This is a genomic window from Wenzhouxiangella sp. XN201 (assembly GCF_011008905.1).
Classification (GTDB): domain Bacteria; phylum Pseudomonadota; class Gammaproteobacteria; order Xanthomonadales; family Wenzhouxiangellaceae; genus Wenzhouxiangella.
In genome coordinates this window covers 401066-458736 of sequence record NZ_JAAIVI010000020.1, presented here as the reverse complement: position 1 = coordinate 458736, position 57671 = coordinate 401066, and the positions used below count along the sequence as shown (strand labels likewise).

The 57671-nt window shown below is 63.9% G+C and carries 43 protein-coding genes and 1 tRNA gene (1 of these 44 cut by a window edge); 13 read left to right on the top strand and 31 right to left on the bottom strand.

Annotation, left to right across the window (positions count from 1 at the left end; genetic code table 11):
• Window positions 1–1943 carry the beginning of a hybrid sensor histidine kinase/response regulator transcription factor gene (locus tag G4Y73_RS11490; protein WP_164231773.1) on the bottom strand. It extends 2344 nt beyond the left edge of the window, so only the first 1943 of its 4287 coding nucleotides appear in the window; the start codon lies at window positions 1941–1943; the stop codon falls past the left edge of the window.
• A 248-nt stretch (window positions 1944–2191) separates the two neighbouring features.
• On the opposite strand from G4Y73_RS11490, the gene G4Y73_RS11485 reads away from it, so the two are divergent.
• Window positions 2192–3196 carry a class 1 fructose-bisphosphatase gene (locus tag G4Y73_RS11485; protein WP_164231772.1) on the top strand — a complete coding sequence of 335 codons (1005 nt, stop codon included), beginning with the start codon at window positions 2192–2194 and terminating at the stop codon, window positions 3194–3196.
• 79 nt (window positions 3197–3275) lie between these two features.
• Here the strand turns inward: G4Y73_RS11485 and G4Y73_RS11480 are convergent, their stop codons facing one another.
• The 4 genes from G4Y73_RS11480 to G4Y73_RS11465 form a co-directional block, all read right to left on the bottom strand.
• Window positions 3276–4730 (bottom strand): bifunctional 2-methylcitrate dehydratase/aconitate hydratase, encoded by a 1455-nt coding sequence (locus G4Y73_RS11480; RefSeq protein WP_164231771.1) that lies wholly within the window; start codon window positions 4728–4730, stop codon window positions 3276–3278.
• Between the two features lie 287 nt (window positions 4731–5017).
• Entirely contained in the window at window positions 5018–6670 is a 1653-nt protein-coding gene (locus tag G4Y73_RS11475; protein WP_164231770.1) for a fatty acid CoA ligase family protein, read from the bottom strand.
• A gap of 182 nt (window positions 6671–6852) precedes the next feature.
• Window positions 6853–7740 carry an alpha/beta fold hydrolase gene (locus G4Y73_RS11470; RefSeq protein WP_205596613.1) on the bottom strand — a complete coding sequence of 296 codons (888 nt, stop codon included), beginning with the start codon at window positions 7738–7740 and terminating at the stop codon, window positions 6853–6855.
• Window positions 7741–7833: 93 nt separating this feature from the next.
• Window positions 7834–8850: a 3-oxoacyl-ACP synthase III gene (locus tag G4Y73_RS11465; RefSeq protein WP_164231769.1), complete on the bottom strand. Its 1017-nt coding sequence runs from the start codon at window positions 8848–8850 to the stop codon at window positions 7834–7836.
• A gap of 198 nt (window positions 8851–9048) precedes the next feature.
• On the opposite strand from G4Y73_RS11465, the gene G4Y73_RS11460 reads away from it, so the two are divergent.
• Window positions 9049–10260: a flavohemoglobin expression-modulating QEGLA motif protein gene (locus G4Y73_RS11460; protein WP_205596612.1), complete on the top strand. Its 1212-nt coding sequence runs from the start codon at window positions 9049–9051 to the stop codon at window positions 10258–10260.
• 7 nt (window positions 10261–10267) lie between these two features.
• Here G4Y73_RS11460 and G4Y73_RS14300 read toward each other — a convergent pair whose 3' ends face one another.
• Entirely contained in the window at window positions 10268–13597 is a 3330-nt protein-coding gene (locus G4Y73_RS14300; protein WP_205596611.1) for a PAS domain-containing hybrid sensor histidine kinase/response regulator, read from the bottom strand.
• Between the two features lie 104 nt (window positions 13598–13701).
• Window positions 13702–16086, bottom strand: coding sequence for a TonB-dependent receptor (locus tag G4Y73_RS11450; RefSeq protein ID WP_164231768.1), 2385 nt, complete (start codon window positions 16084–16086; stop codon window positions 13702–13704).
• Between the two features lie 182 nt (window positions 16087–16268).
• Between G4Y73_RS11450 and G4Y73_RS11445 the strand changes: the two genes are divergently transcribed.
• From G4Y73_RS11445 to ubiB, 6 genes are all read left to right on the top strand, one after another.
• Entirely contained in the window at window positions 16269–17582 is a 1314-nt protein-coding gene (locus G4Y73_RS11445; protein ID WP_164231767.1) for an SLC13 family permease, read from the top strand.
• Between the two features lie 219 nt (window positions 17583–17801).
• Window positions 17802–19472 carry an AbgT family transporter gene (locus G4Y73_RS11440; protein ID WP_164231766.1) on the top strand — a complete coding sequence of 557 codons (1671 nt, stop codon included), beginning with the start codon at window positions 17802–17804 and terminating at the stop codon, window positions 19470–19472.
• The gene (locus G4Y73_RS11435) at window positions 19469–19816 is read left to right on the top strand and encodes a gamma-butyrobetaine hydroxylase-like domain-containing protein (protein ID WP_164231765.1); all 348 of its coding nucleotides are present in this window, start codon (window positions 19469–19471) and stop codon (window positions 19814–19816) included. Before G4Y73_RS11440 ends, G4Y73_RS11435 begins: the two co-directional genes overlap by 4 nt.
• A gap of 179 nt (window positions 19817–19995) precedes the next feature.
• The gene (gene ubiE, locus G4Y73_RS11430) at window positions 19996–20721 is read left to right on the top strand and encodes a bifunctional demethylmenaquinone methyltransferase/2-methoxy-6-polyprenyl-1,4-benzoquinol methylase UbiE (RefSeq protein WP_164231764.1); all 726 of its coding nucleotides are present in this window, start codon (window positions 19996–19998) and stop codon (window positions 20719–20721) included.
• Entirely contained in the window at window positions 20718–21329 is a 612-nt protein-coding gene (locus tag G4Y73_RS11425) for an SCP2 sterol-binding domain-containing protein (RefSeq protein WP_164231763.1), read from the top strand. The genes ubiE and G4Y73_RS11425 overlap by 4 nt, the downstream gene beginning before the upstream one ends.
• The gene (gene ubiB, locus G4Y73_RS11420) at window positions 21326–22969 is read left to right on the top strand and encodes a ubiquinone biosynthesis regulatory protein kinase UbiB (protein WP_164231762.1); all 1644 of its coding nucleotides are present in this window, start codon (window positions 21326–21328) and stop codon (window positions 22967–22969) included. Before G4Y73_RS11425 ends, ubiB begins: the two co-directional genes overlap by 4 nt.
• A gap of 167 nt (window positions 22970–23136) precedes the next feature.
• Here ubiB and G4Y73_RS11415 read toward each other — a convergent pair whose 3' ends face one another.
• Genes G4Y73_RS11415 through secA form a run of 4 tightly spaced genes read right to left on the bottom strand, consistent with a single transcriptional unit; the run spans window position 23137 to window position 28305 of the window.
• Entirely contained in the window at window positions 23137–23871 is a 735-nt protein-coding gene (locus G4Y73_RS11415) for a creatininase family protein (protein ID WP_164231761.1), read from the bottom strand.
• 15 nt (window positions 23872–23886) lie between these two features.
• Window positions 23887–24561: a 4'-phosphopantetheinyl transferase superfamily protein gene (locus G4Y73_RS11410; RefSeq protein ID WP_164231760.1), complete on the bottom strand. Its 675-nt coding sequence runs from the start codon at window positions 24559–24561 to the stop codon at window positions 23887–23889.
• Window positions 24562–24599: 38 nt separating this feature from the next.
• Complete coding sequence (locus G4Y73_RS11405; protein WP_164231759.1) at window positions 24600–25574, bottom strand: Nudix family hydrolase; 975 nt, start codon at window positions 25572–25574, stop codon at window positions 24600–24602.
• A 10-nt stretch (window positions 25575–25584) separates the two neighbouring features.
• On the bottom strand, window positions 25585–28305 hold the full coding sequence (gene secA / locus G4Y73_RS11400; RefSeq protein ID WP_164231758.1) for a preprotein translocase subunit SecA: 2721 nt from the start codon (window positions 28303–28305) through the stop codon (window positions 25585–25587).
• Between the two features lie 142 nt (window positions 28306–28447).
• On the opposite strand from secA, the gene G4Y73_RS11395 reads away from it, so the two are divergent.
• Complete coding sequence (locus G4Y73_RS11395) at window positions 28448–28759, top strand: DciA family protein (RefSeq protein ID WP_164231757.1); 312 nt, start codon at window positions 28448–28450, stop codon at window positions 28757–28759.
• A gap of 29 nt (window positions 28760–28788) precedes the next feature.
• Here the strand turns inward: G4Y73_RS11395 and lpxC are convergent, their stop codons facing one another.
• The 17 genes from lpxC to G4Y73_RS11310 form a co-directional block, all read right to left on the bottom strand.
• Window positions 28789–29703 carry a UDP-3-O-acyl-N-acetylglucosamine deacetylase gene (gene lpxC, locus G4Y73_RS11390; RefSeq protein ID WP_164231756.1) on the bottom strand — a complete coding sequence of 305 codons (915 nt, stop codon included), beginning with the start codon at window positions 29701–29703 and terminating at the stop codon, window positions 28789–28791.
• A 219-nt stretch (window positions 29704–29922) separates the two neighbouring features.
• Window positions 29923–31095: a cell division protein FtsZ gene (gene ftsZ / locus G4Y73_RS11385; protein WP_164231755.1), complete on the bottom strand. Its 1173-nt coding sequence runs from the start codon at window positions 31093–31095 to the stop codon at window positions 29923–29925.
• 164 nt (window positions 31096–31259) lie between these two features.
• Entirely contained in the window at window positions 31260–32489 is a 1230-nt protein-coding gene (gene ftsA, locus G4Y73_RS11380) for a cell division protein FtsA (protein ID WP_164231754.1), read from the bottom strand.
• A complete protein-coding gene (locus tag G4Y73_RS11375; protein ID WP_164231753.1) occupies window positions 32482–33255 on the bottom strand; it encodes a cell division protein FtsQ/DivIB in 774 nt (257 codons plus the stop codon). The genes ftsA and G4Y73_RS11375 overlap by 8 nt, the downstream gene beginning before the upstream one ends.
• Window positions 33222–34148, bottom strand: coding sequence for a D-alanine--D-alanine ligase (locus tag G4Y73_RS11370; RefSeq protein WP_164231752.1), 927 nt, complete (start codon window positions 34146–34148; stop codon window positions 33222–33224). The genes G4Y73_RS11375 and G4Y73_RS11370 overlap by 34 nt, the downstream gene beginning before the upstream one ends.
• Complete coding sequence (gene murC / locus G4Y73_RS11365; protein WP_205596610.1) at window positions 34145–35572, bottom strand: UDP-N-acetylmuramate--L-alanine ligase; 1428 nt, start codon at window positions 35570–35572, stop codon at window positions 34145–34147. The genes G4Y73_RS11370 and murC overlap by 4 nt, the downstream gene beginning before the upstream one ends.
• Window positions 35569–36630: an undecaprenyldiphospho-muramoylpentapeptide beta-N-acetylglucosaminyltransferase gene (gene murG, locus G4Y73_RS11360; RefSeq protein ID WP_164231751.1), complete on the bottom strand. Its 1062-nt coding sequence runs from the start codon at window positions 36628–36630 to the stop codon at window positions 35569–35571. The genes murC and murG overlap by 4 nt, the downstream gene beginning before the upstream one ends.
• On the bottom strand, window positions 36627–37808 hold the full coding sequence (gene ftsW / locus G4Y73_RS11355; protein ID WP_164231750.1) for a putative lipid II flippase FtsW: 1182 nt from the start codon (window positions 37806–37808) through the stop codon (window positions 36627–36629). Before ftsW ends, murG begins: the two co-directional genes overlap by 4 nt.
• Before the next feature lie 5 nt (window positions 37809–37813).
• On the bottom strand, window positions 37814–38890 hold the full coding sequence (gene mraY / locus G4Y73_RS11350) for a phospho-N-acetylmuramoyl-pentapeptide-transferase (protein WP_164231749.1): 1077 nt from the start codon (window positions 38888–38890) through the stop codon (window positions 37814–37816).
• Window positions 38884–40224: a UDP-N-acetylmuramoyl-tripeptide--D-alanyl-D-alanine ligase gene (gene murF / locus G4Y73_RS11345; protein WP_164231748.1), complete on the bottom strand. Its 1341-nt coding sequence runs from the start codon at window positions 40222–40224 to the stop codon at window positions 38884–38886. Before murF ends, mraY begins: the two co-directional genes overlap by 7 nt.
• Window positions 40221–41684, bottom strand: a complete 1464-nt coding sequence (locus G4Y73_RS11340; RefSeq protein ID WP_164231747.1) for a UDP-N-acetylmuramoyl-L-alanyl-D-glutamate--2,6-diaminopimelate ligase — start codon at window positions 41682–41684, stop codon at window positions 40221–40223. The genes murF and G4Y73_RS11340 overlap by 4 nt, the downstream gene beginning before the upstream one ends.
• Window positions 41677–43380, bottom strand: a complete 1704-nt coding sequence (locus tag G4Y73_RS11335; RefSeq protein ID WP_205596609.1) for a penicillin-binding transpeptidase domain-containing protein — start codon at window positions 43378–43380, stop codon at window positions 41677–41679. The genes G4Y73_RS11340 and G4Y73_RS11335 overlap by 8 nt, the downstream gene beginning before the upstream one ends.
• The gene (gene ftsL, locus G4Y73_RS11330; RefSeq protein WP_205596608.1) at window positions 43377–43643 is read right to left on the bottom strand and encodes a cell division protein FtsL; all 267 of its coding nucleotides are present in this window, start codon (window positions 43641–43643) and stop codon (window positions 43377–43379) included. The genes G4Y73_RS11335 and ftsL overlap by 4 nt, the downstream gene beginning before the upstream one ends.
• Window positions 43640–44587, bottom strand: a complete 948-nt coding sequence (rsmH, locus tag G4Y73_RS11325) for a 16S rRNA (cytosine(1402)-N(4))-methyltransferase RsmH (protein ID WP_164231746.1) — start codon at window positions 44585–44587, stop codon at window positions 43640–43642. Before rsmH ends, ftsL begins: the two co-directional genes overlap by 4 nt.
• Before the next feature lie 4 nt (window positions 44588–44591).
• Window positions 44592–45044: a division/cell wall cluster transcriptional repressor MraZ gene (gene mraZ, locus G4Y73_RS11320; RefSeq protein WP_164231745.1), complete on the bottom strand. Its 453-nt coding sequence runs from the start codon at window positions 45042–45044 to the stop codon at window positions 44592–44594.
• 349 nt (window positions 45045–45393) lie between these two features.
• Window positions 45394–46794 (bottom strand): nucleotide 5'-monophosphate nucleosidase PpnN, encoded by a 1401-nt coding sequence (gene ppnN, locus G4Y73_RS11315; protein ID WP_164231744.1) that lies wholly within the window; start codon window positions 46792–46794, stop codon window positions 45394–45396.
• Window positions 46795–46932: 138 nt separating this feature from the next.
• Window positions 46933–50214, bottom strand: a complete 3282-nt coding sequence (locus G4Y73_RS11310; protein WP_164231743.1) for a TonB-dependent receptor — start codon at window positions 50212–50214, stop codon at window positions 46933–46935.
• A 231-nt stretch (window positions 50215–50445) separates the two neighbouring features.
• On the opposite strand from G4Y73_RS11310, the gene G4Y73_RS11305 reads away from it, so the two are divergent.
• Both G4Y73_RS11305 and G4Y73_RS11300 read left to right on the top strand, forming a co-directional pair.
• Window positions 50446–50522 (top strand) — tRNA-Pro (locus tag G4Y73_RS11305).
• 80 nt (window positions 50523–50602) lie between these two features.
• Window positions 50603–51175 (top strand): NnrU family protein, encoded by a 573-nt coding sequence (locus G4Y73_RS11300; protein ID WP_164231742.1) that lies wholly within the window; start codon window positions 50603–50605, stop codon window positions 51173–51175.
• 12 nt (window positions 51176–51187) lie between these two features.
• On the opposite strand, the gene G4Y73_RS11295 is transcribed toward G4Y73_RS11300, so the two are convergent.
• Window positions 51188–53005 carry a TonB-dependent receptor gene (locus tag G4Y73_RS11295; RefSeq protein WP_164231741.1) on the bottom strand — a complete coding sequence of 606 codons (1818 nt, stop codon included), beginning with the start codon at window positions 53003–53005 and terminating at the stop codon, window positions 51188–51190.
• Between the two features lie 92 nt (window positions 53006–53097).
• Window positions 53098–55356, bottom strand: coding sequence for a TonB-dependent receptor (locus G4Y73_RS11290; RefSeq protein ID WP_164231740.1), 2259 nt, complete (start codon window positions 55354–55356; stop codon window positions 53098–53100).
• Between the two features lie 148 nt (window positions 55357–55504).
• Here G4Y73_RS11290 and pyrC point away from each other — a divergent pair, with 148 nt between their 5' ends.
• Window positions 55505–56545, top strand: coding sequence for a dihydroorotase (gene pyrC / locus G4Y73_RS11285; RefSeq protein WP_164231739.1), 1041 nt, complete (start codon window positions 55505–55507; stop codon window positions 56543–56545).
• Window positions 56546–56554: 9 nt separating this feature from the next.
• Here pyrC and G4Y73_RS11280 read toward each other — a convergent pair whose 3' ends face one another.
• The gene (locus tag G4Y73_RS11280) at window positions 56555–57025 is read right to left on the bottom strand and encodes a winged helix-turn-helix domain-containing protein (protein ID WP_164231738.1); all 471 of its coding nucleotides are present in this window, start codon (window positions 57023–57025) and stop codon (window positions 56555–56557) included.
• A 175-nt stretch (window positions 57026–57200) separates the two neighbouring features.
• Here G4Y73_RS11280 and G4Y73_RS11275 point away from each other — a divergent pair, with 175 nt between their 5' ends.
• Window positions 57201–57647 (top strand): hypothetical protein, encoded by a 447-nt coding sequence (locus G4Y73_RS11275; protein ID WP_164231737.1) that lies wholly within the window; start codon window positions 57201–57203, stop codon window positions 57645–57647.
• The last annotated feature ends 24 nt before the right edge of the window (window positions 57648–57671 follow it).

Sequence of the window (57671 nt, the reverse complement as noted above, 5' to 3'; positions counted from 1 at the left end):
ACGGTCCGGTCGGGCAGGCCATCGGATTCGTCCAGCCAGGACCACTCCGAGATCTGGCCGTTCTCCAGCCGGGCCCGACCCAGGCCGGCCTGCTCAGTACCGACCCAGAGCACGCCCTCCGGGAACTCGGCCAGGTGAAAGACATGGTTGCGTGGTTGTCTCCCGGGAACACCGGCCGGATCGTGCCAGTCCAGGTCGCCGCTGTCCGGATTCAAGGACACGATGCCACGCCTGGTCGCCACCAGCATGCTGCCGTCATCCCTCTCCAGGAACGACTGGATTCTGCTCCATCCACGCTCGCGCCCGCCGTCAGTGGCCGACAGGTCAATTTCTTCGAGGAGCCGGAGACCGACACGATCGGGTTCAAGCCGGAATTTGGGTAGCCAGGTCCCGGCACCAACCCAGAGTTCCTCGCCATCGTCGGAAAATCGAAGCGCATTGACCGGCCGATCGCGGCCGTCCTCCCCAACCGGGTGGACCGCAAGCACTTCTCGCGCGCGACCGGAAACCACGGCAATACCCCGATCGGTCCCGGCCCAGACGTGACCGGAAACCGGATCCTCGGCCAGCGACCAGACCCTGTTGTCGGGCAGGCGTTTGTCGGGTTCGGCCAACGAGTGCAGGCGATCTGCAACCACCGAAAACTGGTTCTCCCGGCGTTCCCAGACCCGGATGCCACCGTGACTCAGTCCCGTCCAGAGCCACTCCCGATTGCCGGCGCGCTGCTCGAGCACCGAGCGCACGACATTGTCGCTGCCGAAATAGCCGTCCACTTCGCGATCGCGGATCAACTCGAAGCGCGCGGACTGCGGTGCGAAGCGCGACAAGCCACCCAGCCCCCCGCCGACCCAGACCACGCCAAAATCATCCTGGTAGACCTTGTTCAAAGCATTGGCGGGCGACGGCGTCAGCGAACCGGGATCAGCCGGATCGTGGCGGAAAACCCGAAATCCGTCGCCGTCAGGCGCAGACAGACCAACCCCCTCGGGAAAGCCGACCCAGACATAGCCCCGGTTGTCCTGGATCACGTCCAGCCCATAGACCAGATGATCGCGCGCGCTCTCCGAGCCCCAGCGAACGAAGCGTACGTCCCAGCGCGACTTCTCCGGGTCGAACTGAACCAGAGCCTCGCGGGTCATGGCCCACAGCATGCCGCGCGGATCGGCTGCGACTGCGCCCACCCAGTCGTCGGCGTGACCGTGATCGGTCGGCCGGATGTGTCCGGCCACCGTATCGCGCTTGGGGTCGAACAGCGTAATGCCGGACCGGCTGGCGAGCGCCAGCATGCCGTCGGGAAGGACCGCAATCGACGATCGACGGGCAATTTCGGAACTGATATCGAACTCCGCCACCCGGCGAAGGGCCAGATCGTCGGTCTGAATCCGCCACAGCCCCTCAGCGTTGTAGAACCACGGCTGGCCGGAGTGATCCACGGCGAGACGTCCCGTCTCGTGAGATTGCCCGATCGCATCTCGTTCCACGTGCATGAGGCTGGCGGAACCTGACTCAAGCACCAGCAGGCCGCCAGTGACCTGGACGATCAAATTGCCAGCACCATCTTCAACCATGTCCGTGACGTTGTATTCACGCCCACTCGCCGAGTCGGCCCCGACTTCCCTGACTGGAATTCTTTCGATGTGCAGGGAAGCGGGATCGATTCGATCGAGCCCGTTCCGGGTTCCGACCCAGAGCTGACCATCACGCCCCTTGAGCAGGACCTTGATACGGCTGTCACTCAGGGAGGCATGGTTGTCGGGTTGGTGGCGGAAGTTGCGGAAGCCGTAACCGTCGTAGCGACTCAGCCCGTACTGGGTGGCGACCCACAGATAGCCCAGGTCGTCTCCCGCCATGTCCTGCACCGCCGACTGCGCCAGGCCGTGCTCGAGCGAGAGGTGATCGAAATGCACTTCCGGGTAGGCGTTGACCCGGCCGGTATGAAGCATTGCGATGGACAGGAGCAGGCATGCCAACCCTGCCTTGGCGGCAACCCCCGATTTCCGCCGAATTCGAGACAGCAAAAGAACGTTCGCCTCCCATAAGCCCTTTCACAGTGTACAAGACTGCGGCCGTCTGGAAGGATAAACCGTCTCCGCCCAACAGTCCGGCTGTGGGCTCGCACCTTGGCCCGCAGGGCACTGACGGCTAAAATGCGCAACTTTGCGACCTCACGAGATACCGACGAGCCTTCCCCATGCGTATTGGCACCACCCTGACCCACTACATCATCCGCAACCAGCGCGAAATCGAAGGCGCCAGCGGCACTTTCACCGGCCTGCTCAACGACATCTGCGTGGCCTGCAAGAAGATCGCCGCGCTCGTCGACAAGGGCGCGCTGGTCAACGTCCTCGGCAGTGCCGAGAGCGAGAATGTCCAGGGCGAAGAGCAGAAGAAACTCGACGTGATTTCCAACGAGATCATGATCGAGGCGCTCGAGCACAACGGGCATATCGCGGCGCTGGCGTCGGAGGAAATGGAAGGCATCCACCCGATGAGCGCCGAACGCCGCGGCCGCTACCTGCTGCTCTGCGACCCGCTCGACGGCTCGTCCAACATCGACGTCAACGTCTCGGTGGGCACGATCTTCTCGATCCTGCGCGCGCCCGACGATACGAAAGCGCCGACCGAGGCCGACTTTCTGCGACCGGGCGTCGAACAGGTCGCCGCCGGCTACTGCCTGTACGGCCCCTCCACCATGATGGTGCTGACCACTGGAAACGGCGTGAGCATGTTCACCCTCGACCGCGACTTCGGCGAGTTCCTGCTTACGCGTGAAAACGTATCGATCCCGGACGAGACCCGGGAATTCGCCATCAACGCCTCCAACCGGCGCTTCTGGGACGAACCGATCCAACGCTACATTGAAGAATGCCTGGCCGGAGAGGAGGGGCCCAGGGGCAAGAATTTCAACATGCGCTGGGTCGCCTCGATGGTGGCCGAGGTCCACCGCATCCTCACCCGCGGCGGCGTCTTCATGTACCCCTGCGACAAACGCATCCGCGCCCAGGGCAAGACCGGCAAGCTCCGGCTGATGTACGAGGCCAACCCCATGGCCATGATCGTCGAACAGGCCGGCGGTGCGGCCACCACCGGAATGCAGCGAATCCTCGAAGTCGATCCGGATGAACTACACCAGCGCGTGCCGGTAATCCTCGGATCGCGCAAAGAGGTCGAGCGCGTGACCGCTTACCACGACTGATTCCGGCACCCCTTCGCCGGCAAAGAAAAAGGCCGCCCGAAAGCGGCCTTCTCCAGGATTGTCTGACTCAATCGAGCATTCAGTCCAGCGACCACAGCGCAGTGAACTCGGGTACAGGCATGCCCCTGAGTAAATCGAATTGCTCGGTGGCCTGCAGAATGGCACCGGCCTGGCGGGCCGAGAGCTGGCCGGCGACGGCACGCTCGAACTTGTCCTCGAGCAGCGGGATGCCTTCCTCGCGACGGCGGCGGTGGCCAACCGGGTAGTCGATGGAGATCTTGCCGGTACTCGAACCATCCTTGAAAAAGACCTGCACCGAGTTGCCGATGGCGCGTTTGTCGGCGTCGAAATACTCTTCGGTGAAGCGCGGGTTTTCCTTGACCGTCATCTTCTCGCGCAGTGCGTCGATGCGCGGATCGGCGGCCACTTCGTCGCGGTAGGAATCGGCCGTGAGTTCACCGAAGATCAGCGGCACGGCGACCATGTATTGCAGGCAGTGATCGCGGTCGGCGTAATTGTTGAGCGGACCGGTCTTGTCGATGATCCGGCAGCCCGCCTCTTGCGTTTCAAGCTCGATCTTGTCGATCTCGTCGAGCCGCCCCTTGACCTCGTCGTGCAGCTTGTAGGCGCACTCCACGGCCGTCTGGGCGTGGAATTCGGCCGGGAAGGAGATCTTGAACAGCACCTGCTCCATGACATAGCTACCCAGCTCTCGCTCGAGTACCAGATCATTGCCCTTGAACAGCACATCCTGGAAGCCCCAGCCCTTGGCAGTCAGCGCCGAGGGGTAGCCGATCTCGCCCTTGAGCGTGATCAGCGCCAGCTGCACGGCGCGGCGGCAGGCGTCACCCGCGGCCCAACTCTTGCGCGGACCGGTGTTGGGGGCATGGCGATAGGTGCGCAGCGCGCCGCCGTCGATCCAGGCCTGGCTGACGGCGTTGACGACATCGTCGCGATCGCCGCCGAGCATCCTGGTGACGACAGCGGTGGAGGCCACGCGTACCAGCAGCACATGGTCGAGACCGACGCGGTTGAAGGAATTCTTGAGTGCCAGAATGCCCTGGATCTCGTGGGCCTTGATCATGGCCTCGAGGACCGCCTCGATCTGGAGCGGCTTGCCGCCCTCGGCAACGTTCCTGCGCGAAACATAGTCGGCCACGGCCAGGATGGCCCCGAGGTTATCGGAGGGATGCCCCCACTCGGCGGCCAGCCAGGTGTCATTGAAGTCGAGGTAGCGCACCAGCACGCCGATATTGAAGGCGGCCTGGACGGGATCGAGCTTGTAGGGCGTACCGGGAACCCGCGCACCGTTTGCCAGTTCCATGCCCGGCACGACGGGTCCGAGCAGCTTGACGCACTCAGGAAATTTGAGCGCCAGCATCGAGCAGGCCAGGGAATCCTTGAGGCAGTAGTGGGCCGTCTCCCAGGCCTCGGTCGACGTGATCTCGTAGTCGCAGACGTAGTCGGCGATATTCTGGATCAGCTGGTCGGGGTCCGGGCGGGTTGCCGAACGAATATCGATCTCGCCACTCATGGTGCGGGCTCCTGATGGTTGTGCGGAAAGCCGGCCATTTTACCTCATGACCGATGCTCCGACTCTTGGGCCTCACGCCAAGGCGCAAAGGCGCCAAGATCGCCAAGGAAAGACTAAAAATAACAACATCGCTTTGATGCAGACATAGCCGCATGCATACTCGGCTTCGAGGCTGCTACAAACTGGGGACCCCCTCGAGAGACAGCCTCTCGCCCCCAAGAGATTCATATCCCAAACCCCTTAGCGTCCTTGGCGCCTTCGCGCCTTGGCGTGAGGCCAAACAGCACTCAGCCGACCGAAGCTACCCATTCGGCCAGTTCGCGGCGTCGGATCTTGGCGTTGTGGCGAATATCGACGGGAAACTCTTTCTTGAAAAGCACCCGCCGAATTTCGCGTGCGAGCCAATCACGCGATAACACTTCACGCACGCTGGCTTCGATGGCGGCCTGGTCCGCCCCCGGCTCGGGCTCTATCACGATCACCGGCTCCTGGCGACCTTTTTCACCGATGCCAACCAGGGCCGAACGGAACACGCCCTCGACCGCATTGACCGGGCCCTCGACGCATTCAGTGAACAGTGTCCCCTCGGGCGTGACCACGCGCTCGGACTTGCGGCCACAGAACCACAGTCGGCCGTCGGCGTCCTGCCAGCCCAGGTCGCCCATTCGGTGCCAGACCCGGCCCTGACTGTCGGTCATCTTCGCTTCCCGGGTCTGCTGCTCACGCTTCCAGTAGGTATCGGTCACCGTCGGACCGGCCACGCAGATCTCGCCGATTTCGCCATCGGGGACCTCTCCCGCATACTCGGTCAGGTCGATCGGCTGATCGGAAATCGGGATGATGCGCACCTCGTTGGCCTCGAGTGCACGGCCGATGCAGATGCCCTTGCCCGAGCGATTGCCGTCGGACAGTTCGCCGACCAGTTCGCGGCCGGCCACGGTGGCCACCGGCAGGGCTTCGGTCGCGCCATACGGCGTGTGGATATCGGACCAGGGATCGAGGGCCGTGTGCATGCGCTCGATCACGCTCGGCGGCACGGGGGCACCCGCCGACAGCGCACGCCGCACACCCGGAATCCGGATGTGGTGCTTTTCCAAGTGACGGCTGAGCGTGTTCATGAGTGCCGGCGAACCGAACAAGTGGGTCACGCCATAGGTCTCGATCAGGCTGACCAGCATGTCCGGGTCGGCCTGGGCCGGCCGGGTGAAATCCATGATCGGAATGACCGAGGTCATGCCCAGCGCCGGGTCGAACAGGGCAAAGGGCGGAAAAGTGGGCAGATCGACCTCACCGGGTTCGATACCGAAGGTTTCGCGCAGCAGTTCGACCTGGGCGGCGAACATGCGGTGGCGATAGACCACGCCCTTGGGTATGCCGGTCGAGCCGGAAGTAAACAGGATGGCGGCTTCGTCGTCGGCACCGACTTCGGGCGGATCGAAATTCTCGATGCGGGTCGAGAGCAGGTCGGCATACTTCAGGCCCCGCCAGAACGGGCGCGATCCAACGGAAATCGTCTGACGGACGCTGCCGCGCGCCCAGCCCAGCACCATGCGCGCAAGCTGCGCGCGTGTGACGCCGATAAACACTTCCGGCGCCGCCTCGGCCAGGCAGGTCTTGAGCGGCTTGAGCCCGATACCCGGGTCGATCAGCACCGGCACGGCACCGGCCTTGAACAGGGCGAAGAACAGGGCAAAGAACTCCAGCGAGGGCGGCACCATGAAGGCCACGCGGGTGCCCTTGCCGATACCCCTTGCCTGCAGGCCGGCGGCCAGGCGATCGGTCAATTCGTCAAGCTCGCGATAGCTCCAGCGCCGGTCACTCCAGCCATCGGCCGTACGCTTCTGCGGCAGGATCAGCGCAACCGTCTCCGGCTGGGCCTCGGCCTGCCGGGTCAGGGCGTGGGCGATGTTGATTGGCGCGTTTCGCTGTTGGATGGGCATCGGGCGACTCAAGAAAAATCTATTTGTCCACAGATGAACACAGATAAACACAGATTGTTAAAAAGAAAACCCTTCGGAAGGACGAGAATTCCTCAGTCGAGCGTGTTTGCATCTGGCATTTTAGGTATGAATGTTTTTCTTTATCTGTGTCCATCTGTGTTCATCTGTGGACAAAATATTTTTTACGGCCCCAGAAATCTCTGAATACCGGCCACGACCCGCTCCGGCGCATCTTCGAGGACATAGTGGCCGGCATCGTCGAGATAGTCGATTTCGGCTTCCGGCCAGATCTTGCGCCACAGGTCGAGCACGCGATCGTCGAACACGAAATCCTTGCCGCCCCAGAAGAAGTGAATGGGCTTGTCAGCCAGGCGGCTCAGATGTTTTTCGGTCTCGGCCAGTACCGGCCAGGCCGGGTCGGAGGGTTTCAGCGGAATGTCCTGGACGAAACGCAGGGTAGCCAGGCGGCGACAGGGCTTGCCGCGATAGGGGGCGATCAATCCACGGGCAACCTCGGGAGCGAGCTTTCGGGCGGTGGCCAGACGCGTGGCCAGGCCTGAAAATGCGTTGAAGCGATTGATCAGGAATCCACCAAGGCCGGTGCGCGCAAACTTCAACGCGAAGGGTAGCGGCTCGTCTTCCGGAATGGTGAATGCCCAGGTGTTGAGCAGCACGATCCGCCGCACGCGCTCGGGGTGCTGCACCGCCCAGGCCATGGCGATCGCCCCGCCCCAGTCATGCACGACCAGGTCGATCTCACGTTCGGGCTCGACCTCGTCGAGCCAATGCCCGAGATCGGCCACGCGGCTGGCCATGGTGTATTCGTATGCCGATTCGTGGGGCCGATCCGACAAGCCCATGCCAACGTGATCAACTGCCAGACAGCGATAGTCGTCCTTGAGCGCGGTAATCACATTGCGGTAGTAGAACGACCAGGTCGGATTGCCATGCACCATCACCACCGGCTGCCCGTCGACCGGCCCCTCGTCGACATAGTGCATTCGATGGCCGGCCGACTGGGTGTGGTAGCGGCTTCGGAAGGGAAAGAGTTTTTCGGGGACCAAGGGCATTCGATTGCCTATGTTGGCTGGTTCGCTAGTTGGCTGGTTAGCTCGTTATTGCCGGAACCAGCAAACTGGCGAACCAGATAACCAGCCAACGGTTTACCAAATAACTTCGACCATGCAGCAGTTCAGGCCCGAGCCGATCCCCATCAGGGCGATCTTGTCGCCGCGTTGAACGCGGTTCTCGTCGACGATCTTGCTCAACACCGTCGGAATCGAGGCCGGGCCGATATTGCCGAACTTCGGGAAGATCCGGTAGACACGCTCCGGCTCGACGCCAAAGGCCCGGATGAAGGCCTCGGTATGAACGCGTGAGACCTGGTGGATGACGACGTGATCGAGTTCGTTGGCGACCCAGCCGAGTACCTGGCGGGCCGTCAAATAGGTCGCGCCGGCGAGCTTCATGCCCTCGCGCAGCAGACTCTTTGTGTCGGTCCACATCTGGTGATTCCAGCCGCGGCAGAGATTGTTGAATTCGGTCGCAGCACGTGACACGCCACCCTTGTACTGATGGCCGTCGGGCTCGAGATCGCCGCGCGACATCACCATGGCAGCGGCCCCGCAGCCCAGGGTCAGGCTGGCGAATTCGCTCTTGAACTGCTTGCGGGTCACCTTGGGCTGGAGCAGGCGATTGATCGTGGTGTCATTGATTTCGCGACTGTTCTCCGCATTGACGATCAGGGCGTAGTCGATTTCACCCCTATCGAGCATGCGTGCGGCAATGTTCATGCCGTTGATAAAGGCCAGGCAGGCGTTGCCCACGTCGAAGCTTTCGCAGGTGTTGGGCAATTTGAGGTTGCCGTGTACCATGCAGGCGGTCGAGGGCTCGAGGAAGTCACGCGAGACCGAGGTGTTGATCAGAATGCCAACGCGATCGGGGTCGATATCGGCCCGGGCCAGGGCCTTGTTGGCTGCCAGGGTTGCTGCTTCGGAAGGCAGCACGCCTTCGTCCCAGAAGCGACGCTCCTCGATGCCGGCCAGATCGATCAGGGGATTGCCCCTCAGATGCAGCTTCCTGAAGGTCGGCTCGAGCCGATCACCGATTTCGGCACTGGTAACCGTGTGCGGGGCATCGACCGAAGCCACCGACTTGATGACAACATTGTCAAACAGCATTGATTTTTTTCCTGGCCCCGAATCGCGGGCGTTGAGCGAAGTTAACAGGCTATTATAGCGCGAATTGCCCAGCGGAGCCCAAAGCTGACTGAACACCGCCAAGTACCGGTCGCCGACCGCATCACCCGCGCCGCCACGGCCCTGCGCCAGGCCGAACAACCGCTGCACATTCTAGGTGTTCTGGCCTGGCCGCTGTCGGTGCGCGATGCTTTTCTGGCCGGCGGTGGCCGCAATCTGCCGAAGGTCGAGTATCCGGCCGTCGACACGGCGGCCGTCGACCGCGCCCTGCTCGAAGCTCGCCCGCTGATCGCGCAAAGCGGCCCTGCGCGGGATTGGCTCGAACGCATTGCCGATCGACTCGCCACCGCCAGCACCATGTTGAAGGCGCTCGGTCAGCCGGCTTTCTTCGACGCCTCGCGCGAGCTCTACGGCAGCCCGTCCGAGGCCCTGCCCGATTCCAGCGCCAGCCCGCTGCAGCTTGCACGCCGCCTGCGACGCATCATCAACGGTCTCAACCACCTCGACCTGGGAGCACCCGAAGACGCCAGCGCCACGGACCAGGACGTGGCCCGGCGCATGTCGGCGGCCGTACTACGCTTCTTCGGCGACGATGCACCGACGGTCGAGATCGTTGATCAGCTGTCGGCCAATGCCACCGCCGGCGCCGAACGCATCCGCATCCGCGCCGGGGCGAATTTCACCGATCGCGACGTCGATCAGCTGGTCCACCATGAGGCCGGTATTCACGTCGCCACCGCCCTCAATGGGCGCACCCAGACCGCGCTACCGATACTCGCCTCGAGCCATCCCGGCACCACACGAACCCAGGAAGGCCTCGCCGTCTTCGCAGAGTTCATCACCGGCTGCATGGACGTCGACCGGCTCAGTCGCCTGGCCGATCGCGTGCTGGCCATTCAGATGGCCGTCGATGGGGCGGATTTCATTGAGGTCTACCGGCATTTTCTCGAACAGGCCGAGCGGTCTGCCGGCCAATCCAGGTCACAGCCGACGACCGAACAAATTCAGCGTGAAGCCTTCGAACAGGCCCGACGGGTATTCCGCGGCGGCGTGTTGGAAGGCGGCGCCCCGTTCACCAAGGACGTGGTCTACCTCGACGGACTATTGAGAGTGCACGACTTCCTGCGTTCCCTGGTCGCCGCCGGTCGGGCCGATATCCTGCAGCTGTTGTTCTGCGGCAAGCTGTCGCTGGCCGACATTCCGGTGCTGTGCGAGCTGACCGAAATGGGCCTGCTGAAGGCCCCGAAATTCCTGCCGCCCTGGGCGGCCGATCGCCGCTTCCTGGTCAGCTACCTGGCCTATTCCGGATTTCTCGAACGTGTGCGCATGGGCCAGGTGCACGAACGCTACGCAGAAGTGCTGGCCAGTGCACCGGTGGCCCGCTTTTCCTGAACGCGTCTCAGCCGCGGCGACGGGGCAGCATACGCGTCATCAGCGAACGCAGAGCCAATGGCCGAATGGGCTTGTGCAGAAATTCGCAGCCGGCCTGGCGGGCCGCCTGGCGGACATCGGCCGCGTGATCGGCGCTGATCAGGATCGCTGCTGCCGCACAGCCGCGTTGGCGTAACGCATCGAGCAGTTCGAGCCCGGTGCGGCCGTCGTCGAGGTGATAGTCAACGACCAGCAAATGCGGGTCGAAATCAGCCAGCCCGGCCAGGGCCTGCTCGGTGTTACTTGCCACCCGCGCTTCAAAGCCCCAGCCCGAAAGCAGGGTGTCGAGCGATCCGAGCATGGCGGCCTCGTTATCGACAATCAGAACTCGGCCCGAAGCTGGCGATGAGGACTCGCGCGAATGCGGCCTGACCGCGTGCTTCGGCTCGGCTCTCGGCACCCGTACGCCAAAAAGGGTGCCGCTGCCCGGTCGGCTATCGAGTTCGATATCGTGACCGAGCAGCCGCGCCATGCGCTCGGCGATGGCCAGGCCCAGGCCCAGGCCTGGTGCGTGCTGACGCTCGCCCAGTCGACGAAACTCCTCGAAGATGACCGCCTGATCGTCTTTGCTGATACCGGGCCCGGTATCCCAGATGCCGATCAGCACCTCCTCGCCACGCCGGCGGCAGCCGATCAGCACCCGACCGCGACGCGTATAGCGCACGGCGTTGGACAGGAAATTCTGAAGGATGCGCCGCAGCAACTGCGGATCGGTCTCGACCCACAAACGGGTCTGGACACAGGCCAGGTCGAGCCCCCGCTCGCGCGCCAGCACGGAGAACTCGCCGCGCAGTTGTTCGAACAACTCTGCCAGCGGAAAACGGCTGCGCCTGGGCTCCATGCCGCCGGCATCGAGTCGGGAGATGTCCAGCAGTCCTTCGAGCAGATCTTCGGTGGCGGCCAGGGCGCCCGAGATCTGGGCCAGCGAGCGTTGCGTGCTGGTCTCGCGCACCCGCCCTGACAGCGCATGCGTCAGCAGTTGCGCGGCGTTGAGCGGCTGGACCAGGTCGTGGCTGACCGCGGCCAGGAAACGCGTCTTGGCTTCGCTCGCACGTTCGGCCTCGACTTTGGCCTGCTCGAGTTCGCGCGTGCGCTCGGCCACCCGCTGCTCCAGGGTTTCGTTGATGCGCCGGAGTTCATCCTCGGCATGACGGAAGTCGGTCACATCGGTAAAGGTGGCCACGAAACCACCGCCGGGCATCGGATTGCCGCGAATCTCGATGATGCGCCCGTCCCGCCAGGGCCGTTCGATACGATGGCGAGTACCCGCGCGCTTGTGGGCGATGCGGCGCTGGATCTTTCGCTCGATATCGCCGCTGCCCATCAGGCCCGATTCGGCATTGTGGCGCAGCAATTCGGAGACCGGCCGGCCTACACGGATCAGTTTCTCGGGATAGTCGAACAGGGCCAGGTAAGCACTGTTCCAGGCCACCAGGCGCATATCCTGGTCGACCACGCACACGCCCTGGCTCATGTTCTCGAGCGCGCCGGAGAGCACTTCGCGGCTGAAGCGGGCCTGTTCGGCCGCTTCGCCGACCAGGTCGGCCACGGTATCGAGCGGCGCCGGCGTGCGTCGGCGTGCGGCATCCAGCAGCAGCCGGGCCGAAGCCGAGCCCACCACGGCCGCCAGTTCGTGTTCCAGTCGGGCGGCCAGAATGCGCGCGTCGGCACGGTCGGCGAACAAAGCTTCGATTCGCTCCTCGGGCAGAAAACGCTCGGCCAGGCGATAGAGCATATCGGGACGCAGGGGATCGTCGGTGGCTTCCTCGGCGTGCGCACGACCATCCAGTTGCACGCCGATGCCGGTGACGAGCAAGTTGACCGCCAGGCTGGCGGCCACTGCCCGGGTCAGTGGTGACACCGCGTCGAGCCCGAACAGGTTTTCCGGTGCCAACCAGGTCAGGCCCAGCGGCCCGGTGCTCATCCAGTCGGCCTGCACGCCGAAGCCGGTCAGCAAGAGCGGCAGAAACAGCACGTAGGCCCAGACGAACACCCCCGAAACAATGCCGGCCAGGATTCCGCGGGCCGACAGGCCGGGTCGGTAGACCGCCAGCACCACCGCCGGCCCCAACTGCGCCAGGCCCGAGAACGACAGCGCACCGATATCAGCCAGTGCATCGGCCGCACCAATCGAGCGACTGTAGACATAGGCCAGCAGCAACACCACGACGATGCCAAGGCGACGCTGCTGGCGAACCGGAATGCCGAGTTCGCTCACCCGGCCCCAGTGGCGGTTGAGCAGGGCGGGTGTCAGCCAGTGGTTGCCGATCATGATCGACAGGGTCAGGCTGGCCAGGATAACCATCGAGGTGGCCGCACTCAGCCCGCCCAGAAACGCGAACAGGGCCAGGCCCCGATTGCCCTCGCCCAGCGGCAGCATCAGCACGTAGAGATCGGGCGGCACCGTCCCTTCGAGCAGGGCATTGCCGGCACGGGCCAGCGGCAGCACCGGCAGGCTGATCAGGATCAGGAAAATCGGAAACAGCCAGCGGGCAACGCGCAAGTGGCGTTCCTGCCGGCATTCCACCACGCCGATGTGAAACTGATGCGGAAGCGTGAACATGGCCAGCGCGCCCAGCAGCACCAGGGTGAGGAATGAATCCAGCCCTGAAAATGGTGGCGACGGCGCCTCACGGGCAAACTCGGCGGGAGAGGAAAACAGGCCGAACAGTACGAAGGCGCCAAGCGCCAGCATGGCGGTGAGCTTGAGCAGCGACTCGAAGCCGACCGCGAGCACCAGGCCGCGATTGTGTTCGGTTGCGGCCGCCCGCCGGGTCCCGAAGAGCATGGCGAACACGGCCATCAGCATGGCCACGTAGAAAGCCAGGTCCTGCCAGGCGGCCGAATCGCTTGCAATCGGCCGGCCGTGAATGGCCTCGAAGCTCATGGCCACGGCCTGCAGCTGCAGGGAAATGTAGGGCACGATGCCGAGCACCGCCACACCGGTGATGGCCGCGGCCAGCACCGACGACTTGCCGAAGCGATTGGCGATGAAGTCAGCGATGCTGGTGGCATTGGTCGCCTTGCTCAGCGCGACCAGGCGACGCAGAAAGGGAAAAAACACCACGAACAGCAGGATCGTGCCGACGAAAGTCGGCGGAATCGGCCAGCCCGATCGGGCGGCCTGGGTGGTCGTGCCGTAAAAGGTCCAGGCCGTGCAGTAGACCGCAAGGGACAGCGAATAGACCACCGGCCAGGCGGCGCGCCATCGCCCACTCGTTCGCTCCCCCAGCAAGGCGACGGCGAAAAGGACGCCAAGCCAGGCCAGACCAGCGGCAATGAGCACAAGGGTGGACACGATCAGAGGCGTTCTGTGCCGCTGTACATGGCGGTCAGTTTACGCAAAAAAAGGGGCCGAAACCGCCGCGCGGCTCCGACCCCGACAGGAGAGTCATGACCGACTCAGAAGTTGATGGTGCCGGTCAGCGTAATGGTGCGCGGCGGTGCGTAGAACGCATTCATCACGCCCTCCAGGCCCAGGGTGGAAGCGCTGCCGTCCGGCGTGGCGAACACATAGCCCGAAGTCTTGTACTGCTCGTCGCTCAGGTTGCGTCCGTGCAATCCGATCTGGTAACGGCCGTCCGCACGCTGCCACACCAGGTTCAGGTCGTAGAGTGAGTAGGCTTCCTGGTCGAGGAACTGCGACGGAATCTCGAACTGATGGGTCTTGCCGCGATAGGACCAGGCTCCGATTACCGAGAACAGGCCATCGTGACTGAACAGGGCCATGGGCACGTCGTAGCGTAGGTTCAGATGACCCGTCCAGTCCGGCGTGTTCTGGAACACCCGCTGATCCGAAACATCCTCGAGCGCGGTCGAGCCGGTCGCCGGATCGGTCACTGCGGCAATGAACTGGTCATAGTCAGCATCGATGTAACCCAGCGCGAGCATGGTGCTCAACTCATCGCCGGTAGTGGCCAGGTTACTGCCCAGCATTGCACTCAATTCGAGCTCGGCACCCTGAACGGTTGCAGCACCGGCATTCGTGGTGACGCCTGCAAAGGTATCGGAGATCCCGTCACCGGTGGTATCGACGCCGATCGAACCGGGCACCTGGATGTTGGTGTAGTCGCTGTGGAACAGCGCCACATTGGTACTAACCCGCCCGTCTGCGAAACTGGACTTGGCGCCAATTTCCCAGGTCTCGACTTCTTCAGGCTCGAACTTCATGAACTCGAAGACTTCATCCTCGGAGATCGTGCCGTCGCCATTGAAATCGGGTGTGGCCGTGGTCAGGCCACGCGGGTCGAAGCTGCCGCCCTTGAAACCCTGGCTCCACGACACGTAGAGGTTGTGGTCGCGGTTCGGCTTCCAGGCCAGGCTGGCGCGCGGCGTGAAATCGGTAAAGGTTTCCGAGCCATCGAAGTCCGAGGTGGTGGCGAGCACCACCGGGTCGCCGCCGAACCATGTGGATGCACCCAGCATGGTCTGGCGAAGCACGCGCGATGAGCGCTTGTCGCTGGTATAACGACCGCCCAGGGAAAGCTCCAGATCGGTCGCGAGGTCGAACCAGCCGCCCAGGTCAAAACTGGCGTCGGCGAAGACTGACCAGGTTTCGGTATCGACATCGCCCAGTGTGAAGGCGTTGAGGCCGGGTGCGCCGATCAGGTCACCGGTTTCGAACAAGCGCACGTCAAATGGCCCGAAGGCATTGGCATCCAGATAGTAGAAACCGGTCACACCGCTGACGATCTCACCCGTGAAGTTGAGCTGGAATTCCTGGCTGAACTGCTCGTTGTCATAGATCGTGGCCACGTCCAGATCGACTGGCGGCAAGGCGTCAAAATCGATCTGCTGAATGGTGTCGTCCTCGCGCCAGGCAGTGATCGACTTGAACAGCCAGTTGGGGTTGATGTCGTACTCCAACAGCAAGCTCAGACCCTGCTGTTCGGTTTCGTTCTCACCCTGCATGCCGCCACGAGAGTCGTAGACGTCATCGAGAACCGGGGCGCCCGAAAACAGCCCGGGGATCAGGCGATGTCCGCCGACCGGGTTGGAGTCATCCTTGTAGTAGTCCCCCGACAACCGCATGAACAGGCTGTCGGTCGGCGTCCATTCCATGCTGGCGCGAGCAGCCAACACATCCTTGTTGTAGTTGTCGGCACCGGTTGTCAGGTTCTTGCCGAAACCGTCGCGATTGAAGGTCGCCACGGCACCGCCGATGGCCAGGCTGTCGCCGATCGGCGTCTCGGCCTTGACCACCAGGTCGGCCTGGGAATAGCTGCCGACGCTGGCGCGAATGCTGGCCGATGGCTCATGGCCAAGACGCTTGGTCACGTACTTCACCGCCCCGCCGATCGTGTTGCGCCCGTAGAGCGTGCCCTGCGGTCCGCGCAGCACTTCGATGCGTTCAACGTCGTAGATGTCGAGCACGGCGGCCTGCGGCCGGTTCAGGTAGACATCGTCGATGTAAATACCGACACCGGCCTCGAACCCGGCCACGGGATCCTGTTGGCCGATACCGCGAATGAAGGCGGTCAGCGTATTGCTGGTGCCGCGCGAGATTTCCATGGTGGTGTTGGGCACGACCTGGTTGAGATAGGTGATGTCCTGTGCCCCGGCTTGTTCCAGGTTCTCGCCCGACAGGGCGGTCACGGAAAGCGGCACATCCTGCAGGCTCTCGGACCGTCGCCGAGCGGTGACCTCGATGCGCTCAAGTTCGGAAGCACCTTCCGTACGCTCTTCTTCGGCGGCATCGGACTCCTCGTCCTGTGCGTACACGCCGCTGGTCATCGCCAGGCCCATGACGATGGCGAGGCTCAATTTTGACAGCTTCAGCGAATTCATTTCTACTCCCTCTAATCGAAGACTTGGCTGGCGGATTGACGTCGCTCCGGCGATCCGGAAAGCGACCGGCACGCCATGCAGACTAGTCAAGCCCGTCCATGCTGTAACTTGTACCTTGGTACAGTTCCGCCGGATCGCCCCCCTTGCCACCATGGCCGCCGTATTCAAGCGGAACCGACTCCATGCTCAGCCTGATCGGCCTGCTCGGGGGACTCGCCCTGTTGATCGTACTCGTCATGCGCGGCATGAGCCTGTTCGTGGCCACGCCGCTGTGCGCGCTCATCGTCGCCCTGACCAGCAACATTGCCCTGCTGCCGCCGCTGGCCGTCGAGGGCCAGGCCAACCTGGTGACCCAGTACATGGACGGGTTTACCGGCTTTATCGCCTCATGGTTCTTCGTCTTTCTGCTGGGCTCATTGTTCGGCAAACTGATGGAGTCCTCCGGTGGTGCCGAGTCGGTCGCCCACTGGATCATCCGCCGCCTGGGCACGAAACAGGCCGCCCTGGCCGTGGTGCTGGCCTGTGCCGTGCTGACCTACGGCGGCGTGAGCCTGTTCGTGGTCGCCTTCTCGGTCTACCCGATGGCCCTGGCCCTGTTCCGCGATGCCGACCTGCCGCGGCGTTTCATCCCGGCAACCCTGGCCTTCGGCTCCGTGACCTTCACGATGACCTCGGCCGGCTCGCCGGAAATCCAGAACTGGATCCCGATCGAACACCTCGGCACCGGCCCCCTGGCGGCCTGGCAGGCCAGCCTGGTGGTCGCCATCTTCATGGCCACAACCGGCTATTTCTGGCTGCAGTGGATGCTCAAGCGGGCTGTCGAGCGCGGCGAGCGCTTTGAGCAACGCGAGGTCGATCCCGAAAGCGGCCGCGACGACTTGCCCAACCCGATCCTGGCCCTCGTTCCCCTGCTGCTCGTGCTGGGCTTTTCCTTCGCGCTGCACGACCAGCTCGGCATTTCCGCCCTGATCGTGGCCCTGCTGGCCGGATGCGTGGGTGCCGCCGCCATCAACCTGCGCCATCTGCATCAGCCGGGCCAGGCACTGACCGAAGGCGGCGTCGGCGCGCTGGTGGCCATCGGTAACACCGCCGCCGTGGTCGGTTTCGGCACGGTCGCCAAGGTATCGCCGGCCTTCGATGCCGCAGTGGTCTGGGTCACGGGCCTGCCCGGCAACGGCCTGATTAGCGCCGCCATCGCGGTTTCGGCGATCGCCGCCATGACCGGCTCGGCTTCCGGCGGCCAGGCCATTGCCCTGCCCATCCTCGGCCCGCATTACGTCGATGCCGGCGTCGATCCCGACCAGCTCCACCGCGTCGTTTCGATCTCCTCGGGTGCCCTCGACTCGCTGCCGCACAACGGTTACGTGGTCACCACCATCCGCGCCATCTGCAACGAAACCCACTCGGCCGCGTATCCGGCCATGGGCGCGCTGACGGTCCTGATCCCGGTCGCCGGCCTGATCCTCTGCCTGGGGCTGTTCGCGCTCGGACTGTGACGGGTCGTCAAAGCTTGTCGGGTTCACGCCAAGGCGCAAAGGCGCCAAGAACGCCAAGGACTGTAAGATCTTTGTGATTTAGCCTTCTTGGCGACCTTCGCGCCTTGGCGCCTTGGCGTGAGGCCCGAACCGCGGCCTACTGCACCGGCAAGGCCCTTGCGCTATCATGCCGGGTCGCTGCCGCGGCGGCACTCCGGATCAAACGCAGGGACTGACATCGTGAGCAATTCCGACAACTCGGCGGCCGAGGTCGCTTCGCGCAACTGGTTCACCCGCTTCCTGGACACGGTCGAGTGGCTCGGCAACCTGCTGCCCCACCCGGTCACGCTGTTCGCCCTGCTGGCCACGCTGATGGTTTTCCTGTCGGGGTTGTTCGGCGGGCTCGACGTCAGCGTCGAGGATCCGCGACCGGCGGTGGTGGAAACAGTCGAGGTCGCCGAACTCGATGCCACAGTCGAACGCACCCACTGCCCGGAAGGAGCGACCGGCGCGCCGCCTGACTGCGAAATCCGCGCCGTGAGCCTGCTCAACGCCGAAGGCCTGCGCAAGATCCTCGGCGGCCTGGTTTCGAACTTTGTCAATTTCGCCCCGCTCGGCGTGGTGCTGGTCGCCATGCTCGGCGTTGGCGTGGCCGAAAAATCGGGCCTGCTCTCGGCGCTGGTGCGCGGCATCGTGCTGTCGGCGCCGAAACACGTGGTCACCGTGGCCCTGGTGTTCGCCGGCGTGCTGTCGAATACCGCCTCGGAGATGGGCTATGTGGTACTGGTACCACTGGGCGGTGCGATATTCCTGGCGCTCGGGCGCCATCCCCTGGCCGGCATGGCCGCCGCCTTTGCCGGGGTCTCGGGCGGCTACAGTGCCAACCTGCTGCTCGGCACCATCGATCCGCTGCTGGCCGGCATCACCGAGGAGGCGGCGCAACTGATCGATCCGGCCTACGAGGTCTACGCCACCGCCAACTGGTTCTTCATGATCATCTCGACGTTCATGATTACCGCCATCGGTTCGCTGGTGACGATCTTCGTGGTCGAGCCTAAGCTGGGCACCTACGACGATTCGAACGCCGACCCATCGGTGCTCGACGACAGCCAGATGAAGCCGCTGACCGGCCGGGAGAACAAGGGCCTGATGGTCGCCGGCCTGGCCATGCTGGCAGTGGTGGGTCTGATTGCCCTGATGGTGGTACCCGAGGGCGGCGTACTACGCGATCCGGCGGCAGATGCCGGCAACTTCCTCGAGAGTTCGAAACCGTTCTTCCGCTCGGTGGTGGCCTGGATCTTCGTATTCTTCCTGGTCACCGGCTTCGCCTACGGTCGCGTCGTCGGCACAATGAAAAACGATCGCGACGTCATCGACGGCATGTCGTCGGCCATCTCCACGCTCGGGCTGTACGTGGTGCTGGTGTTCTTCGCCGCGCAGTTCGTGGCCTTTTTCGGCTGGTCCAATCTCGGGTTGATCCTGGCGGTGACCGGGGCCGATTTCCTGCAGGCCATCAATCTGACCGGCCCGATGGTTTTCGTGCTCTTCATCATTATGTGCGGCATCGTCAATCTGTCGCTGGGTTCGGCCTCGGCGCAGTGGGCGGTGACCGCGCCGATTTTCGTGCCGATGCTGATGTTCATCGGCTACTCGCCTGAAGTCATTCAGGCCGCTTATCGCATTGGTGACTCGACCACCAACATCATCACGCCGATGATGAGTTACTTCGGCCTGATCCTGGCCTGGGCGACTCGCTACGACAAGAAGTTCGGCATCGGCACCCTGATCGCGACCATGTTGCCCTACTCGATCTGCTTCTTCATTGGCTGGAGTCTGCTGTTCCTGCTGTGGGTGTTCGGACTGGGACTTCCCGTGGGCCCGGGCTCGCCGACCTACTACCCCGCCCCGTGAACACGCCCGAGCCGACCGAGCTTCGCTACGAACGTGGTCGGCGGGTGCTGGTGGTCGAGTTCGAGGACGGCGTTCATTTCGAGTTGCCGGCGTACTACCTGCGCACGCATTCGCCCTCGGCCGAGGTGCGCGGCCACGGCCTGTCGGAGCCGAAACTGCTGACCGGCAAGGAGGAAGTCGGCATCAAGGCCATTGCTCCGGTCGGCAGCTACGCCGTCCAGCTCATCTTCGACGACGGCCACGATTCCGGCATCTATTCATGGTCTTTCCTTTATGATCTGGGCAGGAACATGGACGCCAACCTGGCCCGCTACGCTGAACGCCTGGGCCGGGAAGAGCTTTGAATCGAACCGCAGATGAACGCAGATAAACGCAGATTTTTTGGAAAGATCCATGCACGGTTGGGTGGTGACCCCTGTCGGCTCCTCTTCACTCCTTCATTTATCACGTTGCTGACAAATTCTAGTCTGCGTTCATCCGCGTTCATCTGCGGTTCCCAATCCAATCGAGACCATTGCCCGTCATGACCGATTTCGGCTACCGCGAAGTATCGCCCGAGGAAAAGACGCAACTGGTCGGCCGCGTCTTCTCCTCGGTGGCAAAACGCTACGACCTGATGAACGACCTGATGAGCCTGGGTGTTCACCGGCTCTGGAAGCGGCACTTTGTGGCGACCTGTGGCATCCGCACGGGTCAGAACTTGCTTGACCTGGCCGGCGGAACCGGCGATATCGCCCGCCTGGCGCGCGAGCGCGGTGCCGAGGTCGTAGTGGCCGACATCAACCGCGAGATGCTCGCCACCGGCCGCTCGCGCATGGACGCCGTCGGGCTCGTCCAGGGGCTGGAATGGCTGCAGGTCAATGCCGAAGCCCTGCCCTTCGCCTCCAACCACTTTGATCATCTCACCATTGCCTTCGGCCTGCGCAACGTAACCTGGCGTGACAAGGCCCTGGCCGAGATGTACCGTGTTCTCAAGCCCGGCGGCCGGGTGCACATCCTGGAGTTTTCGAAGGTCGGGCTGCCGGCGCTGGCAAAGGTCTACGACACCTGGTCCTTCCAGGTACTGCCGAGGCTGGGCCAAGGCATTGCCGGTGACGGCGAAAGCTACCAGTACCTGGCCGAGTCGATCCGACGCTTCCCCGACCAGCCCGCGCTGGCCGAGCAGATGCGCGAGGCCGGTTTCGAGCGGGTGAGCTGGTCCAATCTTTCCGGCGGCATCTGTGCCATCCACCGGGGGGCCAAGGTTTGACGCGTTACCTGACACCGCTGCCGGGTATGCTCGCCGTCGGCGTCGAGCAGGCCATCGCGCGGGCCGTTGCGCTCGACGACCGGGCGAGTCAGCACCTTGTTCCGCTCACCGGCAAGCTGGTCCGGCTGGAACTCAAGGGCCTCGCCATCGACCTGTATTTCCAGGGGCGTGAAGATGCGCTGGGGGTGAGCGCCGAGGACGACTCACCCCCGGATGCCACCATCAGCGGCACGCCGATCGCCCTGCTCGCCATGGCCGTGCCCGACTGGCGCGCGCCCGGCAGCGGCGTTCGAATCGAGGGGGATGCCGGTACCGCCCAGCACTTCGAAAAGCTGCTCAAGCGGCTCGACCCCGACTGGGAGGCGATGTTCGTCGAGCAGTTCGGCCCGGTTGTCGGCCACCAGCTCTGGCGTCTGCTCGGCGAGGCACGCGCTGGCGCCCGACACGTATCGAATACGGCCGCAGATCAGACCGCCCGCTTCCTGCGCGAGGAATCCGGCCTGCTGGTCACGCGCGAGGCAGTCGAAGACTTCGTGCACGACGTCGACGAGCTACGCGAAGCCGTCGACCGCCTGGAGAAACGCATTCAGCGCGGAAGACCGGCATGATCGCGCGCGGCATTCGGTTGACAAGTATCGCGCTAACCCTGGCACGCTACCGCCTGGACGAACTGCTTGTGGCGCTGCCGCCGCTGAAGTTCGCCCGCTTTGTGCGCCTGCTGCCCTGGGGCCGTCGCCGGGTGCGCGAGCTGCCGCGAGGAAGGCGATTACGCCTGGCGCTGCAAGAACTCGGGCCGATCTACGTCAAGTTCGGCCAGATCCTGTCGACCCGCCGCGACCTGCTGCCCGAGGACATGGCCGAGGAACTGGCCGGCCTGCAGGACGACGTCCCGCCCTTCCCGGCCGAGCAGGCCCGGGCCATCATCGAGCATCAGCTGGGCGAATCGATCGATGCGCTGTTCGAAGCGTTCGAGGATGTCCCCCTGGCCTCGGCCTCGATCGCCCAGGTGCACGGTGCACAGCTCAAGTCCGGCGAACAGGTGGTCGTCAAGGTGGTCCGGCCGGGCATCGAGCGACAGATCAACCGCGATCTCGAACTGCTGCGCGCGCTGGCACGGCTTGCCCGCCGTTATCACCCGGAGGGCGATCGAATCCGGCCCGATGATCTCGTCGAAGAGTTCCGGCGTGTCATCTTGCGCGAACTGGACATGAAGGCCGAGGCGGCCAATGCCTCGCTGCTCAGGCGCAACTTCGAGGGCTCCAGCGACCTTTATATACCGCAGATCCACTGGCAGCTGACGGCCGCGCGCGTGCTGGTAATGGAGCGCGTCGAAGGCGTGCCGGTCAAGGATATCGACGAACTCAAGCGCCGCGGCGTCAACCTCGAACGACTGGCTCGACGCGGCATTCGCGTGTTCTACGGCCAGGTGTTTCGTGACAACCTGTTCCACGCCGACATGCATCCGGGCAATCTGCTGATCGACACGTCCAATCCGGAAGATCCGACCTGGATCGCGCTGGATTTCGGCATCGTCGAAAGCCTCACGCCCGAGGACCTCTACTACATCGGCGAAAACTTCCTGGCCATCTTCAATCGCGACTACCGGCGCGTCGCCGAACTGCATGTCGAGGCCGGCTGGGTTCCGGCGGATACACGCATCGACGAACTGACAGCCGCGATACGGACCGTGGGCGAACCGAACTTCACCCGGCCGCTGGAGGAAGTCTCCTTCGCCGAAATGGTGATCGCGCTGTTTTCCGTGGCACGACAGTTCAAGCTCACCCTGCAGCCGCAGCTGATCATGCTGCAGAAGACCCTGCTCAACATCGAAGGCATGGGCCGTGAACTCTACCCCCGGCTCAACATCTGGGAAGTCGCCAAACCGGAGCTGGAAGCGATTTTCGCCGAGCGCTACGGCCTGCCGCGCACGGCCCGCCGCCTGGCACGCCAGCTGCCGGGCTGGCTGGCCCGGTCACCCGAACTGCCGGGGCTGGTGCATGACTACCTCAAGATGGCCGGCTCGGGCCGACTGCGAACCCGCATTGATTCCGACGATCTCGAAAAGCTGGCCGCTGAGCTGGGTCGCCACAACCGCCGCCTGCCCGGCGCCGTCTTCGCCACCGGCCTGATCATTGCCGGCGCCGTGCTGGCCGGCTACCAGGTCGCCCCCTTGTGGCAGGGCCATTCCCTGCCGGCCGGCATCGCCGTGCTGGCAGGAATAATCCTGGGCTGGCGCACTTGGCGCTGAAAGGGAGTTAATGCAACCGCAGATTGACGCAGATTTGAAATTAAGGTCAACCCGATCACCGGTCGGCGATAGCAATCAACTTCAAACTGTGTCTCTCTGTGCAATCCGAGGATCGTTCATTCATCTGCGTAAATCTGCGTAATCTGCGGTTCCATAAAACGCCCTGATCAGGATCCCGCAAACGCCCGATAGTCATCCAGAGCATCGGCCAGGCCGGCATCGTAGAAGCGCTTACCGTGTTCGGGTGTGGCGAGATGCGGTTCCGAGCCGATGCGGCCATCCGGGAAATGCTTTCTGTAGTCGATCGCGTCGCGGATCGGTCCGTTCGGCGCACGCACCGGGTCGAGCCCGTCACGCCGCTCGGCCTCGGGGTGGGCATACCAGGTGAGGGAGATTTCGGAGGCGGTGGCGTGGCTGCCGTCGGCCTCGCCGTAGAGCTCGCGCGACAGCGCCGTCACGCGCGGCCCTGCAAACCAGTTGCCGAGTTTCATCGCCAGTCCCGATTCCTGCCCTGACAGGCTGGCTTCCGCCCAGACTTCGGCAAAAGCCGCGTTGACCGTGGCGATATTGCCGCCGTGGCCGTTGAGAAAGTAGAAATGGGTGAAACCCTGTCCGGCCAGCGATGTGATCACGTCGCGCACTACCGCCAGAAGCGTCGAAGGCCGCAAGGTGATCGAACCGGGAAAGCCGAGATGGTGCTGGGCCATGCCGATACTCAGCGTCGGCGCAACCAGCAAGCCGGACTCGGCCATGCCGGTGGCGATCGTCTCGGGGCAGATGGCGTCGGTACCGATCAATCCGGTGGGCCCGTGCTGTTCGGTCGATCCAATGGGAATCACGATGCCGGTCGATCGTTCGAGATAGGCCGCGACTTCCGGCCAGGTTGCTTGCTGAAGAAACATGTTCGACTCCTTGAATTAATCGTTCCGGCAGTCGGGGCTGATGCGACGAACCCGCGGCGTGACCGGTTGCTGCCCGGCCGCCAGGTGCCCGATCAGGTCGTCGGGCAGCGACAAACCGGTCAAAGCCATATCTTCCGAGCCGTCCCAATCCGCGGGCAGATGACGAATCGCCGGCGGTTGCCAGTCCAGAACCATATCACCCAGACAACCGGCCAGGCCGCAACCGCGGGCCTTCACCAGGGACTCGCGTGCGGTCCACTGCTTCAGGAACTGGCGTGACCTGAACGGCTCGTCCAGCCCGACAATCCAGTCGGCCTCCGCGCTCGAGAGAAATCGTCGGGCCAGCAGCGGCGCACGCGGCAGGCGGCGCTGGGTTTCGATGTCAATGCCGACTGCATTGCGTTCGGCCACGGCCACCGCCAGCCAGTCGCCCGAGTGCGAGACATTGAAGCACAGCGGACTGTTGGCGTGTTCACCGGCCAGCATGGGCTTACCGCGCTCACTGCGGACGAGTTCGATCGACTTGCCCGGACAGCCCAGGTAGGCAGCCAGCAGCAGGCGCAGGAAGAACTGTTGTTGAACGCGTTGGCGCAGGACCTGCTCGCGGCGGCTCCGGCCCGGCGGTCCGGCGTCCAGCGGCATCTCGGTCAGCCGTGCCAGCCACACGTCCACCTCGCCGGGCGCGGGCATGGACCGCGGTCGAATGGGCAGCTGTACGATCTCGATGGTCAAGACTGAAGGCCGAAGGCGCGAATACCAGCCACGCCAAATCCACCATGCTCGCGGGCGAGTGGCAGATCTGCGGGTGTCACGCCACCGAGGGCAAAGACAGGCAGCGGTGAGCATCGGCACAGACACCCAAAGCCGTCCCAGCCGAGCGTGTCGGCTCCGGGGTGACTGGCCGTGGGCTGGACCGGCGAGACGGTCACGAAATCCAGTGCCAGTTCGCCCGCCCGCGCAAGGGCGGCCTCGTCATGACAGGAGGCCGCGACCAGAAATTCGCCGGAAAGCGGGCGCGCCGGCAGACGATTCAATCGGGCAGCGTCCAGGTGGACGCCGTCGGCACCCACCTCTGCGGCCAGTTCCGGAGGTCCATTGAGCAGCCAGCGCGCATCGGCTTCGGCCATCAGGCGTCCGAACTCGCGTCCGAGCCCGGCCAGCGCCGTCTCGTCGAGCGACTTTGCACGCAGCTGGAACAGGCGAATGCCCCGCCCGAGTGCGGCGCGGGCCCAGTCCAGCAGGCTTTCGCGACCCTCCGATTCGCGCGGATCGGGCGTGATGGCGTAGCGGTCATCAATGGTGAAAGCGCGCACGATGGGCCGGTCGGCTGCCGGCATCGGCAAGCTGTGCATCTCGGTATTCGTCACCCACTTGAGCGACTGGCCCTCGCAGCCGTGCGGCCGGCCATGCCAGCCATCGACGGTGTAGAGCTGCAATCGAACTACGATCTCGGGATAGGCATGCGTCAGGGTCAGCCAGGGCGAAACCGATTCCACGCGAATGCCGAGCTCCTCGGCCAGCTCCCGCGCCAACGCTGCCGGGGCCGATTCGCCGGGCTCGCGCTTGCCCCCCGGAAACTCCCAGGTCCCGGCCAGGTGCTTGCCGGCCGGACGCTGCGCCAACAGGATCCGCCCCTCGGCATCGCGCAGCACGCCGGCAACAACCTGAACTCGCTCGCTCGAACGTGCCGGAGCGGGCGTCACGACTTTCGCCCTAACCCAATTGACCGTGGCACTGCTTGTATTTCTTGCCCGAACCACAGGGGCAGGGTTCATTGCGGCCGATCTTGCGGCCTTCTCGCACGAACGTATCGGGCTTCTCAGCCGCCCCTGCGCCCTGCCCGGCAGCCGCCTGGCCAGCGTCGGTGGCCGACTGCGCCTCGGCATGCTGGAACTGCATGGGCGCCTCGCGCCGGCGCTGCTGGTCGACGGCCTGGACGTCTTCCTCGTCGCGAACACGTACCCGCGCCAGGCCCTTCATCACCTCGTGCTTCATGTTATCGAGCATTTCGGTGAACATCTCGAAGCCTTCGCGCTTGTACTCCTGCTGCGGCTTTTTCTGCGCGAAGCTTCGCAAGCCCACGCTACGGCGCAGGAAATCCATGCTGGCCAGGTGTTCCTTCCAGTGCTGATCGAGTACCGACAGCATCAGCGCCTTCTCGAACTGGCGCATCACCGACGAGCCGGTCATTCCTTCCTTGGCCTGGTAGTGCGACTCGACCGCCTGCATGACCTTTTCACGCAGCCCGGCCTCGTCGAGCGTCTCGTCTTCCTCGAGCCATCGGCGCACCGGCACCTCGATGCCGAATTCGCCGTCCAGTGCCTTTTCCAGGCCTTCCGGATCCCACATCTCGTCGACCGAACCCGGCGGGATGAACTGGCTGATCAGTCGATCGAAGACTTCCTCGCGAATCGCGTCGATGGTGTCCTTGATATCGTCGGCTTCCATCAGCTCGTTGCGCTGGGAATAAATGACGCGGCGCTGATCGTTCGCCACGTCGTCGTATTCGAGCAAGTGCTTGCGCATATCGAAGTTGTGCGCCTCGACCTTGCGCTGGGCGTTCTCGATCGCCCGGTTGACCCAGGGATGTTCGATCGCCTCGCCTTCCTGCATACCGAGCTTCTGCATCATGTTGCCCATCCGCTCGGAGGCAAAAATCCGCATCAGGTTGTCTTCCAGCGACAGGTAAAAGCGGCTCGAACCGGGGTCGCCCTGACGGCCCGAACGTCCGCGTAGCTGGTTGTCGATGCGGCGCGATTCGTGTCGTTCGGTACCGACGATGTGCAGACCGCCGGCTTCCAGCACCTGGTCGTGGCGCTTCTGCCAGTCCGCCTTGGCCGCGCTGCGTTCTTCCGCGCTGGCGTCCTCGCCCAGGTCGCGCAGTTCAGCGTCCAGATTACCGCCGAGCACGATGTCGGTACCGCGGCCAGCCATGTTGGTGGCGATGGTGACCGCTCCCGGTTGACCGGCCTGTTCGATGATGTGCGCCTCGCGCTCATGCTGCTTGGCGTTGAGCACCTCGTGCTTGATCCCGGCCTTCTTGAGTTCTTTCGAGATCAGCTCGGAGTTCTCGATCGAGGTCGTACCCACCAGCACCGGCTGCCCCTTGGCCACCCGCTCCTTGATGTCTTCCACAATGGCGTCGAACTTTTCCTGCTTGGTGAGGAAGACCAGGTCGGCCTGGTCTTCCCGGACCATGGGCTTGTGGGTTGGAATGACCACCACTTCCAGGCCGTAGATCGACTGTAACTCGTAAGCCTCGGTATCGGCCGTGCCGGTCATGCCGGAGAGCTTGTCGTAGAGCCGGAAATAGTTCTGGAATGTGATCGAGGCCAGGGTCTGGTTCTCGCGCTGGATCGGCACGCCCTCCTTGGCTTCGATGGCCTGGTGCAGACCCTCGGACCAGCGCCGCCCGGACAGCGTGCGCCCGGTGAATTCGTCAACGATAACCACTTCGCCGTCGCGCACGATGTAGTCGACGTCCTTGTTGAACAGGTGGTGCGCCCGGAGCGCTGCATTGAGCGTGTGCATCAGGCTCAAGTTGGCCGAATCGTACAGACTGGCGCCGGAGTCAATCATGCCGGCCTCGGCCAGCAGCCCTTCGACCTTGGCCATGCCGTCTTCCGTCAGGTATACCTGCTTGGTCTTCTCGTCGAGCGAAAAATCGCCGGGCCCGTCCTCTTCCTGCTGCGGTTCGAGGTGCGGGACGATGCGGTTCATTCGGACATAGATGTCCGGGCCCTCGTCGGTGGGTCCGGAGATGATCAAGGGTGTGCGGGCCTCGTCGATCAGGATCGAGTCGACTTCGTCGACGATGGCAAAATGCCGGCCGCGCTGCACGCGCTGCTCGAGCGAGAAGGCCATATTGTCGCGCAGGTAGTCGAAACCAAACTCATTATTGGTGCCGTAGGTAACGTCGGCCCGATAGGCGTCGCGCTTGTCGTCCGGCTTCATCCCGGGGACCGAAACACCCACGCTCAACCCCAGCGCTGAATAGATCGGACCCATCCAGTCGGCATCGCGGCGAGCCAGGTAATCGTTCACCGTCACCACGTGCACGCCCTTATCCGGGATGGCATTGAGATACACCGCCAGAGTGGCGACCAGGGTCTTCCCCTCGCCGGTCTTCATTTCGGCGATCTTGCCCTGATGGAGGACCATGCCGCCGATGAGCTGAACGTCGAAGTGACGCATGCCCAGGGTGCGTACCGAAGCCTCGCGCACGGCAGCGAAGGCTTCGGGGAGCAGTTGGTCGAGCGTCTCGCCGTTGGTGTGGCGCTCGCGAAACTCCTCGGTCTTCGCCTTGAGTTCGGCGTCGCTGAAGTTTTGAAACTCCGACTCGAGCGCGTTGATCGCCTCGACGTCCTTGTAGAGGGCCTTGACCAGCCGTTCGTTGCGGCTACCCACCACCTTGGTGATCAGGGATTTAAGCATTTGGGGTCCGTTGGTCGAAATGAAACGAATTCGGAAATGTTTTACTTGGGGTCAGCACCGGAACGGTGCAAGCACAGCCTGCCATTGTAGCGTTTGGCGGGGTTAAACTACAGGTGTTTACAAGCATCGGAGCAACACCCCCTTGAGACAGCGCCGCGCCGAGCGCGATATCGAGCAGATCTCCGAGGGAGACGGCGGTCTCGGCCGCCTGCTGGCCACGGCGCGCGCGCTCGAGCGGCTCGATGCGCACCTGCAATCGACCCTGCCGGCCCGGCTACGCGGCCAGGTCCGACTGGCCTGTATCGAGGACAAGACCCTGGTGCTGGCCGCCAGCAGCCCCGCCTGGGCCAGCCGGGCGCGGCTCCTGGCCGACGATATGCTCAGGGAGGCGAACCGTCAGCTCGACAAACCGCTGAGCTCGACGCGGGTGATTGTGGTACCGAAGATTGGTTAGCTGGTTGGCTGGTTAGCGGGTTGGCTTGTTCAGACGGCTTGCGCCGGCTGCACATACGAAATCGGCGCGGGCTCGTCGTCCTCGAAGGTGACCTCTTCCCAGGCTTCCTGATCGGCCAGCATGGTTCTGACGAGCTGGTTGTTGAGCTCGTGACCGGACTTGTGACCGAAGAAGGCACCGATCGGGTTGCGGCCCATCATGTAGAGGTCGCCGATGGCGTCCAGCACCTTGTGCTTGACGAACTCGTCCTCGTAGCGCAGGCCGTTTTCGTTGAGCACTCGATAGTCGTCGAGCACCACGGCGTTGTCGAGACTGCCGCCGAGCACGAGATTGCGCTGGCGCAGGTATTCGATATCGCGCATGAAACCGAAGGTGCGCGCACGCGCCACTTCCTTGAGATAGGAGGTGGTCGAAAAATCGATGTCAGCTTCGCAGGAGTGCGAGCGGATGACCGGGTGGTCGAACTCGATAGTGAAATTGACCCGGAAGCCCTCGTGCGGCTCGAATCGGGCCCAGCGATCCTGGTCGCGCACCTCGATGGTCTTCTTGATGCGCAAAAAGCGCTTGGGTGCATTCTGCTCGGCAATGCCGGCCGACTGAACCAGGAAGGCGAAGGGCCCTGCGCTGCCGTCCATGATCGGCACTTCGGCAGCGCTGAGGTCGACGTAGAGGTTGTCGATCCCCAGACCGGCCAGCGCCGACATCAGGTGCTCGACGGTGGCCACGCGCACGCCGTCGTCATTGACCATGGTGGTCGAAAGGGCGGTGTCACGAACCATATGCGGCTCGGCCTTGACCTCGACAATCGGATCGAGGTCGACGCGGCGAAACACGATGCCGCAATTGGCCGGCGCCGGACGCAGGGTCATCAGGACCTTGTCACCGGAGTGCAGGCCCACCCCGGTGGCGCGAATGACGTTCTTGAGTGTTCTTTGTCGAATCAACTTACGTGCCCGGATGCTGGTAGACGCTGCGGAGAATAGCACAGGTAAACGTGGCGAAAAAGCAATTTTTCGTGAAATTCACCACACATGTTGCCAAAAAGCCACACCACGCGTCGTTTTTCCGTCACATTGGCGCCGAACGGGCTTCCGTGGCGAGTCGGAAGCCCGTGCCGGCACCCCGGCAGACGCTCGTGCATCCAGCCGGTTCGCGTGGCGGGATCAGTCCGCCTGATTGCGCAGGAAGGCCGGAATGTCGAGGTAATCCAGCTCCTTCTGCTCTCCGAACAGCTTGCGGCTTTCACCTCGATCGGCCTCTTCCCGCTGCCCGGTGTGCGACCGCCCCGGCTCATCATCGTCGGTGGCCGTGAAAGCCGGGCGATTGTCGGTGCCGGTTCGCACGACCTTCATCGGCCGCTCTTCGCGCTTTGGGCGCTGCGACCCCAGGCCGGTAGCGACCACGGTGACACGCAGCTCGTCGTTCATGTCCGGGTCGATGACCGTGCCGATAACGACCGTGGCGTCCTCGCTGGCCAGGTCGGCGACCGTGGTGCCGACTTCCTCGAACTCCTTCATGCTCAGGTTCATGCCGGCGGTGACGTTGACCAGGATGCCGCAGGCACCATTGAGGTCGACATCCTCGAGCAGCGGCGAACCGATGGCCGACTGCGCTGCCATCAGGGCGCGGTCCTCACCCTTGGCGGTACCCGAACCCATCATGGCCATGCCCATCTCGCTCATGACCGTACGCACGTCGGCAAAGTCGACATTGATCAGGCCGGGGCGGGTGATCAGCTCGGCAATGCCCTGAACGGCGCCGGACAGCACCTGGTTGGCCGATTTGAAGGCATCGAGTAGCGTGATCTCCGAGCCCAGCACGCTCAGCAGCTTGCCGTTGGGGATGGTAATCAGCGAGTCGACGTGATGCGCCAGCTCGTCGATGCCCTGCTTGGCCACCGCGCTGCGACGCTGGCCCTCGAACGGAAACGGCCGGGTGACCACGGCCACGGTGAGAATACCCATCTCCTTGGCCGTTTGCGCCACTACCGGGGCTGCCCCGGTGCCAGTGCCACCGCCCATTCCGGCGGTGATGAACACCATGTCGCAGCCGTCGAGCATCTCGCAGATGCGATCGCGGTCTTCCAACGCCGACTGGCGTCCCACTTCGGGGTTGGCGCCAGCGCCCAGGCCCTTGGTCACGCCCGCGCCGATCTGCAACGTGGTCTTGCCGGCAAAATTCCTCAGCGCCTGCGAATCGGTGTTGACGCAGATGAACTCCACGCCCTCGATTGCAGACTCCACCATCTGGCTGACAGCGTTACCGCCGCCGCCACCAATACCCACGACCTTGATGGTCGCTCCGGGTGTGTAATTTTCGATCAATTCAAAAGGCATATCGATGACTCCTTTCGCTCGCCATTACGATCAACAAAATGTCCGGTCTTTCCGGACGCTCTTTCCAAAGGGATGGCGGCACGCGCCTTCTTGATGGGCGCTTTGTGCCGCTCCCGTGCCTTGCCCGAGGTACACCGCTTTAGGCGTTACGGGCAAACTCATCTTCAAAACTCTCCCTGGAACCAGTTTCTGATGCGGTTCCACAAGCTCTCGCCGCCGCGGGCCAATCCGGTCCGTCGCGGCGTATCCATGCGACTGCCGTAGATCAGCAGGCCCACGCCGGTGGCGTGAATCTGGTTATTGACCACTTCCGACAGCCCGGTCACATGCTGCGGCGCACCCAGGCGCACCGGCATGTGCAGAATCTCTTCGGCGAGTTCGACCACGCCTTCCATCTTCGAACCGCCACCAGTCAGCACCAGCCCGGCCGGAATCATGGACTCGAAACCGGACTGCCTGAGCTGCTTCTGGACGTGGTGGAACAACTCGCGATAGCGCGCCTCGACCACCTGGGCCAGGGTCTGGCGCTCGAGCCGCCGGGGCGGCCGGTCGCCCACGCTCGGCACCTGGATGGTCTCGTCGGTACTGGCCATCTGTTCGAGCGCGCAGGCGTACTTGATCTTGATTTCCTCCGCATGCACCGTCGGGGTGCGCAGTGCAACGGCAATGTCGTTGGTCACGAGATCGCCGGCAATCGGGATGCAGGCGGTGTAGCGGATCGCGCCCTCGGTGAACACGGCGATGTCGGTCGTGCCGGCACCGATGTCGATCAGGCCAATGCCCAGATCCTTCTCGTCCTCGCTCAAAACCGCGTAGCTGGAGGCCAGTTGCTGCAGGATCAGGTCGTCGACCTGCAGGCCGCAGCGGGCAACGCACTTGGTCACGTTCTGCACCGCGCTGACCGCGGCGGTGACGAGATGCACGCGTGCTTCCAGCCGCACGCCCGACATGCCGACCGGCTGGCGGATGCCGTCGGTCGAGTCGATGACGTACTCCTGCGGCAGCACGTGCAGGATGCGCTGGTCGGCCGGGATCGCGACGGCACGGGCCGATTCCAGCACCCGCTCGACGTCGCCGTCGGTGACTTCCTTGTCGCGGATGGCCACCGCACCGTGCGAATTGAGCGAACTGATGTGGCTGCCGGCAATGCCGGCAAACACCGAGTGAATCTGGCAGTCGGCCATCAGCTCGGCTTCCTCGATCGCACGCTGGATCGATTGCTCGGTCGACTCGATATCGACCACCACACCACGCTTGAGTCCACGCGACGGGTGCGAGCCCAGGCCGACCACCTCGACTTCCCCGTCGGCCTGCACTTCGCCGACGATGGCGACGATCTTGCTGGTACCGATGTCCAACCCGACCACCAGTGACTTGTCCGGCCGTTTAGCCATGACGTGATTCTTCTCCCTGTTCCTGTTCCGGTTGTGGTTCCTGTTCCGGCTGCATCCAGCGCACCGCCAGGCCATTGGTGTAGCGCATGTCGACAGCCTCGATCGGGCGCTCGAGCCGGGCCAGCGCTCGCTGAACGCGCACGAAGCGATCGAGTCGCTGACCGACCTGCTCGCGACCCAGCACGAGCAAGACGCCGTTGTCCATTCGCAGGCGCCAGGCACCGCGCTCATCGACCGCCAGCGTGGCAATGTCGTGCCCGACGCTACCGAGTTCGCGACGCATGCGTTGCCACTGCTCGAGCACTTCATGGCGCCGCGAATCCGGACCGCTTAGCCGTGCCAGGCCCTGCATGCCTTCGCTGCCGCCGACGCTGAAAACCTCGCCGCGATCGCTGAACAGCCCATCCTCGTTCCAGCGCGCCACCGGCCGGTGCTCCTCGACATCGATCCGCAGCGCATCAGGCCAGTGCCGACTCACTTCAGCGCGCGCCACCCAGGGCAGCGCCTCGACGCGATCACGCACGAGCTCGAGGTCGACAGCGAAAAAGCCGCTGTCGGCCGGTCCGGCGACCGCGGCGCGGATCTGGCTGCCGCTGGTGCGCTCGAGATCACCGGCCACGTCCAGCCAGAGAATCGGCCATTGCTCCGACCCGATCAGGCCCGAGCGCAGCCACAGCGCCAGCAGCGCGGCGATGCCGACCAGCAGCGCGGTCGCCAGCCAGGCCGGCCGGATCACGCGTTCAGGCTCGTTTCCAGAATCCGCCATACCAGTTCCTCAAAATCGATGCCGGCGGCCTGGGCCGCCATCGGCATCAATGAGTGATCAGTCATTCCCGGCGTGGTATTCACTTCCAACAGCCAGGGCTTGTCGTCCTCATCAACCATCAGGTCGACGCGTCCCCAGCCGGAGGTGCCGAGAACACGAAAGGCGTGCATGCACAATTCGGCCAGGCTCGCCTCGGACGCCTCGTCCAGGCCGCAGGGGCACAGGTAGTGGGTGTCGCCGGACTCGTACTTGGCCTCGTAATCGTAGAATTCGCGCGGCGTCTCCAGCCGGATCAGCGGCAGCACGCGCTCGCCGAGAATCGCCGCGGTGTACTCCCGGCCACGGATCATCCGTTCGACCAGAACGGTCTCGTCATGGGCCAGGGCCTTTTCGAGTGCAGGGCGGAGTTGGTCGGCTCCGGTCACACGACTCATACCCAGGCTCGAACCCTCGCGCGCCGGCTTGACGAACATCGGTGGCGCCATGTGCTCGACGATGGCCTCCGCATCATCGACGCGGTGCGCCACCGCCCACGGCGGCGTCGGCAGGTCGCAGGCGGTCCAGATGCGCTTGCTCTGCAGCTTGTCCATGCTCAGTGCCGACGCCAGCACCCCGGAACCCGTGATCGGAACTCCGTAGATGCGAAGGGCGCCCTGCAGGGTGCCGTCCTCGCCACCACGACCGTGCAGCAGGTTGAACACCCGGTCGTAATGACCGGTCGCGACCTGCTCGAGCAGGCGCCGCGGACCGTCAACCACGCTGTGCTGCACGCCCAGTTTCTCGAGCGCCGCTGCAATGGCTCGACCACCGCGCAGCGAGACTTCACGCTCGCCGCTGTCGCCGCCGATCACCAGGGCCACCTGGCCGAACTTGCGTGGGTCACCCAGGCTCATGCCGCCTCCTCTGCATAGCGTTCGCGCAGCAGCGCGCCGAGCCGGCCGACATCCCCGGCTCCCATGACCAACAGCAGGTCCTCGTCCTCGACGACCTCGGGCAATACATCCACCGCCTCGGCCACCGCGCCGATACGGCGAACCGGCACGTCGCTGCGACGCCCGACCGCGCGTGCCAGGGTATCGGCATCGATACCGGCCAGCGGCGCTTCGCCGGCGGGGTAGATGTCGGCCAGCACCAGTACGTCGGCTGAGGACAGCACGCGTGCGAAATCGTCGAACTGATCGCGCGTGCGAGTGAAGCGATGCGGCTGAAAGACCAGCACCAGGCGACGCTCGGGCCAGCCCTCGCGGGCGGCCTGAATGACTGCTTCGAGCTCGGTCGGATGATGGCCATAATCTTCGAAGGCCAGCACGCGCGAGCCGCCCGCCCGCAAGTCGCCGATCTCGGCGAAGCGCCGGCCGATACCGCCGAAACCGTTGAGCCCGCGCACGATGGTCTCGCCGGCAATTCCGATCTCGCAGGCCACGGCCGCTGCGCCCAGGGCATTGAGCACGTTGTGCCGGCCCGGCTGGGCCAGGGCCACCGGGCGCGGTGTCTCATCGCCGGGCAGCCACAGGTCGAAATGCATCAGCCGGCCGGTCTGGCGCAGGCCGGTGGCACGCACGTCAGCGGTTTCGTCGAGACCGTAAGTCACCACGGCGCGACCGATGTCGGGCACCAGTTCGGCGACGTGGGCATCGTCGATGCAAACCACCGCGACGCCGAAGAACGGCAGATGGTGCAGGAATTCCAGGAAAGCGCGCTGGAGCTGGTTGAAGCTACCCTGGTAGGCGTCGAGATGATCGCGATCGATGTTGGTGACCACCGAAATGACCGGCTGCAGCTTGAGGAATGAACCATCGGACTCGTCGGCCTCGGCCACCAGGTAGCGACCCTCGCCCAGGCGCGCTCCGGTGCCGAAGGCATTGACCAGGCCACCGACGATGAAGGTCGGATCGAGTCCGGCCTCGGCCAGCACGGTGGCCACCAGCGAAGTCGTGGTGGTCTTGCCGTGGGTACCGGCGACGGCGATGCCCTGACGGAAACGCATCAACTCACCGAGCATCTCGGCACGTGCGATCACCGGAATGCGTCGTTCGCGCGCGGCGACGACTTCCGGGTTGTCTTCGGGCACCGCGCCGGATACGACCACGACGTCCGCCTCGCCCAGGTATTCGGCGGCATGGCCGATTCGAATCCCGGCGCCCAGTTTCTCCAGGCGGGCAACGGTCGCCGATCGGTTCAGATCCGACCCGCTGACCTCGAAATCAAGATTGATCAGCACCTCGGCAATACCGGACATGCCGGCGCCGCCGATCCCGACCAGGTGGATGCGGCGCGTGCGATGCATCAGGCTGGGAGTACTGCTGCGCGCGTTCATGCCGCCGCCTCCAGACAAGCCTCGGCGACGACTTCGGCTGCGTCGGTCCGTGCCAGGGCTCTGGCATTGCGTGCCATGGCCAGCAGTTGCGAACGGCTCATCGCACCCAGCCGTTCGGCCAGCCAGCCGGCCGTGAAGTCTTTCTCGCGCACCCGCCAGGCAGCGTCGGCACCGGCCAGGAATTGCGCATTGCTGTACTGGTGATCGTCGACCGCATGTGGAAAAGGCACCAGCACGGCCGCCACTCCGGCGGCTGCCAGCTCGGCCACGGTCAGGGCGCCGGCACGGCAGATGGCGACGTCGGCTTCGGCCCAGGCTGAAGCCATGTCGTCGATGAACTCGACCACCTCGGCCTCGATACCGGCTTGTGCATAGGCCGCCCGGGTGACCTCGAGCTGACGGCCGGCCTGGTGCAGCACGCGCGGCCGGCGCGATTCCGGCAGTCGCGCCAGGGCGGCCGGAATGACTTCGGCAAAGACGCGTGCGCCCAGGCTGCCGCCCACGACCAGGACCCGCAGAGGCCCCTGGCGATCGGCAAAACGCGCGTCCGGCTCGGGCAGGGCCGCGATATCCTCACGCACCGGATTGCCGACGTGTTCGCCGCCGCGAAGCACATCGGGAAAACCGGTCAAGACCCGTCTCGCCAGCGGCGAGAGCAGGCGGTTGGTGAGTCCGGCAACCGCATTCTGCTCGTGAATGAGCACCGGGATTCCCAACAGCTTCGCGGCCAGGGCGCCGGGACCGGCGACGTAGCCGCCCATACTGAGTACGCAGGCCGGGCGGTGACCCCGGAGAATGTGCATGGCCGCGCGCGTGGCCTTGAAGACCCGCCAGGGCGCAGCCAGCCAGCCCAGTGCGCCGCGGCCGCGCAGGCCGGTAATGGCGATGTGCTGCAGTTCGAGGCCGGCCGCGGGCACCAGACGGTTTTCCAGACCCTGCGGCGTGCCAAGCCAGCTCACCTCGGCCTGGCGGCCGCGCAACGCGCCGGCCACGGCCAGGCCGGGGAAGATGTGGCCACCCGTGCCGGCTGCCATGATCATGATGCGGCTGGCACTCATACCTGCCAACTCCTTCGACGCCGCGGCGTCTGGCGTGCCTCGAGCGCCAGTTCCCATTGCACGCGCAGAACCACGCCGATGGCCACCAGGGTCATGATCAGACTGCTGCCACCGGCCGAGATCAGCGGCAGGGTCAGTCCCTTGGTCGGCAACAAGCCCAGGTTCACGCCCATGCTCACCAGTGCCTGCAGGCCAATCCACAGGCCGATGCCCCAGACCAGGTAAGCCGAGAACGGATGCTGCTGGCGATGCGCCTGGATACCGACCAGCAGGATCCGCCCCACCAGCAGGGAGAACAGGGCCAGCACGAACAGGATGCCGATCAGGCCGAATTCCTCGGCCAGCACGGCGAATATGAAATCGGTGTGCGCCTCGGGCAGGTAGTAGAGCTTCTGCACGCTCGCCCCCAGACCGACGCCATCGATCTGACCGCGGCCGACGGCAATCAGCGCCTGCGTAAGCTGGAAACCGCTGTTGAAGGGGTCCGACCAGGGATCGACGAAGGTCATCACGCGCTGCAGGCGGTAGGGCTCCAGGGCGGCAAAGGTCAACAGCGGCACACTGCCCAGGCCGAGTACGAACAGGTGCTTCCAGGCCGCCCCGGCCAACCAGATCATGCCGCCGACAATGGCTGTGAGCACGACTGCCGAACCCATGTCCGGCTGTTTGAGCAGGATCAGCGCGAGCAGCCCGACGGCCAGCAGCGGCTTGAGGGTTTCGACGAAACGCGACAAGCCCAGTTGCGGCCGCTTGGCGAGGTAGGCGGCGACGAACAGGATCACCAGCAGCTTGGCCGCCTCGACCACCTGGAATCGCGCCACACCCAGGTCGATCCAGCGCGTCGAGCCGTTGACTTCATGGCCCAGGCCCGGCACGAACGGCAGCAGCAGTACGAGCACGGCCGCCGGGAACGCCAGCGGGGCCAGTGCCTGCATTTGGCGGGTGCCGATAATGCGCAACACAAGGGCCACGGCGACGCCCAAACCGATGTAGATCAGATGGCGAACCAGGAAATGCCAGACCGACACGGCATAACCCTCGGCCACCGCAATCGAGGTCGAGGCCACCATCACCACGCCGACCACCAGCAGGCCGATGGTCGAGAGCACGATCACCGGATCCAGACCGGCGGTCTGGGGGGCGTCCTTGCTGCGATAGGCTTGTCGTACCTGTGCCATGGCGATCACCGGATCTTCATCGTGGCGAGGCCGGCAAGCACCAGCATGACGGAGATGATCCAGAAGCGGACGATCACCTTCGGCTCGGGCCAGCCCTTGAGTTCGAAGTGATGGTGGATCGGCGCCATGCGGAAGATGCGCCGTCCGGTCAGCTTGTAGGAAACGACCTGAAGAATGACCGACAGGGTTTCGATCACGAAAATGCCGGCCATCACGAAGAACACGATTTCTTGCCGCACCGCGACCGCCACCAGTCCGAGCGAGGCACCCACGGCCAGGGCACCGACATCGCCCATGAATACCTGCGCCGGATAGGTGTTGAACCACAGGAAGCCCAGCCCGGCACCAGCCAGCGCGGCGCAGAATATGGCGAGTTCGCCAACACCGGGGATGTAGGGCAAGGCCAGATAGTCGGCGAACACCGTATGGCCCGTGGCATAGGCGAAGATACCGAGCCCGGCGGCGACGAACACGGCCGGCATGATGGCCAGGCCGTCGAGCCCGTCGGTGAGATTGACGGCATTCGACGAACCGACGATCACGAAGTAGGTCAGCACCAGGAAGCCCAGGCCCAGCGGCAGGGCCACATCCTTGAAGAAGGGGACGAACAACTGGGTATTGGCCGGGACGTCAGCGCTCCAGAAGAGGAAAGCGGCAACCATGAGTGCTGCCAGGGACTGCAGGGTGTACTTCCAGCGCGCCGAGAGCCCCTCGCTGTTCTTGTACTTGAGCTTGCGCCAGTCATCGACGAAGCCGATCGCGCCGAAGCTCGCGGTCACGAACAGTACGGTCCAGACATAGCGATTGGCCAGGTCGGTCCACAGCAGGGTCGAGATGACGAGAGAAATCAGGATCAGGGTGCCGCCCATGGTCGGCGTGCCGGCCTTGCTCAGGTGCGATTCCGGACCCAGTTCGCGGATGGGCTGGCCGATCTGCCGCTCGGTCATGTGCCGAATGAACAGCGGACCGACGAAGAGTGAAACGATCATGGCAGTCAGTGCCGCCATCACGGTTCGAAACGTGATGAAACCAAACAGCGCAACATCGGCCATCAGCACGTCGTCGAACAGCCAGGTCAACATGGTGTTGCCTCCCCGAGCAGATGCTCGACCACGCGCTCCAGCCCCATCGATCGGGAGGCCTTGACCAGGCAGGTGACGCCGTCATGCAGATCGGCGGCCAGGACATCGGCCAGGGCCTCGCGGGTTTTGAAATGGCGCAGCGGCGGACCAAAGGCGTCGGCACTGGCGCGAGCCAGATCACCGATGCTGTACAGGCGCGTCACGCCCAGGTCGCGCGCAGCCTGGCCCATCTCGGCGTGCAGGCGCGTTGCGTCCGGACCGAGCTCGCCCATGTCGCCCAGCACCAGCCAGTGCTCGCCGCCCATTTCGGCCAGCACCTGCAGCCCGGCATAAAGCGAGGCCGGATTGGCGTTGTAGGTATCGTCGACCAGGCGCCAGCCATCCGGATGATGACGCACTTGCAGCCGACCCTTGACGCCGCGAACGGCCGACAGGGCCTCGGCAATCACGTCCGGCGGCACCGCCAGGGCAATGGCGGCCGCGCTCGCGGCCAGGGCGTTGTAAAGATTGTGTCGGCCGGGCAATTGCGGACTGAAGGTGAAATTACCTGTCGGCGTGACCACCCGCGCCCGGCCGTTGTCGGCTTCACCGCGCACCTGCGCTTCGGACTCCAGGCCGAAGGTGATGATCTGCCGGTCGCCGGCAAGCCGGCGCCAGAGTTCGGCGTGGGCGTCGTCGGCGTTGATGACCGCCACGCCGTCTTCGGGAAGCGCCGAGAACATTTCACCCTTGGTCCGGGCGACACCCTCGACACTGCCGAAGCCCTCGAGGTGGGCCGGCGCTGCGTTGGTCACTATGCCGATGCACGGCCGCGCCAGACCGGCCAGGTAGGCGATGTCACCAGGCCCGTTGGCACCCATTTCGATCACCGCGAAACGGTGCGTTTCGTTCAGCGCCGAAAGGGTCAGGGGCACGCCGATCTCATTGTTGTAGTTGCCGCGAGTGGCCAGCGTCTCTCCCTGCCGCGACAGGATGGCTGCCACCATTTCCTTGACCGTGGTCTTGCCGTTGCTGCCGGTAATGCCGACCACCACAGGATCGAGCCGCTCACGCCAGGCCCGGGCAATCCGGCCCATGGCCTCCAGCACATTCTCGACCACCACTTGCGGCAACTCGTCGTCGACGCGGCGGGTCACCAACGCCGCAGCGGCACCGCCGGCGCGCGCCTGCGCGAGGAACTCGTGGCCATCATGTCGACTGCCCGGCAGCGCGCAGAACAGGTTGTCCGTCTCGATCCGGCGTGCATCGTGAATCATGCCGTGCACGGTGACGTCCGCTCCGACGACTTCTCCGCCGGCAATGCTTGCCAGTTCGGAAAGGCTGAAGCGCATCATGCTGCCACCTCGAGTTTCTCGCGCACGCACTGACGGTCATCGAAGGGCAAACGACGATCGCCGATCACCTGCTCGGTTTCATGCCCCTTGCCGGCGACCAGCACGACGTCGCCATCACCGGCATGATCCAGGGCGTGGGCGATGGCGCGGGCGCGGTCACGGAAGACGATCGAGCGCTGCGGCTTTTCCATGCCGGCCTGGATGGCACGAATGATGGCCAGACCGTCTTCATGGCGCGGATTATCGTCGGTCAGCACGATATGGTCGGCCAGGCGCTCGGCCACGCGGCCCATGCGCGGGCGCTTTTCCCGATCACGATCGCCACCGCATCCGAACACGCACCACAAGGCCTCGTCGGTCAGTTCACGAGCGCTGATCAACGCATTCTCGAGGGCATCGGGGGTATGGGCGTAATCGACGATGGCCAGCGGACCGCCGGGCGAGCGCACCGGCTCCATCCGGCCGGGCACAGGCTCGAGCGCCGACAGTCGGCGGGCGATCTCGTCACCGTCTAGTCCGCGAGCCTGGAGTTCCGCGGCCACGATCAGCAGATTCCAGGCATTGACCCGACCGATCAGGCGCGAGCGCGCCTCGAAGCGGCACTCGCCCAGTTGGAAGGCGAGCGCCAACCCATCACGATCGGCCGCAATGACTCGGGCCGAGACATCGGACCCGGAACCGGATGTCAGGGAATAGCTGATCAGATGCTCTCTTCCGGCCAGTTCTCCAGCCAGTTCGGCACCGAATTCATCATCGAGGTTGACGATCTGCCGGCCACTGTCAAAATCCCGGAACAGTCGGGCCTTGGCCGCCGCGTAAGCTGCGCGATCGGCATGGTAATCCAGGTGATCGTGGCCCAGGTTGGTGAAGATCACGCTCGCGAAGCACAAACCCTCGAGCCGACCCTGGTCGAGCGCATGCGATGAGGCCTCCATCACCACCCGCTCGACGCCCTGCCCGGACAAGCTCGCCAGCAGGCGATAGACGCTGAATACGTCGGGCGTGGTGTGGCTGGCCGGCTCCAGCCGGGCCGGGCGACCCCAGCCAAGCGTGCCGATCATGGCGCCGTCGAGGGCCTGGGCCAACAGCCAGGCCACCGAACTCTTGCCATTGGTTCCGGTCACCGCAACCAGGTCGAGCCGATCGACGTCCTCACCCCACATCCGAGCCGCCAACGAGGCGAGCCGCGAGCCCAGTTCCGGCACACTCACGGCCGGAAGACCCAGATCTTCGGGCAGTTCGCGTTGGCCATCATGTATGACGACTGCGGCGCCGCGCTGGCGGGCCTCGTAGACGTAAGCCATGCCGTGCTGACTGGCGCCGGCAAGTGCGACGAAAGCATCGCCCGGTTGCAATCGACGCGAGTCGAGGGCCAGGCCGCACACGCGAATATCCGACTCTCCGATCGCGGCACCCTGACCGTCAAGCAATTCGTTCAGCGAAAGCCAGCGCTCAGTCATGGGCTTCTTCCTCCACCCGTGCCATCAGCAGTCCGGGATCGTCGGGCGGCACGTTGAACAGGCGCAGACCAGCTTCCATCACGCTGGCAAACAACGGGGCGGCGACCTGCCCGCCGTAGTAGCGTTCACCGCCCGGGTCGTTGATCACCGCGACCGCCACCAGGGCCGGATCGGAAACCGGCGCGAAACCGGCAAAGCTGGCGATGTATCGATCGCCGTAGCCGCCAGCCGCCGCCTTGCGCGAAGTGCCTGTCTTGCCGGCCACGCGGTAGCCTTCGACGCCCGCCGCCCGGCCGGAGCCTTCCGGACCGGTGACTGTTTCGAGCATGACGGCAAGCTGGCGCGCAAGTTCCGGGTCGAGAACCGAATGCGGCGGATTGTCACTGCCGGCGATGAAAGTCGGCTGGCGCAACCGACCCTCGTCGGCAATCGCCGCCATGGCCCGGGCCAGCTGCAGCGGGGTCACCGAGAGCCCGTAGCCATAAGCCAAGGTGGCCTGCTCGAGCTTGCGCCAGCGCTCGTAGTCGCGCAGCACGCCGGCCGACTCGCCCGGAAATCCTGTGCCGGAAACCGATCCGAAGCCAAAGCGCGAGTAGATACTCCATAAATGCCGGGCGTCCATCGACAGCACCAGGTCGACGACACCGACATTCGACGACTTGGTCAGGAGGCCCTCGACGGTCAGTTCACCAAAGTTGCGAACGTCGCGAATGGTGTGGCCCGAGACGGTCAGTGTGCCGGGCGAGGTATCCACGATCATGTCCGGGCTGGCGATACCGGCTTCCAGGGCCGCCGCCACGGCAAAGGGCTTCATTACCGAGCCCGGTTCGAGCACATCGGTCAGCGCGCGGTTGCGCAGGCCTTCCGAGGCCATGCGCGCGCTGCTGTTGGGGTTGTAGGACGGGTAGTTGACCATGGCGAGGATCTCGCCGGTGTCCACGTCGAGCACAACCACCGAGCCGGAGCGCGCACCGTACTCCATCACCGTGGCCTTGAGGTCGCGAAACGCCAGGTACTGCAGGCGTCGGTCGATGGTCAACTTCAGATCCCGACCCGGTTTCGCCTCGCGCACCAGTTCGACGTTCTGCACGACCCGGCCGAGTCGATCCTTGATGACGCGCTTGGTGCCGGGCTCGCCGCGCAGCCAGTCGTTATAGGCCAATTCCAGACCTTCCTGGCCGATATCGTCAATGTTGGTAAAGCCGAGCAGCTGGGCAGTGACTTCACCGGTCGGATAAAAGCGCCGGTACTCGCGCTGAAGAAACACACCGGGAATCTCGAGTTCACGAATGCGTTCGGCCAGGCCCGGATTGATCTGGCGGCGCAGCCAGACGAACTCGCGATCGGCACGCTGGGTCAGCCGGCGTTCCAGATCTTCGGCATCGGCCTCGAGCAGGCTGGCGAGCATGGAGATGCGATCGGCTGCCTGCAACAGCTCGCCCGGATGGGCCCAGACCGACTCGACCGGGGTGGAGACGGCGAGCGGCTCGCCGTTGCGGTCAAGAATGCTGCCGCGAACAGTGGGAATGGCCATTTCGCGCAGGTAGCGCGCCTCGCCCTGGCTTTGCAGAAACTCCGCCTCCATCACCTGCAGGTTGACCGCGCGGGCGACCAGGGTGACGGCAGCGAGCAGCATCAGCCCGGCCGTGACCCAGACCCGCATGGTGCCGCCGGATGTCGCTCGTTGACCTGTCATGGCGAAGTCACCAGGATGCGGGTGTCATCGGGAGCCTTCATGTCGAGTTGTTCGCGCGCCTGGCGCTCGACGCGGCCGGCATCGGCCAGCCAGGCCTGCTCGAGCTGGAGCCGGCTCCACTCGACCCGGGTGGCATCGCGTGCAGATTCGGATTCCTGCAGGGCGACGAACAGCTGCCGCGATTCGTGGCGCAGCACGACCACGCCAATGGCACTGGCCAGAACAGCCGCAGTCAGCAACAACAGCAGCAGCCAGCGGATCATGGCGCCTCCCCGGCCGCTTTCTCGGCCACGCGCATGCGCGCGCTGCGAGCGCGCGGGTTAGACCCGGTCTCGTCGTCGTCGGCCCGGATCAGGCCGTCGATCAGCCTGAGGCTCGGCACGAAGGTCTCGACGCTGGGGAGACGACGACTGGCCGGCGGCGGCCGCGAGGCGCGCACGAAGGCTCGCTTGACCCTGCGGTCTTCGAGCGAGTGAAAGCTGATGACGACAAAGCGGCCAGCCGGCGCGAGCAAGTTGATACCGTCGGCGAGTACGCGATCGAGCGCTCCGAGTTCGTCATTGATGTGGATCCGCAGCGCCTGGAAAGTGCGTGTGGCCGGATGAATCTTCGACGGGCCGCCGGGCACGGCGTCGCTGACAAGCGCAGCCAGTTCGGCGGTGCGCGTCACGGCTCGGCCTTCCGCGCGCCTGTGAACGATGGCCCGGGCGATCCGCCGGGCGAAGCGTTCCTCGCCGTATTCGCGAATGACGCGGGCGATTTCCTCCTCTTCGGCGCGCGCCAGCCAGTCGGCAACCGACTCCCCCGCCTCGGGATCCATGCGCATGTCCAGCGGGCCATCGTGCTGGAAACTGAAGCCTCGTTCAGGGTCGTCGAGCTGGGGTGAGGACACACCAATGTCGAGCAGGAAGCCGTCGACCCGACCGGTCAGACCAAGCTCATCGGCAATCGCACCGATATCGGCAAAATTCGCGCGCTGGATCGTCACCCGTTCGTCGCCGGCGAATCGCTCCTGCGCGTCGGCAATGGCCCGTGGATCACGATCGATTACCACCAGTCGTCCATCCTTGCCGAGCCGCGCCAGCATGGCAGTGCTGTGCCCGCCCCGGCCGTATGTGCCATCGACGTAAATGCCATCGGCACGAATCCTCAATGCATCCAGTGCCGGCCCTTGCAGCACCGGAACATGTGGCTGGTCCCCTGCCATCGACCTACAGGACCAACTGCGCCATTTCCGGCGAAGCCTGCTCCTGGATTTCCCGTTGTTCGGCTTCGCGACGCTGGTTGAGAACGTCCTCGTTCCAGATCTCGAAACGCTGGCCCATTCCCATGACCACCACGCGCTTCTCCAACCCGGCCACCTGTCTGAGCGTGAGCGGTAACAGAATGCGTGAGTTGCCGTCTAGTTCAAGCTGGGTCGCCGAGCCCACCAGCCGACGCTGCAGGCTGCGATGACTGGCATTGAAGGTCGAGAGGCTCATTACGTGCTCGCGCACACGCTCCCACTCGGGTTGCGGGTAGAGCCAAAGACAGCCGGAATCGAAGGCCGAATAGGTGAGCACGAGCCGGTTCTCACAGACATCCTGAAGATCCTCGCGGTACCGGGTCGGTACAGCCAGGCGTCCCTTGGCGTCCAGATTGATAGCGGTTTCACCAAAAAACACAGCTCGACACTCGCATCCACTCAGAATCCACTAATTCCCACAATTTCCCACTTCGCGCCACCATAGCCCCCGCACGACAGAGTGTCAAGCAGTTTCAGGGGCTTGCGGAGGGGGTCGGGCTGGTTGGCTGGTTGGCTGGTTGGCTGGTTGGCTGGTTGGCTGGTTCGCTGGTTCGCTGGTTCGCTGGTTCGCTGGTTGGGCGATGGTATCGGTTGCCGACCATCCTGCCGCGGCAAAGCCGCCCCGCACCGCAAGCAGTAGTCGAACTAACTAACCAGCCAACAAGCCAACCAGCCAACGTGGATTGAATGTGCCGCAACCGCGGTGGGGAAGCTCCCGACGCCTGTCGTCAGCCGACGATGCGATAACACGGCTGATACGGCTTGCCGCTGGGCAGTTTCATGCGGTGCTGGGCGACGAAGCGCTTGAGCAGTTCATCGAGAGCGGCGAGGATGTCACGATCGCCGCGGATCTCGAATGGGCCGTGTTCGCGGATGGCCCGCAGACCTTGGGGTTTGACGTTGCCAGTGACAATGCCGGAGAAAAGCCGGCGCAGGTTGGCCGCCATCTCGTGGGTCGGCAGGCCGGGCGAGATATCGAGTGCAGCCATGGACTCGTGGCTGACCTCGAACGGTTCCTGGAAGGCCGGTTCGGTCTTGAGCTGCCAGTTGAAGTAGAACGCGTCGTTGGTATCCACCCGCCATTGGCGGACGGCTTTCATGCCCTCGGCCATGTGGCGGGCGACCGCAACCGGGTTGTCGATGACGATGCGGTAGCGGTCCTGCGCCGACTTGCCGAGCGTGAGGCCGACGAATCGGTCGATTTCCTCGAAGTACTCGCGCGCCGATTCCGGGCCGGTGAATACAAGCGGAAAAGGCATATCCCGGTTGTTGGGGTTGAGCAACACACCGAGCAGGTAGAGGATTTCCTCGGCCGTGCCGACGCCGCCGGGAAAAACAATGATGCCGTGACCCAGTCGCACGAAAGCCTCGAGGCGCTTTTCGATATCGGGCATGATCACCAGGTCGTTCACGATCGGATTGGGCGACTCGGCGGCGATAATGCCCGGCTCGGAAATTCCGACGTAGCGCCCCGGCAGGGTGCGCTGTTTGGCATGCGCAATGGTTGCGCCTTTCATCGGTCCCTTCATCGCACCGGGACCACAGCCGGTACAGATGTCCATGCCACGCAGGCCCAGCTGGTAACCCACTTCCTTGGTGTAATCGTATTCCTCGCCGCTGATGGAGTGACCGCCCCAGCAGACAACCAGGCGCGGGTCGAGCTCGGTATCGAGCAGACGGGCATTGCGCAGCACCTCGAAAACGGTGTTGGTAATGCCGCCCGAACTTTCCAGGTCGAAGTACGGACTCGGGTGAATCTCGGTCTGGAAATAGACGATGTCGCGCACCACCGCCGATAGCAGTTCGCGAATGCCGCGAATCATTTCCCCGTCGACGAAGGCGCAGCCCGGCGCGTTTTCCAGGTCGATGCGCATGCCGCGATTGACCTGGTGGACTTCGATGCGAAAGTCCCTGTAGGTTTCGAACAGCTGTTCGGCATCATCGCCCTGCTCGCCCGAAGTCAGCACCGCCAGCGCTACTTGCCGCAGCAGCTCGCCAACTTCCTCGGTGGCGTCGGAAAGCCGCGCCACTTCGGCATGCGACAACACACTCAGGCTACGAGCCGGGTACACCCGGGTCGATACCTTGGTGCCGTCGCAGTGTTCTGACCTCGCGATATCTGCACTCATATCTTCGTATTCTGCACTATGACGCATCAGTAAACGGGCCATTATGGCCGACGCCAACGAAAACGGCCAGCGCGAGGCTGGCCGTTTTCCCTGAGGCCCCGGCAAGAGCCGGCGGCCTCGACCTGAAACTGCACGTAATCAGAAATCGTAGCGCAGGGTCAGGCGGATTTCGTACACCGACTTCTGGCGATCAGTGAACGCCGTGGGATCATTGTCGAAATCGTTGTAGCGATACAAGCAGTCGCTAGCGGCCTGACAGACCTGACGCGGCTGATCCCCGATCAGTGCCGAGGCGCCATCGACACCGTTGGCGGCCACGTCGGCAGCAGAGACCAGATCAGCCTGGACGATCGGTGCCTGGCCAAAGAACGGACCATTGGTGTAGCGACCCCAGTCGTCGTTGATCAGGTTCAGGAAATTCTCGATATCGAGCACGACCTTGAAGCGATTGTCGCCGACAAAACGGTCCAGGCCCGGAATGCCCGGAATTTCCTGCTGGAAGCGCAGATCCCAGACGCTGTTCCAGTCGTTGGATACCGAAGAATACGGCTCATGGATTTCACCCATCGGGATGTTGTTGTCGCGAACGTATTGTGCGAATCCGTCCACATCGAAGCCCGAACCGTAGACCACCCGCGGATCACCATTGAGGTCCGGAATGTAGAGCGGCATATTATCGAACGGCGACTCGCCCAGACCGGCACGGCCAAACAGCGCGTTGTTCGGGCTCACGTCAAAGGCGGTGCTGAAGACATCGCCCTTGAATACGCGCCCAAACATATCGAGGCGCGTGGCGTAGTCGCCGAAGAACGCCCGCTCATAGCCCAGATTAAGCTTGAAGCTGTGCTCGATCTGGTACGGCGAAGTACGCGGATCCGGATGACTCTTGTCGACGGCGAAGGTCCCACGCCAGTTCGAGATGCCGCGCGAGGAAGTACCCTCGGAAACGATCTCGGTGTCCTGGTAGGCGTAGCTGAAGTTGAAGTTGACGCCACTGTCGTAATACTTGGACAGGGCGACCGAAATGACACTGCTGCTGGCACCGCTGATGTTGGTCAGCTCGGTCAGGTTCGGAATACCCAGAGCATTCAGGTCGGCAAAAATCGGCCGACCGTCCGGCGCTGTACCCAACGGCAGTGCGTCCGGATTCTCATGCGCGAGATTGTTCCAGATGAAGCCGTCACGTGCTTCGGTGTAGAGCCACTGCGCGGTGAAACGATAGTCCTCACCCAGATCGAGACCGCCGAGCTTGAAATCGAATGCCTGCTCGAAGCGCAGTGAGGCTTTCCAGTCCGACGGCGTGTCGAAGTCCTTGGAAATATAGTCGATCGGCACAGCCGTCCCCTGGGAAACCTGGTCGATCAACTGCTGCGGCACCTGGGTGATATCCACGTTCTGGACATTCGGTGCAAAGGCACCAAACGTCGCGTTCTGGAAGGCGTTGGATGTCCAGACCTTGGGATCACCGCCGGCATACAGGCCGAAACCACCGCTGAGGCTGGCGCGATCCCAGGGCCGCCAGAAGAAGCCGAGGCGCGGCATGATCAGGTCGTTGCCGTCAATATTGTTGCTCGTATCGACGCCGTACTCGTCGAATACGGGCTGGCTGAATTGCGGCGCATCGCCCTGGTCGAATCTTTCATAGCGCAGGCCGTAGCTCAGCTCGAAGTCGGGAGTAACCGACCAGGTATCCTGGACAAAGAAGGCCCAGTGGTCGTAACCCCAGGCAGCGGCGCCATCGCGAGCATTGTTGGACGGCACGTTGACATAGAAGATATTGGCCGTGCGATTGACCAGGTCGTCGTAGCTGCCGAACTGGAAGTCACCGTTGGAAAACGGCACGAACAGATTGAACAGGTCGTACTGCTGGTACTCGCCGCCAAAGGTGATCAGGTGATCGCCCATGAAGTACTCGCCCGAGGCGAAGACCTGCAGGCGTTCATCGTCGAATTCATTGGCGTGGCGGAAGTTGTCGCAGCCGGCAATGAAGTCGCCGGTTTCGGTCACCAGGCCCTCGAAGGGGCTGCCGGCAATGTCGTCCAGGTCAAAGAAATCGAGCGAAATCTGGCCGAACTGGGTACCGGCCCGGCAGTTCTGACCGCGCATCTTCTCGGTATAGTTGATACGCAGGTTGGTCGAAAAGTTGGAGTTCCAGTCCGAAAAGACTTCAGCCGTGTAGGCCTCGATCGACAGCGGAATGTCATACCAGGCCGACTCGAACGTGTCGGCGCCAACGCTGGTGTCATTCTCTTCCGACTTCTGGTAGGTCAACGACAAACGATGATCGTTGTTGATGTTCCAGTCGACCTTGGCCAGGGTACGCTCGGAGGTTTCAGGCACGTTGGCAACCTGAGGACGGCCGCCCGGATCAAAACCGAAGGTGTCGCGAATGACGCCACGGGCCACTTCGAAGAACTGAGGATCGACACCGTTGAAGAAATCCGAGTTCGAGAAGTCCACCGGAGAGGCATTTTCGTACTCGTCATAGGAAACGAAGAAGAACAGCTTGTCCTTGAGGATCGGGCCACCCAGCGTGATGCCGTATTCTTTTTCCTCGAACTCACCCGGATCGAACTCGCCACCGTCGTAATCGGTCCCGACCATGCTGTCGTCCTGGTAGGCATAGTAGATCGAGCCGTCGAACTCGTTGGTGCCCGACTTGGTGACCACGTTGACCAGGCCGCCGGTGAAGCCGCTGGAGGTCACCGAATAGTCCGAGGCGACAATGGTGGCCGACTCGACCGCATCGAGGTTGATCGGCGAGCGGGTCGTGGCATAGGTGCCTTCGGATAGTCCGAAATCGTCCTGCTGCAGTGAGCCATCAATGGCAAAGGCGTTGAAGCGTGGGTTTACGCCGGAAACCGACATCTCACCGACCGCTTCAGTCTGCACCAGTGGGTCGCGCGCCAGCGTGGCGATCACATCGCGATTGGCCGACGGCTGATTCTGAATGTCGCTGGCACTGAATGCCGAGCCAACCCCGTTGTTCAACTGGGTAGCCGAGGGAACCTTCCGGCCGATGACCTGGATAACATCCATCTCGCGTTCGAGCTCGCCCAGGGTGAATACCAGGGGGTCCTGCGAACCGGGCTCAAGAAAGATGTTTTCCTCCTGCGCCACCTCGAAACCATCTGCCCGGACAGTCAGCTGGTAAGGACCGCCAACGCGAAGACCACTGCGGAAGAACCCGCCGCTGTCGCCGGTAACTGCTTCGGATGCGGTGCCGGATGGCACGTGAAGGATCACTACGGTTGCACCGGAAACGGGATCACCGCCTTGGTTGAGTACACGACCGCGAAGATCAGCGGATGTGCTCTGCGCTAAAACATCGGCTGCCGGCAAGCTGGCGAGCGCCAGCACACCACACACCACAAAGGCCGACCAGACGCGCGTCAGTCGCGAAAAGTCTACAAGTTTCATATGAGTACTCCGTTGAGTGACATTTGAAAGATCCGGACTGCTTCCAGGGCACGGCCCGCAGCTCGTTTCCCTCGACGAGTGCGTGGCATTCTAGAAACCCTCAGTGACAGCGAGATTACAGCATTTTAACTTTCCGGCTACGGCGGCACAACTCCGAATCACCTCAAATTTCGTTCCCGGCTTCCGAAGCTTGCCACCCAACGGCACTTCCACTAAAATGGCCGGCTTCGTCGGGGTGTAGCTCAGCCTGGTAGAGCACTGTCTTCGGGAGGCAGGAGTCGCTGGTTCGAATCCAGTCACCCCGACCACCGCCTTCCCTTCCCCTGCTCGCCGCTCCCGTTCCGACCAAGTACAATCTAAGGCCGGTCTTGCCACGAGGGAGCGTTCGATGACCTTGCTGATTCTCGGCCTGTTGCTGTTTCTGGGCACGCACTCGCTCGGCATCGTCGCCTGGCAGGGGCGCGATGCCATGGTGGCGAAGTTGGGCGAGCTGCCGTTCAAGGCGATATACAGCCTGATCTCCGTGATTGGCCTCGTGCTGATCGTCATCGGCTACGGTCAGGCGCGAATGGACCCGGTGATTCTCTACCAGCCGCCGGATTTCCTGCGCCATCTGACCATGCTGCTGGTGCTGATCGCCTTTCCGGCCCTGCTGGCCGCCTACTTTCCCGGCCGCATCCAGCAAACCCTCAAGCACCCCATGCTGGTGGCGGTCAAGGCCTGGGCCCTGGGGCATTTGCTGGTCAACGGCAGCCTGGCGGACGTACTGCTGTTTGGCGGCTTCCTGGTGTGGGCCGTGGCCGACCGCATCTCGCTCAAGCGCCGGCCGCAACGCGCTATTCCGCAACTGCCCGGCTCGAAGGCCAACGACGCGATCGTGATCGTCGGCGGTCTCGCGCTATATGCGGCTTTCGCCTTCTGGCTGCACCCGGTGCTGTTCGGCGTACCCGTCATGCGCTGAGCCGTAGCAGGCTCAGCGTACCAGACGTAAACCACCGTAAAGCCAGCGCCCCGGCAGCGGCGCAAAGCCGGCCTCGACCAGGCGCCGGTCGAGCAGGTTATTGCCTTCGACAAACAGCTCGACGCCCGAAACCCGCCAGCCCAGGCGCAGGTCGACGAGAGTGCCCGACTGGCCGGTGCTGCGGTCGCTGTAACGGGCCCGGGTCGTCAGGCGCAGCGCATCACCCAGTCGCCACACGGCAGCGCCGACCAGACCGAGCTCGGGATAGTCGAGGGCGTACTTGATCTCCAGGCCGCGCCGATCGAGTTCAGTATCGAGCGCGGTCGCTGCCAGATCGACGCGTTCGAGCCAGCGCCGGCCCGCCCGCCAGCGCCATTCGATCTCGGCGCCGCGGCTGCGGTGACCGTCGAACTGCCCCGCCTGCCAGGCCACTTCGCCCGGCGCGCGCGCCCAGTCGATCAGCCGGTCCGTGCGACGCTCGAACGCAGCCAGGTTGATCCGGTGGCTACCGGCAGCAAAGCGCAGGCCGGCCTCGGCGTAATCAGAGCGTTCCGGTTCGAGCTGGGTACTGCCGCGATTGCCGGAAGTCTGCAGAAACAGCTCGGTCCAGGACGGCGCACGCGTTGAACGTGCCCAGGAGGCGAAGGCAGTCCAGCGATCATCCAGGCGATGACGTAGCGCAAGGGTCGGCAAACCCTGGCTGCCGTACTCGCTGTAATCGACATAGGCCAGGCCGGCTTCGACCGCCGTGCGCTCATTGAGCGGCTGACGATGCACGATCCAGGCCTGGGTCTCGTCGCGATCGTGGCGATCGAGGGCGTTGGAGTCGATGCGCTGGCGTGCATGCGAAACGCCGACCGCCGTCACGCCCCCACCCCAGCGGCGCTGGCCCGACAGGCGCAGGCCGTTGATGCGGGTGGCGTGGCGGTTGATGTAGGCCGTACCGAATACAAGTGTGCGGAACCAGTCATCGTGTTCGCGCCACCAGAGCTGCGGCGTGACCGACCACTCGCCGGCCCGGGTATCGGCGGCCAGCCAGGCGGTGCGCGTTTTGGTGCGCTCGCGCTGATCGGGAAAGTCGGCGGTGTAGAACATCCAGGCCCCGAAGTCGCGGTTCTCCGCACCCAGACCCCAGCGCAAGCCCGTCCGCCCCAATTCCGTCCCGCCGGTGTAGAGCCCGCGCACCAGGTCGGCATCGGCCCGGCGCTCGGGCAGATGTCCGTCGCTACGGAGATGATCGAAGCTCAGCCGATGATGACTCGCCCCCGGCGCCACGGCGCCGGAAAAACCGGCCGATCGCGTGTCGTGACTGCCAACTCGTGCTTGCGCGGCCAGGGTGGCCGCATCGTCACGCCGGGTAACGATATTGACCACCCCGCCGGTGGCATTGCCGCCGTAGGCCATGGCACCGGGACCCTTGACCACCTCGATACGCTCGATGTGCTCGACCGGCACCGGCAGGTTCAGGTTGTGGTGGCCGGTCTGCGGGTCGCCCATGGGCATGCCGTCGAGCAGGATCACGGTCTGCTCAAAGCCGGTGCCACGGATGCCCAGATCCGCCTGCACGCCCGGCTCGCCCCGGCGACGGACATCGACGCCAGCCACTGCGGCGAGCAGGTCGGACAGGCTCGCTCCCGGCCAGTTCTCGATCTGCTCGCGGCCGATGACGGTCACCGACTGGAAGCTGTCGTCGAGGCTGCGGCCCGCGGGACTGGCGCTGACCAGTACGCGATCAAGCGCTGACGTTTCATCCGGCTGGGCCAGTGCGGCCGGAAGCCCGGCCCAGGTCGATACAACAAGGGCCAGGGTGAATCGGCAAGGGACTGTCACGCTTCTCGTCTCCTTCAGTTGGTGATCGAAAAGCGCGACAGTCTACCTTAAGTTGCTGCGAAAAGTTTACAGATATCCGGTACGGCCTGTTCTTAGAATCGGCCGCGTAACCCAAGGCCGATGTTCCGGCCGGGAAGCGGCGCGAAGTTCTTCAGGAAGGAAGTATGTACGCGGGCCTCCTCGTCGAGCAGGTTGTTCAGCCGACCAAAAACTTCCAGCTCCGCGCCGCCGAGCCTGAAAAAGTAGCTGAGATTGAAATCGAGCATGTCGTAACCACCGGTCGGATCTTCCTCCGGCGCCAGGTGCCTGGCACTGCGCACGTGCTGATATTCCAGGCTCCCGCGCAGATCGCCACGATGCCAGTCAACACCTGCGATATAGCGGGCCGGGGAAATGCGTGGCAGGTTCTCGCCGGAATCGAGCTCTGCACGCACCCAGTCGTAACCGGCGCGCAAGTCGAAGTGACCGGCAGGCGTTTGTGGCAGGTGCCACACGCCCAGCAACTCGCCCCCATAGAAAGTCGCGTCTTCCTGGCGGGTCTGGCGAAGCGGCAAGCCGTCAAGCTCCTCTCCCGTTTCGTCAAGATAGATGAAATCACCGAGGGCGTTGTAGAACAGGCTGGCCTCCAGGTCGAAGTCTTCACCGTGGTGGTGGACGATTAAATCCAGACCGTTGGTGATTTCCTCGTCGAGGTCAGTCGAACCGCGCTCGAAGGTGAACGTAGCCGCATGCGGGCCATTGGCATAGAGATCGCCCTGCGACGGGGCACGCTCGGCATAGGAATAGTTCAGCGAGGTCTGCCAGCGCTGGTCAATGCGCCAAAGTATCCCGGCACTGGCGGACACGGTTGTGAAACTGCGACGCAGGGGGCCGTCGCTACCGTTTTCGTCCTCGTGCTCGTCGCCGTGATCATCCTCGTGTTCGTGATCGGCATGTCCCAGCAGTTCGTCAACCTCGATCTCGTTGCGCTCCAGGCGCCCGCCCAGCGTCCAGGTTAGTGGACCCGTTTCCTTCTCTTCCAGTGCGAACACGGCCCAGGAGCGCGTGTCTCCGTCGGGTATGTAGGCCTCCTCACCGACCGCCGAAAGCGTTTGGTCATCGAACTGCAAACCCAAGGCACCACGCCATCCGGCCACCGGCCGATGCGCCATTTCGAGGCGGGCATTCCGGGCCTCGACGTCGAAGATCGTGTGAGCGCCTTCAGCGCCATGCTCGTCGCCTTCATCGTGCTCGTCACCGTCTTCTTCAGCGTGCCCGCCAGCCACATCGCGTTCGGCATGCATATAGTCGCTGTAGCTGATGCGCAGCGTGGCGCGGGTGAAGCCCGGAAGCGGATCGTCCAGTGCACCCTTGGCATCCCAGCGCGTCTGCTCAAGGTCGATGAACACGTCCTCTTCTTCCTCGTGCCCGTTCTCGTCCTCGGCCAGCAAGTCATACCGAACGGCGTTCAGACCATGATCGTTGTGGTCATCCTCACCTTCATCGTCATGGGCGTGGGGTGCAGGAATGCCGTATTCGGTCTCATACTGCTTGAGCGAGATTCCGAAGAAGCCACGCGATCCGATCCAGCTCAGACCAGCCGAGCCTGACTTCGACTGCACAAAACTGTTGGGCAAAACTCCGAAGACTTCGTCCTCATCGACACCTTCGTCTTCATGACCTTCCTCTTCACCAAAGTTGCTGGCCTCCGCATGGCCTGGAATCTCGTAGTCCTCAGCGTCACGCCAGGTACCCGAGATATTCCACGCCCAGCGGCCGCTACCGCCGTCGAGCCGCAACACGCCGGTACGCTCGTCGGCCACGCTGTTGCCGCGCAACTCGAAGCGCCCTTCAAGCGCCCGCTCGGCCGCCTGTTCCGGAATGCGGTTGTCGATCACGTTGACCACGCCGCCAACGGCGCCGGACCCGAACAACAGCGTGGCCGGACCGCGCAGGATCTCGATTCGGTCGATCAACATCGGCTCGACGCTGACGGCATGATCATCGGACTGGGCCGACACGTCGACCGACGGCAGGGAGTCCTCCAGCACGCGTACCCGACCACCGCCCAGGCCACGAATGACCGGTCGGCCGGCGCCGGGGCCATAAGCGGTCGAATGCACGCCAGGCTCCTTCATCAGGGTCTCGCCGAGCGTCACGCCGCGACGTTCGTCGAGGCGCTCGCCGGTAAGCACGTCAACCGGCTGGGCCGATTCCAGCTTGCTGCGCCTGATTGGTATTGCGCTGACCACGATCCTTTCCAGTTCACCGCGCTCGGTGTGCTCTTCAGACGGGTCGGCCTCTTCCGGCAGTTCCTGGGCGGAGACGGCCAGCGACAGGCTCACGGCCGCAAGCGTTACGATTCGTATCATCCAGTCCATCCTCTTTCGAGTATCCCGCGGTAAGTGTAATGTTATATCTTTTCATTATCCCGGAGAGCAGGAATGCAGGTCAAGCCTTTCCCGCTTGCCCGCCGTGGCCGCTAGAATGCCCGCAGGCTCGCCCCACACGGAACCGCCCGTGAATCGACTCGAACTCCGCCGCCCCGACGACTGGCACCTGCATCTCAGGGATGGCGACATGCTGCCGGCGGTGGTCCCGGCCAGTGCCCGCTGTTTTGGCCGCGCCATCGTCATGCCCAACCTGAAGCCGCCGGTACGCACGGTGGCCGATGCACGCGCCTACCGCGAGCGGATTCTGGCCGCTCGACCGGAAGGCAGCGACTTCGAGCCACTGATGACGCTCTACCTGACCGAAACGACCACAACCGACGACATTCGCGCGGCGGCCGAATGCGACTTCGTCCACGCGGTCAAGTACTACCCGGCTGGCGCCACCACCAACTCGGATTCGGGCGTGCGGAATCTCGAGTGCGTCCACCCGGTGATCGAAGCCATGGAAAAGTACGGCTTGCCGCTTCTGATGCACGGCGAGGTCACCGATGGCGAAATCGATGTATTCGATCGCGAGGCGGTGTTCATTGAACGCCACCTGGAGAAACTGCGCACGCGCTTTCCCGGCCTGAAGCTGGTGCTCGAGCACGCCACCACCGCCGACGCCATCGACTACGTGCGCTCGGCACCCGAGCCGATCGCGGCCACCATCACCGTCCATCACCTGATGTACAACCGCAATGCCCTGTTCGACGGCGGCCTGCGGCCCCATCACTACTGCCTGCCGCTGATCAAGCGCGAGCACCATCGCCAGGCCCTGGTCGAAGCCGCCACCAGCGGCAATCCGCGCTTCTTCCTCGGCACCGACAGTGCGCCGCACCCGAAGCACGCCAAGGAATCCGACTGCGGCTGCGCCGGTATCTACTCGGCACCGGCCGCGATCGAGCTCTACGCCGCGGTGTTCGAGGCCGCCGGGGCGCTCGAAAGACTGGAGGAATTCGCCAGCCTGCACGGGCCGGACTTCTACGGCCTGCCGCGCAATGAAGATCGCATCGTCCTGGAGCGCTCGCCCTGGGCCGTGCCGACTGGCATTCCGGCCGGCAATCACCAGATCGTGCCGCTGGCTGCCGGCGAGCAACTGGCCTGGCGCGTGAAATCGGGTTCCTGATCGACTCGATCAGTCCATGGCCGCCCACAGCGCAGCCAACGAGGTCGCCAGGGCCAGCGCCGACATCACCAGCGCGGCCAACCCGAACGTGCGGGCACTGCGCCCGGCGCGCCGCGCTTCGTTGACACCGCCGTTGAAGCGGTCGCAGCGGCACAGCCGATAGCCGCGTCGCGGCACGGTCTCGATGACCGGCTCGGCGATGCCGAGGCGGACGAAATGGCGCCGCAGACGGGAAATGATGACGGTCAGCGCATCCTCGCAGATCTCGCCGTCGCCCCAAACGGCATCTATGAAATCGTTGCGCGAAATGACCTGGTCAGGCGCCGATTGCAGCAACACCGCCAGCACCCCGGATTCGCGCGGCGCCAAGTGGCAGTTCCGCCCGCCGCGGACGAGCATTCTCGCGTCCGGATCGAACGATACACACAAGCGCTCGAGCAGTGGATGCTCGATCGCCCCCGATGACAGAACCGTATTCACAGATGCGCCTCCCGCTGCGCGTGCAAGCGCGCACCCTTTCTGTACTCCGATTTCGGCCAAATCGCAAGCATTTCGACAGGCAATTCCGGGCCAAACCACGCAGATTCGGTCGGCGGATGCATTTTGCGCCGTCGATCCCATCATGCCCCCGGTTACGGACCGGAAAGGAAATGTCATGAAAACGCTTCGAATCATCATCTTCAGCTGCCTGCTGCTGGCCTGTATCGCTTCGGCCTGGGCCCAGGACCACAGCCGCTCGACCGAACCCGGCGCCGTGCTGGCCCTGACCAACGTGCACGTCAAGCCGGGCATGTTCAATGCCTATCTCAACGATCTCAAAGCCAACTGGCGGCGCAGTCTGGAAGCCGAAATGAAAGATGGCCACGTCCTCGGCTACGGCATGTACTCCGTGGTCGCGCCGCGCGAGGGCGAGCCCAACCTGATCCTGCGCGTGAGCTACGCAAACTGGGCGGCCTTCGACAAGGGACCGGACTACTACGAAGAACTGATGAAGAACACTTTCGGCAGTATGGACGAGGCCCGCGAGGCCGGCGTCGAGCGCGGCGAGCTGCGCACGCTGGGCAGCGAAATGCTGCTACAGGAAGTCAAGTTCATCGATTGATGATCTGCCGGGCCTTGCCGCGGG

What these genes read in the sequence shown, in the direction of transcription:
- G4Y73_RS11485 (WP_164231772.1), top strand. Translation starts at nt 2,192, where the DNA reads ATGCGTATTGGCACCACCCTGACCCACTACATCATCCGCAACCAGCGC.
- G4Y73_RS11480 (WP_164231771.1), bottom strand. Translation starts at nt 4,730, where the DNA reads ATGAGTGGCGAGATCGATATTCGTTCGGCAACCCGCCCGGACCCCGAC.
- G4Y73_RS11475 (WP_164231770.1), bottom strand. Translation starts at nt 6,670, where the DNA reads ATGCCCATCCAACAGCGAAACGCGCCAATCAACATCGCCCACGCCCTG.
- G4Y73_RS11470 (WP_205596613.1), bottom strand. Translation starts at nt 7,740, where the DNA reads ATGCCCTTGGTCCCCGAAAAACTCTTTCCCTTCCGAAGCCGCTACCAC.
- G4Y73_RS11465 (WP_164231769.1), bottom strand. Translation starts at nt 8,850, where the DNA reads ATGCTGTTTGACAATGTTGTCATCAAGTCGGTGGCTTCGGTCGATGCC.
- G4Y73_RS11450 (WP_164231768.1), bottom strand. Translation starts at nt 16,086, where the DNA reads ATGAATTCGCTGAAGCTGTCAAAATTGAGCCTCGCCATCGTCATGGGC.
- G4Y73_RS11445 (WP_164231767.1), top strand. Translation starts at nt 16,269, where the DNA reads ATGCTCAGCCTGATCGGCCTGCTCGGGGGACTCGCCCTGTTGATCGTA.
- ubiE (WP_164231764.1), top strand. Translation starts at nt 19,996, where the DNA reads ATGACCGATTTCGGCTACCGCGAAGTATCGCCCGAGGAAAAGACGCAA.
- ubiB (WP_164231762.1), top strand. Translation starts at nt 21,326, where the DNA reads ATGATCGCGCGCGGCATTCGGTTGACAAGTATCGCGCTAACCCTGGCA.
- G4Y73_RS11415 (WP_164231761.1), bottom strand. Translation starts at nt 23,871, where the DNA reads ATGTTTCTTCAGCAAGCAACCTGGCCGGAAGTCGCGGCCTATCTCGAA.
- G4Y73_RS11410 (WP_164231760.1), bottom strand. Translation starts at nt 24,561, where the DNA reads ATGCCCGCGCCCGGCGAGGTGGACGTGTGGCTGGCACGGCTGACCGAG.
- secA (WP_164231758.1), bottom strand. Translation starts at nt 28,305, where the DNA reads ATGCTTAAATCCCTGATCACCAAGGTGGTGGGTAGCCGCAACGAACGG.
- ftsZ (WP_164231755.1), bottom strand. Translation starts at nt 31,095, where the DNA reads ATGCCTTTTGAATTGATCGAAAATTACACACCCGGAGCGACCATCAAG.
- ftsA (WP_164231754.1), bottom strand. Translation starts at nt 32,489, where the DNA reads ATGGCTAAACGGCCGGACAAGTCACTGGTGGTCGGGTTGGACATCGGT.
- G4Y73_RS11375 (WP_164231753.1), bottom strand. Translation starts at nt 33,255, where the DNA reads ATGGCGGATTCTGGAAACGAGCCTGAACGCGTGATCCGGCCGGCCTGG.
- G4Y73_RS11370 (WP_164231752.1), bottom strand. Translation starts at nt 34,148, where the DNA reads ATGAGCCTGGGTGACCCACGCAAGTTCGGCCAGGTGGCCCTGGTGATC.
- murC (WP_205596610.1), bottom strand. Translation starts at nt 35,572, where the DNA reads ATGAACGCGCGCAGCAGTACTCCCAGCCTGATGCATCGCACGCGCCGC.
- murG (WP_164231751.1), bottom strand. Translation starts at nt 36,630, where the DNA reads ATGAGTGCCAGCCGCATCATGATCATGGCAGCCGGCACGGGTGGCCAC.
- ftsW (WP_164231750.1), bottom strand. Translation starts at nt 37,808, where the DNA reads ATGGCACAGGTACGACAAGCCTATCGCAGCAAGGACGCCCCCCAGACC.
- mraY (WP_164231749.1), bottom strand. Translation starts at nt 38,890, where the DNA reads ATGTTGACCTGGCTGTTCGACGACGTGCTGATGGCCGATGTTGCGCTG.
- murF (WP_164231748.1), bottom strand. Translation starts at nt 40,224, where the DNA reads ATGATGCGCTTCAGCCTTTCCGAACTGGCAAGCATTGCCGGCGGAGAA.
- G4Y73_RS11340 (WP_164231747.1), bottom strand. Translation starts at nt 41,684, where the DNA reads ATGACTGAGCGCTGGCTTTCGCTGAACGAATTGCTTGACGGTCAGGGT.
- G4Y73_RS11335 (WP_205596609.1), bottom strand. Translation starts at nt 43,380, where the DNA reads ATGACAGGTCAACGAGCGACATCCGGCGGCACCATGCGGGTCTGGGTC.
- ftsL (WP_205596608.1), bottom strand. Translation starts at nt 43,643, where the DNA reads ATGATCCGCTGGCTGCTGCTGTTGTTGCTGACTGCGGCTGTTCTGGCC.
- rsmH (WP_164231746.1), bottom strand. Translation starts at nt 44,587, where the DNA reads ATGGCAGGGGACCAGCCACATGTTCCGGTGCTGCAAGGGCCGGCACTG.
- ppnN (WP_164231744.1), bottom strand. Translation starts at nt 46,794, where the DNA reads ATGAGTGCAGATATCGCGAGGTCAGAACACTGCGACGGCACCAAGGTA.
- G4Y73_RS11310 (WP_164231743.1), bottom strand. Translation starts at nt 50,214, where the DNA reads ATGAAACTTGTAGACTTTTCGCGACTGACGCGCGTCTGGTCGGCCTTT.
- G4Y73_RS11300 (WP_164231742.1), top strand. Translation starts at nt 50,603, where the DNA reads ATGACCTTGCTGATTCTCGGCCTGTTGCTGTTTCTGGGCACGCACTCG.
- G4Y73_RS11290 (WP_164231740.1), bottom strand. Translation starts at nt 55,356, where the DNA reads ATGATACGAATCGTAACGCTTGCGGCCGTGAGCCTGTCGCTGGCCGTC.
- G4Y73_RS11275 (WP_164231737.1), top strand. Translation starts at nt 57,201, where the DNA reads ATGAAAACGCTTCGAATCATCATCTTCAGCTGCCTGCTGCTGGCCTGT.